This is a genomic window from Caballeronia cordobensis, from assembly GCF_001544575.2.
GTDB classification, from domain to species: domain Bacteria; phylum Pseudomonadota; class Gammaproteobacteria; order Burkholderiales; family Burkholderiaceae; genus Caballeronia; species Caballeronia cordobensis.
Genome location: NZ_FCNY02000007.1, coordinates 1 through 57,671, shown reverse-complemented (window position 1 = coordinate 57,671; position 57,671 = coordinate 1). Strand labels below are relative to the sequence as shown.

Genomic DNA, 57,671 nt, shown 5'->3' with positions numbered 1-57,671 from the left:
CGCGCTCGAGCTCCGGACGATTCCAGGCGTTCACGAGGTTGATCGCGAAACGCCCGCCGCTGATGTGCTCGATCTGCTGCGCCATCTTGGCCAGCACGACCGGATGATAGAGATACGGCTTGATCGCAGCGATGATCTCGATACGCGAGGTCAGCGCCGCCAATGCCGCCGATGCCGTCCACGCTTCGAGCTGATCGAGCGAAGGATCGTGCGGATTGGCCGTATGCTGCGCGACGAGCACCGAGTCGAAGCCGAGACGCTCGGCTTCGAGCACGAGCGCCTTGTTGCGGGCCCATGACGCGTCGTAGGGTTCTGCGGGATCCTGCAGGGCGGCACGGCTGCCATGCACGAGCGCCCAGATGCCAAAGCGTGGAGGTTTCACTGACATACGTCGATACGGGGAAGATGGAGAAAGAAAGCCATCCTAACGCCGCGCGCGCGTGCGGCCTTCCAATATCTGACGCTTTGCTATTGCCGGAAAATGCAAAGAGGCAAGGCCCCCCCTCACAAGCTCTCGCGCATTTCCCGGATGAACGCGCCGATCACGTCCTCGTTGCGCGACAAGACGATGAACTGACCCACGGGCGTCGCCACGAGCAAACCGGCCTTGATCATCGCGGCGACATGCGCGGACACGGTCGACTGCGACAGACCGCTGCGTGCCTGAATCGCATTGATCGGCAAGCCAGGGCCGAAGGGGCTGTCCGTGCTTTTGAGCCATGCCAGAATGTCGCGCCGCAAGGGGTTGGCGAGCGCTTTGTGTATCAGGTCGGCATTCATGATGTCATTGCGCCCGTGTCAGAACATGTCGCTCGCGGAGCCGTCGCTCGCCGTCTGCGGATCGGAACGCGAGGCAATGAACGGACCGGTGATCATGTTCGCGTAGCTCTGTCCGGGACCGACCATCGGAAACACATCGGCATCCGGGTCGATCATCACTTCGAGGAACGCGGGACCGTCGAAGGCCACGAATGCCCTGAGCTTTTCGTCGAGTTCATCGTGCTGCTCGACGCGGCAGGCGAATTCGAAACCGTCCGCTTGCGCCGCCATCACGAAATCCTTGCGATGCAATGCCTTGTCGCTCACGACCATGCGTCCGTCGTAAAACAATCGTTGCCATTGACGGATCATGCCGTCGCCGCGATTGTTGAGCAGCAGGATCTTCACCGGCACGTCATAGGTGCTCGCCGTTTCCAGTTCGCCCATGTTCATGCGGATGCTGCCGTCGCCATCGATATCGATCACGAGCGCATCGGGCCGCGCAAACTGGGCGCCGATCGCCGCGGGCAGGCCGAAGCCCATCGTCCCCATGCTGCCCGAGGTGAGAAAACTGCGCGGCGCGACGAAATCGAAGAACTGAGCCGCCCACATCTGATGCTGGCCGACGCCCGTGCTGACGATCGCGCGCCCGCCGGTGATCTCGCCGAGCATTTCGACGACACGCTGCGGCTGGATCGCCGCATTGTCCCGGTCGTAGTTCATGCCGTGATCGCGCTTGAGCGCGCTGACGTGCGCCGCCCAGCCGGACGCGGGACGCTCGATGGGACCGTGCGCCATGAGCGCCAGCAGTGCGTCCTTCGCATCGCCCACGTGGCTCCATTCGACCCGCCTGACCTTGTTGATCTCCGCTTCGTCGATATCGATATGCGCGACCGCGCGCGCCTTCGACGCGAACGCTTCCGGACGGCCGCCCGCGACGCGATCGTCGAAGCGCGCGCCCACGGCGATCAGGAAGTCGCAGTCCTCGACCGCATAGTTCGCGCAGGCCGCGCCATGCATGCCGAGCATGCCGAGGTTCAATTCGTGCCGCGCGGGCAGGCTCCCCAGCCCCATCAGCGTGGTGACGACGGGAATCCGGTAACGCTCGGCGAACGCGCGCAATTCCGCGCTCGCGCCCGACGCGATGACGCCGCCGCCCGCATACAGCAGCGGCCGCTCGCTGCGCGCGAGGAAATCGAAGAAAGCGGCGCGCTTCGCCTCGTCGAGCCGCGCGCCCTTCGCCACCAGACGAAGACGATCCGAATAGCCTCGAAACTGCAAGACGCCCTGTCCGCGATACACGCCCTTCCAGTTCTGAATGTCCTTCGGCACATCGACGACGACCGGTCCGGGCCGCCCCGTGCGCGCAATCTCGAAGGCCGTGCGCAACGTCTCTTCGAGCTTCGCCGGATCGGTCACGAGAAAGACCTGCTTCGCGCACGCCGACATGATATTGAACACCGGCGCTTCCTGAAACGCGTCGGTGCCGATGGCGGCGCGCGGCACCTGTCCGCAGATCAGCACGACGGGCACGGAGTCGCCGTTGCAGTCGGCGATCGGCGTCACGGCGTTGGTCGCGCCCGGCCCCGACGTCACCATGAATACGCCGACCTTGCCGCTCGCCCGCGCATAGCCCGCGGCCATGAAACCGGCCGCCTGCTCGTTGGCGGGCACGACAAGCTTGATCTGCCGTTCGGGCCGGTCCGCGTGCATTTCGTTGAAGCGAAACACGGCGTCGTAGGTCGGGAGGATCGCGCCGCCGCTGTAGCCGAACAACGTATCGACGCCCTGCTCCGCAAGCACGCGCAGGATGATGTCGGCGCCTGAAACGGCTTCGTCGTCGCCATGAAGATTCGCGGTCACGCGCTGTGCAGTCATATCTGGATTACGGGTCATGTCGGGCTCACTTCGCGAATGCGCGGATCAGAACATCGGTTTGCCGGGTCACGTGCTCGGCGTGATGACCCGGCGCGGTCGAAGCGGATTCGGCCGGCCCTGCATACGACAGACTGGCCCCCGCGGGCAGAAGCTCGCGCAAATGCGGCTCGGCGAAGCGCCACGCCCCCTGATTGCGCGCTTCTTCCTGACACCAGATCACGCGCTTCGCATTCGGATAACGCGCGAGTTCCACAGCGATATGCGCCGCCGGAAACGGATACAACTGCTCGACGCGAATCACGCGTGCATCGTCGATGCCGTGCTTGCGGCGATAGTCGATCAGCTCGTAATAGAACTTGCCCGACGTGACGATGACCCGCTCGACCGTTTCGTCATGCGACGCATCGGCGTGAGCGTCGGGCAGCACCGCGCGAAATGCGCCTTGCGTCAGTTCGTCCAATGTATTGACGGCTTCCGCGTGCCTGAGCAGCGACTTGGGCGTCATCACGACCAGCGGGCGGCCGTCGAAAGCCAGCGCCTGCATGCGCAGCAGATGGAACAGTTGCGCGGGCGTCGTCGGCTGGACCACGCGCATGTTGTCTTGCGCGCCCAGTTGCAGATAGCGTTCGAGCCGCGCCGAGGCATGCTCCGGACCCGCGCCTTCCTGGCCATGCGGCAGGAACAGCGTCAGGCCGCTGCGTTGCCCCCACTTCGCCGCGCCCGCCGCGATGAACTGATCGATCACGACCTGCGCGCCATTCGCGAAATCGCCGAACTGGGCTTCCCAGATGACGAGCGCATGGCGATTCACCGTCGAGTAGCCGTATTCGAACGCGAGCACGGCCGCTTCCGAGAGGATGCTGTTCGTCACCGTGAAGCGGCCCTGCACGTCGCGCACGTGATCGAGCGGAATGAACACGCCGTCGGCGCGCTGCGTGCGCGTCTGGTTATGCAACACGGCGTGCCGATGATTGAACGTGCCGCGCGCGCTGTCCTGCCCGCTCAGGCGCACATCGATACCTGCGCCGAGCAGCGACGCGAACGCGAGATGTTCCGCCATGCCCCAGTCGATGCGCTTCTTGCCGCTCGCCATGTCGCGCCGCGCCGCCATCATCTTGCCGACGAGCGGATGAAGCTCGTAGCCTTCGGGCACGCTCGATATGCGCCGCGCCCACGCGCTCAACTGCTCGGGCGCGGGCGCTTCGTAGCGATCGATCTCGCTCGTGTGCGCTTCGGTCGCCAGAGGAAGAGAAAGAGCGTCGCCGCCGTGCGCGCCATCGAACGACGCGCGTTGGGCATCGGCAGACGCCGCGACCTGTTCGGGCGTCGCGACGCCTTGCCGGATCAGCGCCTGCGCATAGAGCGTCCTCACGCCCGGATGCGCCGCGATCGCGCGATACATCAACGGCTGGGTGATGGCGGGCGTGTCCTGTTCCTGATGACCGTGCTTGCGGAAGCACACGAGATCGATCACGACACTGCGCCTGAACTCGGTGCGATAGTCGAGCGCGAGATGCACGGCCATCGCCACCGCTTCGGGATCGTCGCCGTTCACGTGAAGCACCGGCGCCTCGATCATCTTGACCACATCCGTCGCATAGAACGACGAACGCGTGTCGCGCGGGTCCGACGTCGTGAAGCCGATCTGATTGTTCACGACGACATGCACCGTCCCGCCCGTGCCGTGTCCGCGCGTGTAGGAGAGGCTCAAGGTCTCCATCACCACACCCTGCCCCGACATCGCCGCATCGCCGTGGATTTCCACCGGCAGCACACTACCCGCATCGTTCGGATCCAGCGCGTCGGCCTTCGCGCGCGCCATGCCCTGCACGACCGGATTGACGATCTCCAGATGCGACGGATTGAACGCGAGCGCGACTTCGACCGGACCGTGCGCGGTCTGCGCAATCGTGCTGAAGCCCTTGTGATACTTGACGTCGCCTTCGGGAAGCGGGTCCGCGTGCTTGCCGTCGAATTCGTCGAACAACGCATGCAAGGGCTTGCCCGCGATGTTCACCAGCACGTTCAGGCGTCCGCGATGCGCCATGCCCATGACCACCGAGCGCACGTCTTTCGCCGCGCCGTAACGCACGAGTTCGTCGAGCAACACGATGAGCGATTCGCCGCCTTCGAGCGAGAAGCGCTTTTGCCCGACGAAGCGCGTGTGCAGATACTTTTCGAGCCCTTCCGCGGCGGTCAGGCGTTCGAGAAAGCGGCGCTTCTCATCGTTCGAAAACGAAGGCGCGGCGCGCGACGATTCGAGCCGCATCTGCCACCAGCGCCGCTCGTTCGCATCGGAGAGATGCATGAATTCCGCGCCCAGCGTGCCCGTATAGGTGTGTTCGAGCGCCGCGACGATCTCGGCGAGTGTCGCGTCTTCGTCGAAGAAATAGGTGTCGGCGGTGCTGAAGCGCGTGGCCATGTCGGCCGCCGTCAGGCCGTAGTAGGCGGGCGTGAGTTCCGGCAGCGCACGCTGCGGCGCCCATTGCAGCGGGTCCAGACGCGCGCGGCGCGTACCGACGGTCCGGAACGCGGCGACGAGCGACTGCACGGCCACCTGCTTTCTCGCGAGCGCGAGCGCGCCGTCGCGTTGAGCGGGCACGGGATGCGGCTGTCTGGCGAGTTCGACGAAGCCGGAGACAACGGGCGCATGCGGCTCGTCATCGCGGTCGCTGCCGTCGAGGGCGGGCGTTTCGCGCAACGCGTCGAAATAGCCGCGCCATTCGTCCGTCACCGATGCGGGCTCGGCAAGATAGCGTTCGTATTGTTCCTCCACATAAGGCGCGTTGGCGCCGAACAGGAATGAGTTCTGGCGTTTCTCGATCAACATGATGAATGTCCTTCGTGTCGCATGCGGCTTCTGATGCTTCCGCCGCTCCATGCCGTGGTTCATTGGAGACAGACTTGTCTACCTTCATGAAGCAAAGTCTAGTCAGCCGCATCGCGGATGGGGCGTGCATCTGGGGCGCTGGCGGGCCATTCGGCATCGAATTCGGGCCACGCACAAGCGAGCGTGTCGCGCGAGGCGAGGAGGCGCGTTTGTTACACGGACGCAAAAGTCATTTACCGGCCAGGGCGACACTCGCGCGCGAGGCCTGCGATAGACTGGCTCATCGGTCCTAGTCGATCTTTTCCCCTCACGAAGGTCACGGCATGAAAGTCGCCATAATTCTGTTCGACGGTGTGCAGGCGCTCGACGTTGCAGGCCCGCTCGACGTATTCGCGGAAGCCAACACGCATCTGCCCGCGGATCAGCGCTATGAAGTCTCGCTGGTCGGGCGCGAAGCGGGCCTCGTCACCTGTTCCAACGGAATGCAACTGGTCGTGCCGGTCGGCTATCTCGACTCCGATATCCAGTACGACCTGCTGCTCGTGGCCGGCGGGCCGCAGTTGCCCGACTGGGATCCGCCGGTCGAATTCCTCGCGTGGCTGCGCAGGCAGGCGCTTGGCGCGGCGCGCTTCGGCGCGGTGTGTAACGGCGCTTTCGTGCTCGGTCATGCCGGTCTGCTCGATGGCAAGCAGGTCACGACGCACTGGGCCGATGCGGGACGCCTCGCCAGGACGTTTCCGCGTGCGCGCGTGCAGCCGGACAAGATCTTCATGCGCGATGACAACCTCTTCACCTCGGCGGGCGTTTCGGCGGGCATCGATCTGTGTCTGTCGCTGGTCGCCGAAGACTGGGGCCATGAACACGCCATGCGCGTGGCCCGGCGCCTCATCGTCTACATTCAGCGCGAAGGCGGGCAGTCGCAGTACAGCCCCTATCTCGCCGAGGTCACGGAAGAAGCGCCGATCATCTCCAGGGTACATCGCTACGTGACCGAGCATATCGGCGATGCGCTTTCCATCGAGCAACTCGCGAACGCGGTATCGGTGAGCCGCCGGACCTTTTCCCGCGTGTTCGCGAAGTATGCGCAGGTCACGCCGTCGGCGTTCGTCGAACAGGTTCGCGTCGATACGGCCAGAAAGCGGCTCGAATCCAGCGACGCGCCGCTCAAGACCATCGCCTTCGAATGCGGCTTTCATAGCGCGACGCATATGCGCACGACCTTTTCGCGGCGTCTGAACGTCACGCCGAAGCAGTACCGCGCGCGCTTCCGTGGCGCGGCGCAGACTCGGCCCGTGCATCATGTCGAGACGATCGAAACTGTCGTGCCGATGGAGCTGGAAGCGCTGGCCGAGGCCGCATGACGGTACCTGTGCAAGCGCTTCCCGACGTTCTCGAACCCGGCTTGCGTGTCGTGTTTTGCGGCATCAATCCGGGCATGCTTGCCGCATCGACGGGACAACACTTCGCGGGCCGAGGCAATCGTTTCTGGCGCACGGTTCATCTCGCGGGCTTCACGCCGGAGTTGCTGCGTCCCGAAGACGGCAGCGCATTCCTTCGATATGGATGCGGACTCACCACGGCCGTCGCGCGTCCCACGGCGCGGGCGGATCATCTTTCGCGCATCGAGATCGAAGCGGCGGCCGCGTCGTTCGAACTGAAGATGCGCAGCTTCGCGCCACACTACATCGCGTTTCTCGGCAAGATGGCGCTCTGCGCGATGACCGGCAAACGCGATATCGCATGGGGACTGCAGGAAGACACATTCGGCGGCGCGCGCGCCTGGGTCTTGCCGAATCCGAGCGGCCTGAACCGCTCCTTCAGCCTCGATGCGCTCGTGCTCGCCTATCGCGAGTTGCATGTTGCCGCTTTCTCGACCGAAGCGGCTTCAGCGTCGCGAGACCTTGCCTGAAGGCGCGAGCATCGAGCTCGCCGCGCATTGCAGATGCACGTTGTTGCGCAAGGCCTCAGTCACGAATTCGAGGAATGCGCGAATCTTTCCGCTCGCGCCACGGCGCTCCACATGCAGCAGATTCACCGGCACCGCCTCGGGCTCGAACGCGGTGAGAACCGGCCGAAGCCTGCGGTCCAGCACTTCCGGCGTCGCCTGATAGGAAAACAGTTGCGTGATGCCCACGCCATCGCTGGCGGCGGCGATGGCGGCGGGCGCGAGATCGACGATCATGCGCGGCTGAATCCGCACCGGCAAACGCGCGCCGCGCTCCGCGAACACCCATTCCATCGGCTGCGTCAGGCCCGTGTACGACACGCAGGCGTGCCGCGTCAGCTCGCGCGGATGCATCGGTTCTCCATGCGCCGCCAGATAGGCCGGCGACGCGTAAGTCTTGCGCCGCACGAAACCCAGCGGCACCGCGAACGTCGTCGAATCGCCGAGATGGCCGATGCGAATCGCGACATCGACGCCTTCTTCCAGCAAGCGCGTGGTGCGGTCGATATACACCGCGTTGATGTTGACGTCCGGATAGCGCATGGCAAAGGCGTTGACGAGCGGCGCGACGAAGCGCTGACCGAATAGAACGGGCGCCGACAGCGTCAGCGTTCCCACCGGTTTGACGTGCCACGCGCCGAGATTCGCTTCGGCGTCCGCGACGGCATCGAGCACTTGCCTGCACGCATCGAGATAGGCGATGCCCGCATCGGTGGGACGCACGGAGCGTGTCGTGCGCGCGAGCAATTGCGCGCCGGTGCGCGCTTCGAGCGAATTGAGCGCCCGCGATACCGCCGCGGTCGACAATCCAAGCCGCTCCGATGCGCTCGTGAAGCCACCGCTATCCACGATGGCGACGAAGACTTCCATTTCACGCAATCTGTCCATTCCCAATCCCGAGCCGCGAACATCCGTATCGGCATTCTAGGCAGCCATGCGCAAGGCGCGGCGATGCACAAGTCGAATTGGCCTGATGCCGAAACGAATTGGCCCATGACGAATGCGCGCTGCGCGCGACCGCTTCATGCCGCCTGCCGTGGCCCAAGCAGAACACTCATTGTCCCGATTCCGGTGCGACTCGAACTTCAACAAGCACGCCGCGTCGCCGACAATTCATTCAACGCGACGACCGACATACAACGTCTTCATGTCGCATCGCATAACGAACCAGTCTGGAGGCTGCACATGTTCTCTGCAATGCTCGAAGTCAACCCCATGCCCGAACAGTTCGACGCGTATCTCGGCATGGCGAAGGTGCTGCGTCCCGAGCTGGACAAGATCGACGGCTTCGTCGATAACACGCGATACGGCAGCCTCACGCGCGAGGGCTGGCTGCTGTCGCTGTCGAGCTGGCGCGATGAGAAGTCGCTGGTGCGCTGGCGCACGACAAGCAAGCATCACACGATTCAGCAGGCGGCGCGCGACCGCGTGTTCGCCGATTATCGGCTGCGCATCGGACAGATCGTCGCGGATACGCACATCCCGGAAGGACAGGTCTTGCAGGAACAACGTCTGGACGTCACCGAGACCGGCGCGGGCAAGGCGGTCACGTTGCACGAAGCCACGCGCAAGCCGGCGTGGCTCGGCGACGCCGATCCGCAGGCCATCGCGAAGTCGCTGGGTCTCGATATCGCCGCGCCCGGTCTCGTCGCGTGGGACGTGTTCGATGCGCTGCTCTCGCCGGGCGACGTCATCGCGGTAGCGACATGGCGCGACCAGGCCGCCGCCGATTCCTATGTGCGCGAAGCGGCGCAACCCGGCGACGTGCGCTTGCGCCACATTCGCGTGATTCGCGAATACGGCATGTTCGACCGCCGCGAAGCGCCGCAATACTTCGAAGAGGCGCAGCGAACAAAATGAGCACCATCGACCGCCCAATCGACGTGGTGCACGCGCCGACGCCCGTCAAGCACAGCGCCGCGCCGCAAGCCGCGTTTTCGCCTCGTCTCGCCACGGGGCTGATCGGCATGCTGCTCGCTTCGCTGCTGGCGATCCTGAACGAGCAGGTCACGGCGATCGCAATGACCGACGTTCAGGGCGCGCTGTCGATCGGCCATGATGAAGGCACCTGGCTCACCACGCTTTTCGAAGCGGCCAACGTCGCCACGATGGTCTTCGCGCCGTGGTTCGGCATCACCTTCACGCTCAAGCGGTTCACGATCGGCGCGACGCTCGCCACCATGGGCTTCGGACTGCTGTGCCCGTTCGCGCCGAACCTCGCGTCGCTCTATGGATTGCGCGTGTTGCAAGGCATCGCGGGTGGTTGTCTTCCGCCGATGCTGATCATCGTCGCGCTGCGTTATCTGCCGCCGAAGATCAAGCTGTACGGCCTCGCAGGCTACGCACTGACTGCGACCTTCGGACCGGCGCTCGGCACGCCGCTCGCCGCGCTGTGGACCGAATACGTAAGCTGGAAGATGGCCTTCTGGCAGATCGTGCCGCTGGGCGCGCTCGCTTGCGTGGCGATTCAGCAAGGCCTGCCCGCCGATGCGCCGAAACTCGAACGGCTGCGCGCCTTCAACTGGACCGGCTTTCTCACGGGCGGCCCCGCCATCGCGATGCTCGTAACGGGTCTCCTGCAAGGCGAGCGCCTGGACTGGTTCGAATCGGATTTCATTCGCGCGATGTTCCTCGGCGGCGGCGCGCTCATCGCCGTGTTTCTGGCGAACGAATGGTTTCATCCGATGCCGTTCTTCAAGCTTCAGCTTCTGTCACGCCGCAACTTCGCGCACGGTCTCACGACGCTCGCCGGCGCGGTGATCCTGCTGGTCGGCGTCGCTGCGATACCCGGACAGCACCTCGCACGCATCCATGCGTACCGGCCGCTGCAAAGCGCGCCGCTGTCGCTGCTGGTCGCCGTGCCGCTGCTCGTCGCGCTGCCGCTGACAGCCGCACTCCTGAACACGAAGCGCGTCGATTCCCGCTGGGTGATGGCGACGGGACTCTCGCTGATGATCGCGACCTGCGTGATGGGCAGTTACATGACGTCCGAATGGATCCGCGACAACTTCTACTGGCTGCAGTCCTTGCAGATCGCCGCGCAGCCGATGGTGATTCTCGCGATCCTGATGGGCGTCACCACCGGCCTGCCGCCGACGGAAGGCCCGTTCGCATCGGCGATGTTCAACTCGCTCAAGACGTTCTCCGCTGCCGTCGCCACCGCGCTCATCGAAGGGCTCGGCACGGCGCGCGAGCGCTTTCATTCGAACGTGCTGGTGGATCAGCTCGGCAATCGCGCGCTCATCGCCGATCAGCGCGTCGATACGGCCGGGGCGCTGGCCGGGCTCGCGCATCGCGTGCACGAACAGGCGCTGGTGCTGATGTCCGCCGATCTTTATCGCGTGATGGGCTGTATCGCCATTGCGCTGCTGTTACTCGTTCCGGTGTTGCCCGTGCGTATCTATCCGCCGTGGAGCACGACACCGCCCTCTTCTCATTAAGGGACGCCTGTCATGTCATCCTCCACACCTTCCCGCTCCGGTTCCCGCATCGTTCGTATCGCCGTGCCGGTGGTCGCGCTCGCGATTGCGGCCGCGCTCGGCTTCAAATTCTCGTCCGATCCGAACACCGAATCCACCAACGACGCCTATGTACAGGCCGATTTCACGCTCGTCGCGCCACGCGTCGCCGGCCAGATTGCCGATGTCATGGCCGAGGACAATCAGTCGGTCAAGGCGGGGCAACTGCTCGTGCGCATCGACGACCGCGACTTTCGCGCCGCGTTGATGAGCGCGCAGGCGGACGTGGTCGCGGCGACCGCCGCCGTCGCCAACTTCGAGGCGGAGATCGCTCGGCATCCGTCGCTGGTCGATCAGGCGCGCGCCACGCTGCGCGCCGACGACGCCGCGATCGAGTTCGCGCGCGCGAATGCCTCGCGCTATCAGAATCTCTCGGAGGCGGGCGCGGGCACCGCGCAGGAGCAGCAGCGCGCGTCGAGCACGCTCGCGCAACAGCTCGCGCAGCAGGCCCGCGACCGCGCCGCGCTCACCACGACCGAGCAGAATCTCGACGTGCTGCGCTCGCAGCGCGACAAGGCGGCCGGCGCGCTCGCGCGTGCCGAGGCGGCGCTCGAGCAGGCGAAGCTGAATCTGTCGTACACGGAGATCCGTGCGCCCGTCGATGGCAAGGTCGGGCGGCGCTCGGCGCGCGTCGGCGCGTTCGTCACGCCCGGCGCGCCGGTGCTCGCCATCGTGCCGCTGCGCGACGCCTATGTCGTCGCCAATTTCCAGGAGAACCAGATCGCGCGGATGCGGCCCGGCGAAAGCGTGCGCATCAAGGTGGAGAGCTTTCCGGGCGTGGTCATCACGGGACATGTGGACAGTCTCGCCCCCGCGACCGGCGTGAGCTTCGCGCCCATCGCGCCCGACAACGCGACCGGCAACTTCACCAAGGTCGTGCAGCGCGTGCCGGTCAGGATCACGATCGATCGCCCGCAGGAGGCCGCCGCCGCGTTGAGCGTGGGATTGTCGGTGGAAGCGGAAGTGGCTGTCGGCGGCCAGCGCGACACGCTTGCCCAGGGAGGTGACGCAAAATGAACCCGAACGACATGCCGCTGCGCACCCTGGCGCTCACGCTCCTCGCGTGCTTCGTGATGGCCGGATGCACGGTCGGCCCCGACTTCGTCCCGCCGAAGAGCGCCACGCCCGACGTGCTCGAACGCACGCACAACGCGCAGGCGGAGAGCAAGCCCGTGCAGGCCGAATTCGATCCCGACTGGTGGACGCTTTTCGACGACCCCGTGCTGAACGCGCTGCAAAAGCGCCTCGCCGATGCCAACCTCGACGTGGCCGCGGCGTCCGCGCGCTTGCGGCAAAGCCGGGCCGAACAGCGCGTCGCGGGTGCGGCCGGGCTGCCGACGCTCGGTGCCGCGGCGTCCTACAACCGCGAGCGCGGCAGTGAGAACGGCGTGCTGTCGCTGCTCGGCGTCACGCCCGCGTCGAGCCAGCCGCAATCGGCCTCGGGCAGCGCGCCGCTCGGGGTATCGGGCATGCCGGGGTCCAAGGGGTCGCCCGCTTACGACCTGTATCAGGCGGGCTTCGACGCATCGTGGGAACTCGACATCTGGGGCCGCGTGCGGCGCGGCGTCGAGGCTGCGGGCGCGTTGTCGGACGCTTCGTACGAGGACCGCAATGCCATTCTGCTGTCGGCCCGCGCGGAACTGGCGCGCGACTACATCGACTTGCGCGATACGCAATCGCTGCTCGATATCGCGCGGCAAAATCTCGATATCGCCCGCGATGCGGTCAGGCTCACGAAGATTCGCGTGCACGAAGGCGTCACGACGGACCTCGACGTCGCCAATGCATCGGCGCAAATGGAGACCATCGAGAGCCTGATTCCGACGCTCGAATCGCGGCGCGATACCACCATGAACGCGATCGGCGTGTTGCTCGGCGAGCAGCCGGGCGCGCTGCGCGACATGCTGGCCGACGCGCGCGACGTACCGGCGCTGCCGAAACAGGTGCCGGTCGGCTTTCCGTCGGAACTTGCGCGGCGGCGTCCGGATATCAGAAAGGCCGAGGCGCAACTGCATGCGGCGACCGCGTCGATCGGCATGGCGAAAGCGGATTTCTATCCGCGCATTTCGCTGAACGGCAGCGCGGGGTTTCAGAGTCTGCAATTGTCCAGTCTCGCTGACTGGGCGTCGGGACAGTTCGTCGTCGGGCCGTCGATCACGTTTCCGATCTTCGAGGGCGGACGGCTCAAGGGCACCTTGCAACTGCGCGAGGCGCAACAGGAAGAAGCCGCGATCGTCTTCAAACGCACCGTGCTCGAAGCCTGGCGCGAAGTGGACGATGCACTGCTCGTCTACGATGCCGAGCAGCGGCGACGCGAACGGCTTGCGTCCGTGGTGAGCCTGAATCAGCGCGCGCTCGCCGTCGCGGAGCAGCGTTACAAGGCCGGGGCGCTCGACTATCTCGACGTGCTCAACGTGCAGAAGCAATTGCTCGAAGCACAGAGCAATCTGGAACGGAGCAAGGCGACGGCTGCGGAGAATCTGATCACGTTGTGCAAGTCGCTGGGGGGGGGATGGGAGACGACGTATGAGGGGCGGTATGCGGGGCGGTGAGGGTTTGCTGCGCGCGCCAACGCCCATACAGCGCTTCGATATCCGTCGCGCACAACAGTTTCATCGACTGGCCGATCTCCTCGATAGACCAGTCCCACCAGCGCATCTCGAGCAGCATGCCGACCTCCCTGTCCGGGAATCGCTTTCGAATGGGCCTCGCCGGGCTGCCGGCAACGACCGTGTACGGTTCGACATGCTTCGTCACGAGCGCGCGGCTCCCGATCACCGCGCCATCACCGATGCGCACGCCCGGCATGATCATCGCCTCGGTGCCGATCCAGACATCGCTGCCGACGATCGTGTCGCCCGCGCGTTCGAATCCATCGAGCGCGCCGGCAAAAGCCTGTTCTTCCTGCATGTAGAAGAACGGAAACGTGCTGATCCAGTCGCTGCGGTGCCCTTGATTGCCCGCCATGATGAACGTCGTCCCGCTTCCGATCGAACAGAAACTGCCGATGAACAGCCGGTCCCCGCCCGTGTCATCCGGACCCAGGTAGCGAGCACAGTGATCGAAGGGGTGCCCGTGATAGTAACCGGCGTAATAGCTGTAACGTCCCACGATGATATTTGGATTGGTCACCTGTTCCGAGAGCGGTTTGCTGTTGAAAGGACCGTCGAAGTAGTTTTGCATGGCGTGCCGAGTCGAAAGGGCGAGATCAGGGACCTCGTTCACTCACGACTCTATGCGGCCTGAATTAGACAAGCATGAGGGCCTTGCCGGCTATTTCCTCCCGTCAGTCTCAGCCTGCAGTCTCACGCAACGGCGCAGGAGGAACGACAGTCTTGACGAGGCCCGTTTTGACGTCGTAAACCAGTCCCGACACGATCAGGTTATCGGGCAGGTCCTTGTTCGCCCGGAGTGCTGCGACGTCGAGGGCCACCGCTTCGTACGGTTCGGTGATAGCGAGTTCATCGAGCGCGTCCGCCTCGACACCGAGATGCTTCGCGAGCAACGCGGGTGCATGCCTGTGGCAGCCGATGATCCCGCAATCCGTGTGCTGAAGCAGGACGAGATTGCGCGCACCATCGGGACGTCCCGCTGCTTTCGCCACGACGCTCAACACCGCCAGCGTTTCCAGCAACGGCTTGTTGATCCGGCCACCGACATTGCGAATGACGGCGGCCTCACCCTGCTTCAAGCCGAGCACGTTGGCGGGATCGACGCGAGGATCGACACATCCGACGACGACCGTTCCCGTCGACGGCATCATCTTCAGTTCAGGGGCGAACGCGTTGTTTGCGAAGTCGGCATTGCGATCCAGCATGACATGGTTGAAGTCCATTTTGCTTACTCCCTCAAGCGAGTTCTTCGAGATCGCTCGCCGGCTCTTCGCTCGGCGCACGCACTGACCGCTCGATGACGTGCAACCTCGGCGTGCGGTCGATGACGAGCCCGAGCACATCGGGGCGGCTGTAGTGACCACGCGAGTCCATCATGCGTTTGCGCTTGTCGATCTGCCAGAAGTCCAGATCGGCGATGATCTCGCCCTCCCCCTCACGCAGCGGCGCGCCACCCATGTACTCGCCCTCCGGCGACACGATCGCGGTGAAACAGCCACTGGAAATCGGGCCGATCTGGGTCGTGTTGGTATCCTGCAGAATCTGCTGTTGCTGCTCCGGAGTCAGCCAGGCGGTCGCGTTGACCACGAAGGCGCCCGCCTCCAGCGCGTGCTGGCGGATGTTCACGGAGATCTGCTCGGAGAAGCGATCCCCGGCGAACGAACCCGGGTACATGGCCGAATGGATTTCCTCGCCATCGGCCATCAGCGCGTAACGCGCGAGCGGGTTGTAGTGCTCCCAGCAGGCCAGTTGGCCGACCCGTCCCACGGCGGTATCGATCGCACGCAGGCCGGAGCCGTCGCCCATTCCCCAGACCATTCGCTCGTGATAAGTCGGCGAGAGCTTCCGGCGCCGTTGCACTAGCGTGCCATCGGCATCGAATAGCAGTTGCGTGTTGTACAGCGTTCCGCCGTCGCGTTCATTGACGCCGATCGACACCACCATCGAAGCCTGGCGCGCCGCTTCGCCGATTGCACGCGTCGTGTCCGACGGCACGACCACCGCCTGCTCGAGCAGCTTGTAATGCTCGGCGCCCATCGCAAATGGCGATTCGATAAACGAGAAGTACGGATAATAGGGAACGACAGTCTCGGGGAACGTCGCGAACTGGACGCCCTGCTTGCCGAGTTCCAGAATTTTTCTGACGACCTTATCTACAGTGCCTTCCCGGCTATAGAGAACCGGCGCGATCTGAACGGCTGCGGCCCGGATGATTTTCGACATGATGGTGTTCCTTTCGTTGCTACGAAGCGGTGAGAGAAGTGCTTGTACCTTAACGTCGCGAGCCATTACGATCCATGTCGTTGTTGCCACTTTTCATGACATCCATCGCTCGACCGCAGGATCAGATATGCACCGGATTGGCTTCATAGTGCCGAGAAGATTTCAGATGATGAGCCTCGCGGCCCTGACGGTGTTCGAGCTTGCAAAGATGCCTCGTGGAGGCCAGAGCTACGACGTCCATCTGTTGTCCGAACACGGTGGTCCTGTCGAGTCTTCGAGCGGCATGAAGCTGGAGACAGAGGCATTCGGCGATACCGCATTCGACACGGTCATCGTCGGCTCGATCACGGAAATGAAGATCCCGGCTCCCGACTCCGCCGTGCTGGCTTTCGTGAAAGAGGCAGCCATGACATCGAGACGCATGACGTCGATATGCAGCGGCGCATTCGTGCTGGCCGAGGCCGGGCTGCTGGAGGGCAGGCGTGCGACGATGCATTGGGCGCATGCGGCGGAATTCAGGGCGCGGTTCCCGAACGTCATCACGCAGGAAGACCGCATCTTCGTCAACGACGGTCCGATCTGGACGTCGGCTGGAATGACGGCCGGTATCGACCTTGCGCTGGCATTGCTCGACAACGACCTCGGCGCCGACGTCGCGAAGATGGTCGCGCGGCTGCTTGTCATGAATCAGCGTCGTCTCGGTGGGCAGATGCAACACTCCGCGCTGCTCGATATGACGCCCAAGTCCGACCGCATCGAACTGGTCCTCACGCACATTCGCCGCAACCTGCGCAATCCCCTCACCATCGAGGAGCTTGCCGATGTAGCGAGCCTCAGTCCTCGTCAGTTCAGCCGTGCCTTCGTTGCCGAGACAGGCCAGTCGCCGGCCAAAGCGGTGGAACAGCTTCGTCTGGAAGCAGCCCGGTTCATGATCGAGCAAGGCCGCCACACCATTAACGTGGTGGCGCAGGAAACGGGCTTTGCGGACCGGGAACGGATGCGCCGCGCGTTCGTCCGAACGTTTGGTGTGCCCGCCGATGTCCTGCGCAGGAGCGCCCGCCGGGAACCTGTCACTGACAACTGAAGCCGCGCTGTGCAGCGAACGTGGCCCACGCAAAGATGACCCAAAAAGCGCCGCCGAGCCACGAAACGCAATGCTATATTGCGCGACATACCCAGTCCAAAGCGCACGCCGGCTCATTCCTTCCATGAAGGACGATTCCTCAGGCAGTATCGGACACTTCGACGACGCCGATCGTCTGCGACGCGAGCGCGCGAATCAGATGCTCGCGAACGTCGCGAACGGCGACGAGCATGCATTCGCCGAACTGTATCGCGCGACGTCGCCGCGCGTTTTCGGCGTCATCGTACGCATGATCCACGATCGCGGCGAAGCCGAAGACCTGCTGCAGGAAGTCTTCGTCACCACATGGCGTCGCGCGGACACGTTCGATCCGGCCCGCGGCAGCGCCATCACGTGGCTCACCACACTCGCGCGCAATCGCACGATCGACCGCATGCGGCAGCAGCGCGACGAACTGCTCGGCGAGAAAGCCGCGCCCGACATAACCGACGAATCGCCCACGCCCGCCGTCGCCGCCGAATCGAATGAGGAAAGGCGGCGGCTCGAACAGTGTCTCGACCGGCTCGAGCCGCAACACAAGCGCGTGGTGCGCGAGGCGTTCTTCACCGGCGCGACTTACGGCGAACTGGCGCAACGGCTTGCCGTGCCGCTCGGCACGATGAAAAGCTGGATTCGCCGCAGCCTGATGCAACTCAAAACCTGCCTGGAAGAATGAACACGCCCGCCGCCGACGACGACGATCTGCGCTGCGCCGAATATGCGCTCGGCGTGCTGGATGCCGAGGCGCGCGCGACGCTCGAAGCGGACGTGTCGCGCGATCCCGGCTTGCAGCGCACGCTCGATGCGTGGCAAAACCGGCTTGCGCCGCTCGCGGACGACATTCGCGCGATGGAACCGCCCGAGCGCGTGTGGACGCGCATCCGCGCGGATCTCGGCTTCGCGACGCCGCCCGTGCGCCCGCCCGCGCGCACGCGCTGGCAGGACAGCCTGCGTCTCTGGCGCTGGCTCGCGGCCGGCGCGAGCGTCGCCGCACTCGTGCTGCTCGGCGTGAACCTCGTCCGGATGCAGTCCACACCGCCAGCGCCGACGACGGCGGCCGTTCCAGGCGACTACATCGTCGCATCGATTGCGCGCAAGGACGGTCTGGTGCACTGGACCGCAACCGTCGATGTGCGGCGCGGGCGCATGGTCGTCACGCCTACGGCGCGCGTGAACCTGCCGCCGAATCGTGCGACGGAGCTGTGGCTCATCCCGCCGAACGCCAAGCCCATCGCGCTCGGCGTGTTCCCGTCCGATCAGCCCGTGACCATCACGCTGCCGCCCGAACTCATCGCGCAGATGAATACGCAGGGCGTGCTCGCGGTATCGGATGAGCCGCCGGGCGGATCGCCGACCGGCGCGCCGACCGGGGCCGTTCTCGCAACGGGTCAGTTGCATTCCACCTGACGATTCCTCGAAGCCGCTTTTTTTATGAGGCCGCGCGCATCCGCGTGTGCGTCGCGCTCGTATATATCGAAAAAATGGTCACGTGCCGCGAGGAGACCTGGGCGCGAGGAGGCCATCCATCGAAAAACGAAGCGAAGAACAGCGTATCGCGATGATCGGCGCGGGGTCGCCGGTCTCGCGAGCGCGTGTTGCCAATGACTCGAGCTTCGTGCGTGTTGTCATAAGAAACGCATCCGTGACGTGCATCGGCGGGTCCGCAGCGGCAACGAATTCGATACGCTGCGCGCCCGCTCTTTTCTTTTCTCCCGGACTTCTATCGATGCGCAATTTTCTGTTCAAAGAGGCCGCGCTAATGAACACCCGGCGCAGCTATCGCAAGCAACGCGCGCCTGCGTTCAGGTTTTCCGATCGGCCTATCGTGGCCGGTCTCGGTGCCGCCGTGTCGATCTTCGTCGCCTGTCTGTGGATCGGACACAGCACGTACCTCGATGGCGAACGGATCTGGCCGTCGCGGCAACGCGGGGCGGTGTCGCTGGGAACGGTGCGCGAGCAGGCGACGCAAGCGGAACGCGCAGCGCCGGCCGAACCGATCGATACGCCATCCGACACGCCAATCGATATCCCTACTCCGCAATCGACGGCGCCTGTCGTCATGCGTCCGCGCAGCACAATCGCGCATCCTCCCGCGAAAAAGCCTCCGCGGCTCGTCGATGAGACCAAGACAGCCCCGAAGCACGCGGCAGCCACGCTTCCCGCTGCAACGCCCGAGATACCGCACAGCGAGCCGCATTCGATCGAGACGATGACGCCCGAGGTTCCGAGCGCGCGCACATCGGCTGTGAACATCGATGCGGACAGCGTTCCACCCGTCGTGGATATCACGCCGCGCCCCAAGACCCGCAAGGAAGTTCAGGACGAACTGCGCAAGGCGAGAGCCAACGGTTCCCTGCCGCGTTTCGGCAATCCCGATCCGTATGGCCCCGGCGGCTCGCCGAGCTTGTCGAACGACTGATGCAACCTAACATTTCGCAGGCGTCGTCTTCTCCGTCGCGTGCTTGTGCAACGTTGGCGGCGTAGCCGTTCCGCCGTGCGCATCGAGATAGTCGCAAGCCCCGACGATATCGCGCGCCAGGTTCATCGCGACGTTGTGATTGATGTGCGGGCGCACCACCACGCGCAGGCTGCGCACTTCCTCGGCGTCGGGCGGCATCGAATAGGCCGAGAGCACCCAGCCTTTCTCGCGCACCTTGTTCGACACGTCGAACTCGTTGAACTTCTTCACCTTCGGATCGAGTGTCACGGCCACCACCGGAATGCGCTGTGTCTCGTTCATGATGGTGAAGTAACCGCTCTTGACCAGTTCGTCGCGCAGCCTGACGGCGTTGGCGAGCGTGTGCGTCATGATCCGCTTGTAGCCGTCGAAGCCGAGACGCAGGAACTGGTAATACTGCACGGCGATAGGCGCAGCGTTGCGGCTGAAGTTGAGCGTCGCGGTGGGCATCTCGCCGCCCAGATAGTTCACGTAGAAGATCAGATCCTCGTTGAAGATCCTGCGCTCGCGAAACACCACCCAGCCGAGGCCCGGCGGCGTCAGACCGAACTTGTGCCCCGACGCGTTGATCGACTGCACGCGCGGCAGACGGAAATCCCACTTGTAGTCGGGATAGAGAAAGGGATTGACGAAGCCGCCCGACGCACCATCGATATGCATCGGAATCGAGATGCCCGTTTTCTTCTCGTACGCATCGAGCCAGTCGTGTATCTCCTGAATATCGTCGTCCTCGCCGGTGAAGGTCTGGCCTGCAATCGCCACCACGGCGATGGTGTTCTCGTCGACATACTGGTCCAGTTGCTCCGCCGTCAGCCGATAGTTGCCCGGCTTGAGCGGCACGATGCGCGGCTCGACATCGAAGTAGCGCAGGAATTTCTTCCAGACGATCTGCACGTTGCCGCCCGTGACCATGTTCGGCCGCGACGTGTCACGGCCGGCCTTCTCGCGCGCCTGCCGCCAGCTCCACTTGTGCGCAAGCCCCGCGAGCATGCACGCCTCCGATGAGCCGATGGTCGCGGCGCCATAAGGCTCGGCCTCCTTCGGCCCGTTCCACAGCTCGTGCAGCCAGCGGATCATGCGCATTTCCATCGCGAAGAGCTGCGGGTACATGTCGTGGTCGATGTAGTTCTTGTACATGTTGCGCCGCGCCGTCTCGACCGCCTCGGGCTCGGCGAAGGTCGTGACGAACGACGACATGTTCAGCATCGGATTGGTGTCGGTCCACTCGTCGCTCCAGACGAGTGCGCTCGCCGCGCGCCCCGAGATGCCGTGACGCGGGAACGCATCCTCCGGCACTTCAAGATTGAACTCGTCGTACATGGTGACTTTCTCGGGCGGCGTGCTGTCCGGACTGGCTGGTACGTTCATGTCGATACCTCTCGGGTGACGGATGCAAATGCCGGATTACTTCGCTTTCTTGCCGGTCGCCTCGTGGAAGCGCTTCACATAGCGGTCCATCAGCTTGCGGATCGCGCGGCCGATCTGCATGTAGTCACTCTCGTTGAGATTGGCGAGCGACACGCGTCCTGACGGATGCGGCGTGCCGAAGCCGCGCCCCGGCAAGAGCACGACGCGCGCTTCCTTCGCGAGCTCGAATAGCAGCTCCGACGGCTGCGTGTTGTTGATGATCCAGTCGACGAATTCGCGGCCATGCTCGCGCCCGCCCAGATACTCCATGTCGAGAATCGTGTAGTAGTCCACCTGATTCTCGTCTTCCTTCTCGGGCGCGATGCCCATCTCGCGATACAGCGCCGCCTTGCGATTGCGGATCAGGCGCTTGAGCGCATTCTTGTACGCATCGGGCGTATCCATCAGCGAGAACAGCGAGAAGAGCACCATCTGCACCTGCTGCGGCGTGGAAAGCCCCGCCGTGTGATTGAGCGCGACGGTGCGGCTGTCCGCCACCAGACGGTCGATGAACTTCAGCTTGTCGGGCTCCGTCGTGATCGACTCGTAGCGCTTGTGCAGGATCGCGCGCTTGTCCTTCGACAGCGCGGCGATCTGCGCATCGAACACGTTGTCGCGGTGCGTCGCGATGGTGCCGAGACGCCAGCCCGTCGCGCCGAAATACTTCGAATACGAATAGACGAGGATCGTGTTCTTCGGACACAGCGCGAACAGCGACACGAAGTCGTCGGCAAAGGTGCCGTAGACATCGTCGGTCAAAAGGATGAGATCCGGGCGCTCCTTCACGATCTCCGCGATGTACTGCAGGCTCTCGTCGTCCATCTTCACGGAAGGCGGATTGCTCGGATTGACGAGGAAGAACGCCTTCACCTTCTTGTCGCGCAGCTTGTCGAGTTCCTTCTTCGAGTACTGCCAGCGGTTCGCGACATCCGCGTCGAGATTGACCACTTCGAGCTGGTAGTCGTTGAGTTGGGGAATCTCGATGTACGGCGTGAAGATCGGCCTGCCGAGGGCAATCGTGTCGCCGGGGCTGATCAGGAAGTTCTCCCGCATCGTGTTGAAGATGTAGGTCATCGCGGCCGTTCCGCCTTCGACCGCGAAGATGTCGAACTCGCCGACGAACGGATGCTTGCCGATCATCTCGCGCCGCAGGTATTGTCCGACGATGATCTCGGAGAGTTTCAGCATCCGGTCCGGCACCGGATAGTTGCACGCGAGAATCCCCTCGCACATTTCGTAGAGGAAATCGCCGGCGTTCAGACCGAGCTGGTCGCGAACGTACGACACCGCGCCCGCCAGAAAGCCGGTCCCGGGCGTGTCCTTGAACTCGCGCGCGAAGATCTCGAAGCGCTCCTCGATGCCCTCGCGCTTCGGAAAGCCGCCCACGCCCTCGGGCATGTAGGCGAACGCGCGCTCGGACTCGCGCATCGCGAACAGTCCCAGTTGCCAGAAGCCGTGACGCGGAATCGTCGCGAGGAAGTTCGGGTTGCCGCGTCCCGCGTTGAGCATTGCGAGATTGGCCGGGCGCTCCACCGCGCCGCCGCCCGCCGCCTTGATGAGTTCATCCTTCAGTTCGAACGGACTGAGCGACGCCATGGCGGCGCGAGCGTCGGGAACGGACTTCGATGACTTGGCCATTCAACACCCCCAGAAATTGACAATGAGCTTCGGGAACGATTCGAGGCGCGCTACGAAAGCATCATGACGATCACCATCCCCCAGATCGTCAGCAGCGTGTTGCCGACTGCATAGGTGACCGTGTAGCCGAGACCGGGCACCTGACTCTTCGCCGCGTCGCAGATCATGCCGAGCGCGGCGGTCGTCGTGCGTGCGCCCGCGCAGATGCCGAGCAGGATCGCCGGATGAAACTTGAAGACGTACTTCGCGATGTACATGCCGATGATGAGCGGCACCGAGGATGCGAAGATGCCCCACAGGAACAGGCTCACGCCAAGCTTCTGCAGACCGGCGACGAAGCCGGGGCCGGCCGTGATCCCGACTACCGCGATGAATACGTTCAGGCCGACGGAATTCATGAACCACAGCGTGGGCGACGGGATGCGCCCGAAGGTCGGGTGGATCGCGCGCAGCCAGCCGAACACGATGCCCGCGATCAGCGCGCCGCCGGCGGTCGAGAGCGTGATGGGAATGCCGCCCGCGCGGATCACGATCGCGCCGACCAGCGCCCCGAGCGTGATGGCGAGGCCCGTGAAAGCCATGTCGGCAACGTCGCTTGGCCGGTCGATCACGCCGACTTTCTTCGCCACCGCCGTGGTGTCCTGCGTGCGGCCGACGACCGTGACGGTATCGCCCCGATGCAGCGTGGTGTTCGGCAGGATCGGAATCGGCGTTTCGGTGACGCCGCGCTTGATCCGGCGAATGAACACGCCGCGCGCCCCGGGCATGTGCGCGAGCTCGGCGAGCGTCTTGCCCTCCACGTCCTTGTTCGTGATGTAGATGTCCACACCCTCGACCGGCACCGAGAGCAGTTCCGCGTCGTCGACCTCGATCGCCGCACCGCCGCCGAGAATCTCGACGAGCTGCTCACGCTTGCCCGCGACCGCGACCACGTCGCCGGGTTGCAGCACGTCGTCGATCTTCGCATCGTGGATCTGGCCGCCGCGCCGGATGCGCTCGATGAAGAGCCGCGCGCCGGCAGGCTCCAGCGCCTCGGCCTGCGCCACGGTCAGGCCGGCCGCCCGGCCGCCCTCGCGCACGCGATACGCGCGCAGCGAGAACTGATGCCAGCCCGAGCCATCCCCGCCGCCTTCCGCCGAGCCGCCGAGCTTTGCCTCGTAGTCCTTGCACGCCGCAACCAGGTCGATATTCAGCAGTCTGGGGCCGAGCATCGCGAGAATCAGCGCCGAACCGATCGTGCCGTAGATGTAGGTGACCGCGTAGGCGGTGGGCATCGCGTCGAGCAGCGCCTTGGCCTGGTCGGGCGGCAGGCCGATGCGGTTGATCGCGTCGGTGGCAAGCCCCATCGACGCCGAAATGGTCTGCGAGCCGGCCAATAGCCCTGCCGCCGAGCCGATGTCATAGCCGGCAATCTTCGCGGCCAGCCATGGCGCGACCAGGCAAAGCAGACACTGAATGACTGAAAAGAGCGCCTGCGGCAGCCCGTCCTTGGCGATGCCCCGCACGAACTGCGGACCCACGCCGTATCCGACGGCGAACAGGAACATCAGGAAGAAGACCGACTTGACGTTGGCCGAAATGGTGATGCCGAGCTGCCCGACCGCGATGGCCGCGAGCAGGGTCGCCGTCACCGCGCCAAGGCTGAAGCCCTTGAAGCTTTTGCCGCCGACCCAATAGCCGATGCCAAGCGACAGAAAGACGGCAATCTCCGGATAACTGCGTAGCGTTGCTGCAAGCCATGCCATACGCCCTCCTGACCTGGTTGGATTCAGATTGCCTTGCACCTCTGCGGCGGCCCTTCGACGATTCCGTCCGCCATGCCCGCGAGGCCGCTACACGAGCCCGACGATGAGCGGCCCCAGCAACGTCAGCAGCACGTTCGCGAGCGCATAGGTGACGGCGAAGGCCGCCGTCGGCACCGCGCTCTCGGCCTTGTCCAGCACGCCGCCAAACGCGGGATTCGCGCTGCGCGATCCCGACAGCGCGCCCGCGAAAATCGCCGCGTTGCGGTAGCCCAGCACGTAGCGGCCGAAGATCATCGTGAGAAGCAGCGGAAACAGCGTGACGAACACGCCGAGCAGAAAGATCGTGACGCCGCTCTGCTTGACCGTCACGACCGCCTGCAAACCCGAATTCAGCCCGACGACCGCGACGAACGCCGCGAGTCCGAAGTCCTTGAGCAGTTGCGACGCGGCGGGCGGCATGACGCCGTACATCGGATGCTTGCCCCGCATCCAGCCGAACACGAGCCCCGCGAGCAGGCAGCCGCCGCCCGAGCCGAGCGTGATCGGAATGCCGCCGATGCGCACGACGATCAGCCCGATCAGCAGGCCGATCACGATGCCCGTGCCCATGTAGATGAAGTCCGTCTTGTTGGAGTACGGCAGTTCGTAGCCGGCGGCATCGACCGCGCGCTTCGTGTCCTGTGGCGAGCCATAGAACGTGATGACGTCGCCGTGCTCCAGCTGCGTGTCGGGCAGCACGGGCAGCGGCATGCCGACGCGCGTGATCGCCTTCAGATAGACGCCGTGCCGCATTGCCCGGTCAACCGTCGCCCGCACCGTGGCGATCGTCGCGTGATTCATGCCTCGCCGCGTGAACACGCCCTCGCGCGTCTGCATGACGAGGGCCGAGTCGCCGGTGTCCGCGACCTCGTCGCCGAGCATCGCCGCCGCGCCAAGCATCACCTCGCGCCGTCCGACGACCAGCACGATGTCCCCCGCCTCCAGCCTCAGGTCGGGTTGGGGATCGAGCGTTCTGTCGCCGCGCCGGATGCGCTCGATCGTGACCATGTCCGCTTCGGCGATCTCGATCTCCGATACCGTGCGCCCGAGCGCGCCCGCTCCGACACGGTAGGCCCGTCCGACCAGCTCCGGCAGCGCGGAAATCTGTCCCGGCTGCGGTCCCGCCGCGCCGCTCGCGAGCGCCTGCTCCGCCTCGATCGATGCCTCGCGCAAGCCCTGCCCCATGAACTTCGGCAGGATGTTCACGCACACGATGATCGCGCCGAGCGAGCCGAACACATAGGTGACCGCGTAGGCGATCGCCACATCCGCCTGCAGCGCTTTGGTTTCTTCCGGGGCGAGTCCGAGCCGCGCGATCGCATCGCCTGCCGTGCCGATGATCGCCGACTGCGTCAGCGCACCGCCCGCGAGACCGGCGGCGAGCCCTTTGTTCAGGCCAAAGAGCTTCGCGCAGACGATCACGGTGACGAGCGCCGTCACCGCGAGAAAGAGCGCCATCGCGATCTCGCGCAAGGTCTTTCGGTTGAGCGAGTTGAAGAACTGCGGCCCGGAGTCGTAGCCGACCGCATAGATGAAAACGGCGAACATCACCGACTTCACGCCATTGTCGATCTGCACGCCGACCTGGCTCACGACGACCGCCGCGAGCAGCGAGCCGCCCACGCCGCCCAGCTGGAACTTGCCGAAGTTGATCTGACCGATCAGGTAACCGGCCGCGAGCGACAGAAAGAGCGCCGCCTCGGGTATTTTCTGGAAGATCGCGTGGAGCCAGTCCATTGCGTCAGCCCATCTTGCTGGCGAGCCCGACCACCAGCGGCCCGAGCAACGGCAGCAACACGTTGGACAACGCATACGTGATCGTGTAGCCGATCACCGGCGTCGCATTGCCCGTCACCCCGACAAGCGCGCTGATGGCGGGCGTGCTGCATTGCTGACCGGCGATCGCGCCGAGCAACATCGGCACGTCGAGCTTCAGGAGCCAGCGCCCGATGACCAGCGAGGCGAGCGCCGGTCCGAGCGTGATGACGATGCCCGCGAGCGGCAGCGCAATGCCGAACTCGCGAATCAGCCGCAGCGCGTCCGCGCCCGCCGACAGACCGACCGCCGCGATGAAGGTGCACAGTCCGAAGTCCTTCAGGATCTGCGCCGCCGCCGACGGCAGCGAGCCGATGAGCGGATAGCGCGAGCGGATCCAGCCGAACAGCAGGCCGGCAAGCAGGCAGCCGCCCCCCGTGCCCAGCGTGAGATCGATGCCGCCCGCGCGCACGGACAGGCGTCCCACCGCAATGCCCAGCAACACGCCGAGGCCGAGAAAGACGAAATCGGTCTTCTGCGTCGCGCGAATGATGTAGCCGAGCTTCGACGCCCCGCGCGCGACGTCCTCCTTGTTGCCGACGAGCGTCAGCACATCGCCGCGATGCACCTGCGTGCCGGGCAGCGCGGGGATCGTGCTGTCGAGCCGCGTCACCGCCGCGACGAACACGCCGCGTCCCTCTTGCGGCGCGACGCGGGCGCGCGCCTGCGCGAGCGTCAGTCCATGCAGCTCGGGACGCGTGAGCATGACGTCGACGCGTTCGACATAGACATCCGGCAGGCCGCCGCCCCCAACCTCTGCCCCGATGACCGGAATCGCCGCCACCAGCGCCTCGCGCCTCCCACCGACCAGGACGCGGTCCCCCGCTTTCAGCACCAGCGACGGCTGCGCCTTGATCACCGACCGGTCGCGCAGCACGCGTTGCACGCTGATGTTCTGCCCGAACTGTTTCTCCAGCTCCCCGAGACTGCGCCCCGCGGCCGCCGTCACCTTCAGCTCGCGGCTGACGAGCGGTGGCATGGCGAGCGTCTGTCCTTCGGCGAGCGCGCCGTCGCCGCCGAGCTTGCGCCAGACGCGCTCGGACTCCTCGCGCAGATTCACGCGCAGGATGAGCGGCGCGAACTGGCTGGCAAACAGCACGATCGTGACCAGCCCGAACAGATAGCTCACGCTGTACGCCGTGACGATGTTCGCCTGCAGGCGCGCGGTCTCGGCGGCGTCGAGACCGAGCCGGCCGATGGCCTCGGAGGCCGTGCCGATCACGGCGGATTCGGTCGCGCCGCCGGCGAGCAGCCCCGCCGCTGTCCCCGCATCGAGTCTGAGCAGCTTCACGGCGCACAGCACGAGCGTGACGACCACGATGACCTCGACAACGGACAAGGCGCCATAGCGCCAGCCCTTGCCGATATTGGCGAAGAATTGCGGCCCGCCGGTGAAGCCCAGCGCGAAAATAAAAAGCGCAAATGCGATGTTCTTCAGATCGGGCGAAATGCGCGCGCCGCTTTGTCCGAGAATCAACGCGACGATGAGCGTGCCGCACACGCCGCCGAGTTGAATCGGCCCGAGTTTGAAGGAACCGATAAGAAAACCGATCGCCAGACTCGCGAACAGGGCGATTTCGGGTTGCGCCGCAAGCAGATGCCACAGCATGGTCCGGGACCATCCTTTTGAGGTGAATCACATATTGGGCAATATCGGTAAAAAGCTCGCAAACGCCGGCGGCCAACAACCTATTTACTCGCCGTAATCGATTTCCATTTCATTGCGTCGAGCGGTTCCAACTCTGATATTGCAGGGAATCGAGCCTGTCAACACCTTTGACGCCAGCATGATTCTTCTTACGCCGTTCGAACCCATTGCAGCGCGAATTGAAAGGCTCGATCCCGCCGCGTGTGTGCGTGCGATATGCTCGTTTCACGAACCGTGAGGAGCGAATGATGAATCTCGACCAGGAAGAGAACGACGCAGAAGGGCGCATTCAGCGCCAAAAAAGATCTCATCGATGAACTAAAGAAGGACGGGGCAGCCGTTTGAGCAGCGGACACGATCGATCGCGCGATACGGACCCGATCCGTTCGAGCTGGAGCCAACATCGGGTTAAGTCAACTCAAACCAAAGTTTAATCCGCGCATTCACGACGCGATTCGTGCAAGCCCTCGTGCGATTTCGCAAAGAAGCATCGCGCTTGCATGCAACACTGCGCCCGATCTTCTCGATTGCGTGCACGGTTTCATCCACACGCTCCCCACTCTTATACAGACAAGCGCCATGTGGATCGTCAACCTGGCCCTCCGACGGCCCTATACGTTCGTCGTGCTCGCCGTTCTCCTCTTCATTCTCGGGCCGATCGCGATTCTGCGCACACCCACCGATATTTTTCCGAACATCGACATTCCGGTCGTCAGCATCGTCTGGACATACAACGGTTTTTCCGCGGAAGACATGGCGCATCGCATCACGTCGAACTACGAGCGCGCGCTTACGACCGATGTGGACGACATCGCGCACATCGAGTCGCAGTCGCTCAACGGCGTCTCGGTCGTGAAGATTTTTTTTCATCCGGGCGCGGATATCAACCGGGCGATCGCGCAGGCAGCGTCCAACTCCGCCTCGATTCTTCGCGTGCTGCCGCCGGGCACGCTTCCGCCGAACATCATCACCTACAACGCTTCGACCGTACCGGTGCTGCAACTCGGGCTCTCCAGCAAGACGCTGCCCGAACAGACGCTCTACGATCTCGGCAACAGCTTCATCCGGACCCAGCTTGCAACGGTCCAGGGCGCAGCCGTGCCTTTGCCTTATGGCGGCAAGATCCGTCAGATCATGGTCGAGCTGGATCCGGCACGGCTGCAGGCGAAAGGGCTCGCGCCCGTCGACGTGGTCAATGCCGTCAACGCACAGAATCTCATCCTGCCGGGCGGGACAGCCAAGATCGGCACGCGCGAATACAACGTCGAGATGAACGGAAGCACGCAGACCGTCGCCGCCTTGAACGACCTGCCTATCAAGACCGCGAACGGCGACGTCATCTACGTGCGCGACGTCGCGCACGTGATCGACGGCTTCGCGCCGCAGACCAACATCGTGCGGTCCGACGGCAAGCGCGCCGCGCTGCTTCAGGTCGAGAAGACCGGCAGCGCATCGACGCTGACGATCATCGGCCAGGTCAAGGCCATGCTCCCCAAAATCGAGGCCGGCTTGCCGAAGGCGCTCAAGATCACGCCGCTCTCCGACCAGTCGGTTTTCGTGAAGTCCGCCATCTCGGGCGTCGTGCGCGAAGCGCTGATCGCGGCCTGCCTCACCGCCGTGATGATCCTGCTGTTTCTCGGAAGCTGGCGCGCGACGCTCATCATCGCGGTGTCGATTCCGCTCGCGGTGCTCACATCGCTGATCGCGCTGAGTGCGCTCGGCCAGACGCTGAACATCATGACGCTCGGCGGTCTTGCGCTCGCGGTCGGCATTCTCGTCGACGATGCGACCGTGGCCATCGAGAACATCACGCATCATCTGGAGAACGGCGAACCGCTGCACGATGCGATCCTCAACGGCTCCGGCGAAATCGCCGTGCCGACCTTCGTCTCGACGCTTTCGATCTGCATCGTGTTCGTGCCGATGTTTCTGCTCTCGGGCGTCGCACGCTACCTCTTCGTGCCACTCGCCGAGGCCGTGATCTTCGCGATGTGCGCGTCGTACTTCTTCTCGCGCACGCTCATTCCGACGCTGGCGATGTATCTGATGCGTGCGCCATCGAAAACGAACAAGGCCACGCGGGGCATCGCCGGCGCACTGACGCGCTTTCAGTCGGCATTCGAGCAACGCTTCGAAGCGTTGCGCGCGTGCTATCGAAACGTGCTGCACCGAGCCATAGACAACCGGCGCCGCTTCGTGCCGATGTGGCTCGCGCTGTGCCTCGCATCGCTCGTGCTGGTCCCGTTCGAGGGCCGCGACTTTTTCCCGTCAGTCGATACCGGCGAGATTCGCCTCCATCTGCGCGCGCCAACCGGAACGCGTATCGAAGAGACGGCGCGCATCACCGACGAGGTCGAAGCGAAGATCCGCAGCGTGATTCCCGCCAACGAACAGGCTGCGGTGCTCGACAACATCGGCGTGCCGGTAAGCGGCATCAACCTGACGTACGATTCATCGGACCCGATCGGTCCCGAAGATGCGGACATCCTCATCACGCTCGCACCGAAGCACCGGCCGACCGCGCAGTACGTCGCCAAACTGCGCAACGTGCTGAACGCCGCGTTTCCCGGCGTGAGCTTCGCGTTCCTGCCCGCGGACATCGTCAGCCAGATTCTCAACTTCGGCCTGCCCGCGCCGATCGACGTGCAGATCGTCGGCAACAAGCTCGAACAGAATCGCGCGGTCGCGAATCGTTTGCTCGATGCAATGCGCGGCGTGCGCGGTCTCGTCGACGCACGCATCCAGCAGCCCGGCGACGAACCGACCATCGACGTGAACGTCGATCGGACGAAGGCCATGCAGGCGGGACTCACACAGCGCGACGTCGCGCAGAACCTGCTGATCGCGTTGAGCGGCAGCTCGCAGACCACGCCGAATTTCTGGCTCGATCCGAAGAACGGCGTGAGCTATCCCTTGATGGCGGAAGTGCCGCAATGGGACATTCATTCGTTGCAGACGCTCGCGAACATACCGGTTACGACGAAGAACGTGCCGCTCGATCCGCAGAACCAGCTCGGCACGCTCGGCACCACCTCGCGCAGCGAGCAACAGGCCGTGGTCTCGCATTACAACGTGCAGCCCGTGCTGGATATCTTCGCGTCGACGCAGTATCGCGATCTCGGCGGCGTCGCCTCGGACGTGACGAAGCTCGTCGATGCCGAACGCGCGCACCTGCCGCCCGGCTCGTCGATCGTGATTCGCGGTCAGGTGCAGTCGATGAGCGAGTCGTTCACCGGCCTGGGCCTCGGGCTCGTGTTCGCGATCGCCCTCGTCTATCTGCTGATGGTCGTGAATTTCCAGTCGTGGATCGATCCGCTCATCATCATCAGCGGCCTGCCGGGCTCGATGGCGGGCATCGCGTGGATGCTCTTCGTCACACAGACGACGCTCTCCGTGCCCGCGCTCACGGGCGCGATCCTGTGTATCGGCATCGCGACGGCGAACAGCATTCTCGTCATCAATACCGCGCGCGATGCGTTGCTGGGCGGCGCACCCCCGCTCGCCGCCGCGCTCGATGCCGGTTTCAACCGCTTCCGCCCCGTGCTGATGACCGCGCTCGCCATGCTGATCGGCATGATGCCAATGGCCCTCGGCCTCGGCGACGGCGGCGAGCAGAACGCGCCGCTCGGCCGCGCGGTGATCGGCGGCCTCGCCATCGGCACGCTGTCCACGCTCGTGTTCGTGCCGGTCGTGTTCGGCATGGTGCATGGCTGGCTGGCGAAGCGCCGCGCGAACCGGCTCGAATCTGTCGAACCCGCCGCAAGCATTTAATTAGGATTTCAAATGAAATCGACAACTCCCATGCGCATGCGCCTGATCCCTGTTGCGGTCTCCGGACTCGTCGCGGTCATGCTCGTCGCCGGTATCGTGCCGCGGCTGCATGCGCGCGCCGCGCAGACACATCAGGTGGACGAACAGCGCGAGCCGCTCGTCTCGACGATCTCGCCGAAGCAGGCGCCCGCCACGCAGGAACTGCTTCTGCCCGCCTCCGTGATGCCGTGGGCCGATGCTTCGATCTATGCGCGCACGAGCGGCTATGTGCAGCAGTGGTATGCGGACATCGGCACGCACGTGAAAGCCGGACAGCTCCTTGCGAGCATCGAGACGCCCGAGCTCGACGCGCAGCTTCGGCAAGCCCGCGCCGATGCCGCGATGGCGCAAGCCGATTATCGCTTCGCGAACAGCACGGCCTCGCGCTGGCAGACGATGCTGCAGACGCAGTCCGTCTCGCAGCAGGACGCCGACGCAAAGACCAGCGACAGCGATGCGAAGCGCGCCGCGCTGCAATCGAAGCAGGCGGATGTCACGCGGCTTCAGGAGATGGCGTCGTATCAGAAGGTGACTGCGCCATTCGATGGCGTGATCACCGTGCGCAACGTGGACATCGGCTCGCTCGTCACGGCGGGCGGCGCGCCGGGGCTGGCAGGCATGCCCGGAGAGTTGATGCATATCGAGCAGACGGACCGCCTGCGCGTCTTCGCCGACGTGCCTCAGGACGATGCGGCGAGCGTGAAACCGGGTTCTGCGGTCTATCTCACGTCGCAGCAGTATCCGGGACGCCGTTTCCCCGCGACGCTCGCACGCAGCGCCGGCGCGATCGATCCGGTGAGCCGCACGCTGCACGTCGAGGCCGATATCGACAACCGGGATGGCGCATTGATGCCGGGCGCGTATGCCGAGCTTCATCTGGCGCTTGTCAGTCCCGCGCCCGAACTCCAGTTGCCCGCGAGCGCATTGCTGTTTCGACCCGACGGCGTGACCGTCGCCGTGCTGGGCCGCGATGGCAAGGCGAAGCTGAAGAAGGTCACCATCGGCCGCGACTTCGGCATCTATGTCGAGATCGCGACGGGACTGGACGCGACCGATCGGGTGATCGACAACCCGAGCGATTCGATCCACGACGGCGAAGCCCTTCGCACCAGCACGCATGCGTAAATGGACTCACATCATGTTCGAACCTTCTGCGGTCCACGCCCGCGCGCTGCTTGCCGCGTGCCTCGCCGGCGCCCTCTCCGCCTGCTCGACGCTGCCGCATTACAGCAGGCCCGGCGTCGACGTTCCCGCGCACTATGCGGCCGCGCAGCCTTCGGGCTGGACCGTCGCCACGCCCGCCGATGACGCTCCCCGCGGCGCATGGTGGACCGTGTTCGGCGATAGCGGGCTCGACCAGCTCGAAGCGCGTGTGAACGTCTCGAACCAGACCGTGAAGAAGGCGGTCGCGCAGTTGCAGGCGGCGCGCGCGCTCGTGGACTATCAGCGCGCGGGCTATGCGCCCGTGGTGCGCGCGGGCGCCGCGCAGGAACGCTTTCGCACGTCGCAGAATCTCCAGCATCGTTCGCTGGCGGGCAAGACCGTGCCGGACTATTCGGCGGGCCTCGCGGCAAGCTGGGAGCCGGATCTGTTCGGGCGCGTGAAGGACGCCACCGTGCAGGCAAGCGACAGCGCGCAAGCGAGCCAGGCCGATCTCGAAGCCGTGCGTCTTTCCGTGACGAGCGAACTCGCTGCCGATTACTTCGATCTGCGTTCGCTCGATCGTCAGAAGAAGCTTCTCGGCGATACGGTGAGCGCGTATTCGTCCGCGCTGCGCATCCTCCAGCAGCAACTCGCCGATGGCGCGATCGATGCATCGGCCGTCGCGCAGGCTCGGACGCAGCTCGAAAGCGCGCGCACGCAGGACAGCGACATCGACGTCAGGCGCACGCAATTGCAGGACGCGATTGCAACGCTGTGCGGCGTGCCGGCATCTTCGTTCACGCTGCCGCGCAAGAGCGATCCGGTCACGTTGCCCGACATTCCGGCAGGCGTTCCCTCCGAACTGCTCGAACGCCGCCCCGACATCGCGGCGGCGGAGCGGCGCGTCGCCGCCGCCAATGCGCAGATCGGCGTCGCGCATGCGGCCTTCTATCCGGATCTCACGCTCTCGGCATCGGCGGGACTGGAGAGCACGTTCTTCGCGCCCTGGCTCACGGCATCGAGTCTCTTCTGGTCGCTCGGCACGCAGTTGACGGGCACGCTCTTCGACGGCGGACGCCGCGACGCCGCGCTCGCCAGCGCCAAGGCGCAGTATCGGGGCGCGGTCGCCGATTACCGGCAGACGGTGCTCACGGCCTTTCAGGAAGTGGAGGACAACCTCGGCGCCTTGAACACGCTCGCACAGGAAGCACAGAGCCAGCAGCGCGCGACGGCCGCCGCCGAACTCTCGCTCAGGCTCGCAACGAATCGATATCAGGCGGGCGCGGTCGACTATCTCGACGTCGCCAGTGCGCAAACCATCGCGCTCGACAACGAACGCAATGGCGAGACCCTCGACGCCCGCCGCCTCGACGCCAGCGTTCAGTTGCTCAAGGCACTTGGCGGAGGCTGGGATCGCGCGGCATTGGGCGGGGTACTGCGGTAAGCGCCGGCCATTGATGCGCAGCGAATGGACCGTCCAAAGTGGCCGCTGGTAGCCGGTAAAACCCCTATGAATCAGAGCGTGCTCGATGCGCCTGTCGTGGAGCGCGGCACGCTCGCCAGGGCGGCGGATCTGCCCTGAGTCAGACCTTCCCGATCGATTCTCACCGCGCCCCTGCCGCGTGTCGCCTCCCCAGCGACACACGCCGCGATATGTTGGTCCTGATCCATCACCTGGCACCCTGACGGTCCACGTCACGATTTCCCCTCATCGGCCCGCATGCCGCGCGCCGCTTGCTCTCCGGCTTCCCGCGCCCCGGTACCCGCGACTGGCATGTCATGTGCAATCTTCGGCGCAACGCCCGGCGCTGGCCACAGTTGGCAGCCCGGGCAACCTTGAAGTCCGAAGCGTGGGGATCGTATGTCCGGGCGATTGCATCATCGATTACTGTGCAGCATCGTTGCGATCGCGCTGATCGACAGCGTCGGCGTCTCGCGCGGCGAGCCGTCTCCGCTGACGGTCCAGAGCGGCGCGATCGCTCGTCCGGTTGCAGTGGCCGTCGCGCCTGCGCCATCCGCGCCATCCGCGGCGGCCGCGATTCCGATTGCCGCGCAACCCAAGCCCGAACCGGATAACGCCGAAGAAGCCGCGCAGGACGCATTCGACCTCGGCATCGAACGGCTGCGCGGCGCGACGTGGTGGGAAGCGAACCGCAAACTGCGGCCACAACTCGCGCAGGTCGGCAATCTGATGTTCGCCGCCAGACTGCTCGACGACGACATGAGCCCGTCCGCAGAAGGCGCGTCGCGCGTGCAGCGTCTGCGCGAGGCGATGCGCGCGCATCGGCAATCGAGGCCCGCGGGCTGGAACCGGCTCGTGTCACAGGTACGCGACGCGCGCGCGAAGGCCGGCGATGACGCCGCACTGACATTGGCCAACGCGTTGATCAATGATGTCCGTTATCGCGACGGCACCGACGGCAGCTACTATCCGCCCGCGCGCCTCTTCGCCGAGAGCGGCGTCTGCAAGGACTTCGCGGTGGCCAAGTACCTGCTGCTGCGCGAAGCGGGCTTCGACGCGTCGCAACTGCGCTTCGTCTTGCTCGCGCCGCGCTACAACAACACGCCCGACGACTGGCACGTGATGCTCGTCGTGCAGGCCGACGGCATGGCCGAACCGGCCGCACTCGACTCGCCGCCGCCGCGCGTGCGCAAGCGCCTCGGCGATGCGCCTGGCGAACCCGATGCACAAGCCGATACACAAGCCGACCCCGTCGGCCCGTCCGCGCGGCTATCGGCGATCCTCAGCGGCCGCAAGCCCGCCGACGTGGTGCTGCGCGCGCCCTCGGGGCCGGCGGTCGTCACGCTCGGCGCATCCGGGCAGGCGGAGCGGCCGCTTGCCGTCGTGTTCAATGAGCAAGGCAGCCTCTCGTTCGAGCGCGATGCGCCCGTCGGCACGCGCAAGCCGCCCGCCTTCAAACGGCGCGGCGCCCGCGCGATCGTCGCGGACGGCGCAGGCCAGTCGTGGAGCGTGGATTCATCGGGCGTATTCCGGAAGTGGCAACTGACCCATGCGGACGGCGCCGCGCCGCTGCAGGACGCGCTCAAGCCGGACCTGCGCCAGATCGACGTGCGCGGCAGTACCGCCGGTTGAGCGGCGGCATCCGATCTACGTTCGGAATGGGTCCAGTTGTTGCTGCGCAGTTCGTGCACCGGAGAACGATCATGTTCCAACTTTTTCGCCTCATCGCGCTGGCGCTCGCAGTCTCGGGATGCGTTGCCGCGCCACCCTATGGATATAGCGACCCGGCGTACGGCCCGGGCTATTACCCGCCCGGGCCCAGCATCGGTGTGGGTGTTGGCGGGGGCGGCGGCTTCGGCGGCGGAGTGGGTGTGGGGGTCGGTGTCGGGTTCTGAACGCGGCGAGAATGCGATCGTCGTCGATGGCGATCCGGCGATAAACGCGAGGCAGCAAGGACCGGCGCGCATTCAACGCCCCAGAAAGTCCAGCGCATTGCCGCCGCGCCAGTCCTCGCGGACCGCATCGGGCATCGGCAGCGCATCGAATTCCGCGAGCGCCTTGTCGACGGGCATCATCGGAAAGGCGGAACCGAAGATCATGCGTTTCTTGAGCACGGTGCGGCCGTATTGCAGCAAGGGCTCGTAGCCGGAGTGCGCGGTGGCGAGCAGCTTTGGCCGCACGGCGAGCGTGCCGATCCACACGTTCGGATGCCGCCACGCCACCGCAAGCAGTTCCTGCACCCACGGCCAGCCCGGCGGCGACGCGCATACGCGCAAATCGGGCAGCGCCATCATCACGCGGTCGAGCGCGGCGGGATGGCCGTAGCTCATCGCGGTGTGCGTCGAAAAGTTGGTGCCGCAATGGATGTTCACCGGCACATCCAGTTCCACGCATTTCGCATACAGCGCAAAGAGCAAGGGATCGTCGATGCACAGCTTGTGCTCGAAGCCCTGCACGTTCAGCCCGCGCAAGCCCAGTTCGCGCACGGCCGTTTCGAATTCGGCGGCGGCCGCATCGCCCTTATGCGGATCGACGCCCGCGAAGCCGATATACCGTTCGCCATGCGCGCGGCAGAACGCGGCGACATCCTCGTTGGCGATCTTCACGCCGAACGTGCTCGTCAGATCGCGCGCCTTCAGCACGACATGACGCGCGTCCAGGCGCGCGTAGGTCGCGAGATAATCCGCGAGCGGATCGACGTCCTTCGATACGGCGGCCTCGCGTTCGGTACCTTCGTACACGCGGCGATAGTTCGCCAGATGCGTCGCGGGCCCATCGAACTGAAGCGAGGGCGGACGGCTCGAAAAATCCACGAACATGTTCGACTCCGTAAAGCGTCAGCGCCAGCGCGATTCCTGACGATCGTAGGTATGCGCGAACGGATCGGCGGTCTCGGCGATCAACCGTTTTTTCGCGATCTTGCGCGACGGCGTGCGCGGGAAATCGCCGTCCACGTATTGCAGAAAGCGCGGCACCTTGAACGCAGCGAGATGCTTCGCGCAATGCTCGAACACGGCGGCGGGCGGCACATCGGCATGAGAAAGGCCGTCGCGCAGCTTGAGATACGCCTTCACCTCTTCGCGCCGCAACGGATCGGGCACGGGCACGACGGCGGCTTCGTCGATCGCGTCCATGCTGCGCAGCACGGTCTCGACTTCCGTCGCCGAGACATTCTCGCCCGAGCGCTTGATCATCTCCTTGATGCGGCCGACGATCGAATAGAAGCCGTCCGCATCGCGCCGGAACAGATCGCCCGTGCGGAACCACTCGCCGTCGAAGCTCTCGGCGTTCGCTTCGGGCCGCTTGTAGTAACCCCACAGAATGCCGCGTCCGCGTATCCACAGCTCGCCGGTTTCATCGGCATCGGCGACGCTGCCGTCCTCGCGGCGAATCTGCAGCTCGCGAAACGGCGCGGGCAGGCCGCAGGTGCGTTCGAGCGCCTTGTCGTGCGCCCACGCGGGCACGAGCGCGCCGGTGCCCACTTCCGTCATGCCGAAACCTTCGCGCGCTATCACGTCGAAGCGCGCCTGCACTTCCTCGCGCGCGGGGCGCGTCCAGCCGTAGATGCTGATGTATTTGAGGCACACGTCGGCATCGCGCGCGCTAGCCGGATGCTGGCTCAGCGCGGGCTCGGGAAAGATGCAGTAGTGAATGCGATAGTCGATGAGCCACGACATGAAGCGCGTCAGACTCATGCGTTCCGCGATATACGCGGTGCCGCCGAGCTTCAGCGTCATGAGGAACTGCCACATCGGGTCCATGTAGAAGAACGGCGCCCAGATCAGCACGTTCTCGATGCCCGCGTCCGGCCCGCGCCGATGCCGCGCCGCGCCGTGACAATGGATCATCCAGTAGTCGTGGCTCAGCATGCAGCCTTTCGGAAAGCCCGTCGTGCCCGACGTGTATTGCAGGTTCAGCAGATCGTTGCGCGAAACCGCGGAGGGCGCGGCGAACGCGGCATCGCCCGTATCGACGAGCGTCTGCCATTGCAGCGGATGCCCGCCGCCGCCCGCGACGATCACGCGCTCCCACGCGAGCAGTCCGGGCAGCGCGGACGCATCCGCGAGACGCGGCAGAAACTCCGCGTCGATCACGAGATATTGCGCGTCGGCATCGGTTAGCACGAAGTTCATTTCATCGTGCGTATAGGCTGTGTTGACCGGCACCATCACCGCGCCGATGCGACCGAGCGCGATCCACGTCAGCGGAAATTCGGGCGTGTTCTTCAGCATCAGCGCGACGTGACAGCCCTTGCGCACGCCGAGGCGCACGAGCGAATCCGCGAGCTTCGAGGCCGCGCGGTCGATCTCCGCATAGGTCATGCCGATGCCGCGCTCGAACCACACGGCGGCGGTCTTGTCGCCGTGAAGCGCGGCCTGTTCGCGCACGAACTCGCCGAGCGATTCGGGCAGCGCGAGCCGCTCCTGACGCTTTCGACGGACGAGTTCGTCCTCCACGGTCGACGACAGTGTCTTCATGCTGTTCTCCGGAAACTTTGAGCGCGCATCGTCGCGACGCGCGCGCGATGCGTTCAGTCCTGCAGGATCATCTGGCAATCCTCCGGCGCCCAGTCGATGACGACGGGCGCGCCGCGCGCATGCGTCGCGGGCCGCCGGCTGCCCTGCTGCTGCACGACGATCTGCATGTCGCCGGGCAGGCGCACGTGATGACGCACGACGCTGCCGAGCGTGATCGAATCGACGAGCGTGCCCGCATGCCGCCGCCCGTCCGCGATGGCCGTATCGAACGTGAGATCGGAGTTGGCGGGCGTGGCCATCATGCGCACGCTTTCAGGCCGCACCAGCAGCTTGACCGCCGCGCCGCGCGCGACCTGCGAAGGCATCGCGGCGCGCAGCATGCCGAGCGGCGTCGAGACGAGCGCGTGCTCGCCGGTGTTGTCGTGCACCGTGCCCGCAATCAGATTCGCCGTGCCGATGAAGCTCGCCGCGAAGGCCGTGCGCGGCGCGCGATACAGCTCGTCGGGCGTCGCGATCTGTTCGACGCGGCCATCGTTCATCAGCACGATGCGGTCGGACATCGACAGCGCTTCGTCCTGATCGTGCGTGACGTTGAGCATGGTGATGCCGAGTTCCGCGTGCAGCCGGCGAATCTCGAACTGCATCTGTTCGCGCAGCTTTTTATCGAGCGCGCCGAGCGGTTCGTCGAGCAGAATCAGCGCCGGGTTATAGACGATGCAGCGCGCGAGCGACACGCGCTGCTGCTGTCCGCCCGACAGTTCCTTCGGCTTGCGTTGCGCGATGTCGGGCAGGCGCACGAGATCGAGCACGTCCTTCACCTTGCGGCGAATCTCGTCTTTCGGCAGCTTGCGCACGCGCAACGGAAACGCGATGTTGTCGAACACGGTCATGTGCGGCATCAGCGCGTAGTTCTGGAACACCATGCCGAGGCCGCGCGAATTCGGCGGCGCATCGGTAATATCCGTGCCGCGCACGAAGATGCGTCCCGACGAAGGTCGCACCATGCCCGCGATCAAATTAAGCAGCGTGGTCTTGCCCGATCCGCTCGGCCCGAGCAGCGTGACGAATTCGCCCTGCTTCACGCTGAAATCGAGCGGCGCAAGCGCCTGGACCGCGCCGTAACGCCGCGAGACCTGTTTCAGTTCGATCATGTTCATCGTCAGGCTCCGCTCAATGTTTCTCCGCGCGCATCACCACCTGCGCCGCGTTGTGTCCCGGCACGCCCGTCACGCCGCCGCCCGGATGCACCGACGCGCCGCACTGATACAGGCCCTTCACCGGCGTCCGGTAATCCGCCGCGCCCTGCACCGGACGCCGGAAGAAAATCTGGTCCGCGCTCAGTTCGCCGTGATGCACGTGCCCGCCCGGCAGCGCGAAAATGCGTTCGAGATCGAATGGCGAGAGCACCTGCGCATCGTCGATGCATTCGCGGATATCCGGCGCATACGCGGCGAGCGTATCGATCACGATGTCGTAGAGACGCGCGCGCTGCGTCTCCCATGTTCCCTCGCGCAGCGCATACGGCGCGTGCTGTCCGAAGATGCTGACGAGATGCTTGCCCGCCGGCGCGACGCTCGGATCGACCGCGCTCGGCGTCATCACGACGAGCGCCGGATGTGGCGAGATTTCGCCGTATTTCGCGGCATCCCACGCGCGTTCGAGATACTCGACCGACGGCCCGATGCGCACTTGCGCCGGATACACAAAGCCCGCCGCCGCTGCGTCGAAATCGGTGAAGGTCGGCAGGCGGTTGAGCGCGAGATGCACCTTGAACGCCGTCGAACGATCGCGAATCTGACCGACGCGCGTGAGGAACTGTGGCGCGACATGCCGCGCGTTGACGAGCCGCTGGAACAGCACCTTCGTCGCAACGTTCGAGATCACGCAGCCCGCCGCGATGTGTTCGCCCGATTCGAGCCGCACACCCACTGCGCGCGCGCCTTCGATCAGCACTTCGGCCACCGGCGCATCGCAGCGCACCTCCATGCCGTGCGCCTTGCCCGATGCCGCGATCGCATCGGAGATCGTGCCCATGCCGCCGCGCACGAAACCCGCCGGGCCCGCGCTCGTCGTATGGTCGCGAATGAAGCCGCGCAGCAGCACATACGCCGATCCGGGCGAGCAGATGCTGGTCGCCGCGCCGCCGCACGACGCGTAGAAACCGAGCGCCGCGATCATCTCGCCGGAGCGGAACCAGCGCGCGAGGAAATCGCGCGCGGACAGCGTGAGCACGTCGTAAAGCTCGTAGAACTGCTCGCCCATGTCGCGAAAGCGCCATGCGAAACCGAGCAGCTTGCCGCGCGCGGACAACGCGTGATCGGCGGGATCGGGCGGAATCTCCCACAGCATGTCGGAAACCACTTTGCCGAGCTTCGTCATGTGCGCGCGATAGGCGCCGTAGGCATCGGCGTCTTCGCGGCTGAAGCGCGCGATGTCCGCACGCAACTGCTCGCCATCCGCGCGGAACACGAGACTGCGCCCGTTGCCGTAGAGATGCAGCATCGGCGGCGGCGCGACGATCTCGTAGCCGTACTTCGCGAGTTCCAGTTCCTCGATGATGCGCGGCTGCAGAAGCGCCTGCGTGTACGAGGCCGTCGAGACGCGATAGCCCGGCCACACGGCCTCGCTCACCGCCGCGCCGCCCGCGATTTCGCGCCGCTCCAGCAGGCACACGGCAAAGCCCTTGCGCGCGAGATACGCGCCGCACACGAGCCCGTTGTGTCCCGCACCGATGATCACCGCGTCGTATCGTCTGGCCATGTTGGTCGGGTCCGGATTATTGTTCGGCGGACGCGTCGCGCCGCTGCAAGGCCATGATGCCGAGGCACACGAAGAGCGAGATCAGCGTGAGCAGCGTGGATACCGCGGCGAGCACCGGCGACACTTCCCAGCGGATCGCGCTGTACATCTTGACGGGCAGCGTGGTCGTTTGCGGGCCGGAGATGAAGTACGCGACCACGACTTCATCGAACGAGAGCAGGAACGCGAACAGCATGCTCACGGCCACCGACGCGCGAATCTGCGGCAGCACGACCTGAAAGAAGATGCGCACGCGGCTCGCGCCCATCACCAGCGCGACGGCTTCGAGCGATGCATCCGCGTGACGCAGGCCCGAGCCCACCGCGATCACGACGAACGGCACCACCAGCACCGCATGCGCAAGCGCGAGGCCCCACACGGTATTGACGAGCGCGAACATCGAAAACTGCTTGTAGATGCCGAGGCCGAGCACGACGACCGGCACGAGCATCGGCGTGATGGCGAAGGTTTCGAGCACGCGCTTGCCGGGGAAGCGGCCGCGCGCCAGTGCATACGCGCCGGGCACGCCCACGCCGATCGATATCGCCGAGGCGATGAGCGCGACCGACACGCTCGTCACGCACGCGCCCCACCACGCAGGATCGGCGAAAAACTGCCTGAAGAGCGCGAGCGAGAACGTCTTCGGCGGGAACGTGAGTTCGGTGCCGCCGCCGAACGAGATCGGCACGATGACGAGGCTCGGCAGCAACAGGAACAGATAGCCGCACCAGCCGCCGAGCGCGCCGAGCACGCGCAACGTCCTGCGCCAGTCGCGGCGCGCGGGTTCGGGGCGAGCAACCATGTCTCGACCGTTGGAGCCGTCGGTCACGCGGGTTGCGGTATCCATCATGCGAGCGCCTCCCTGCCCTGCTGCACGCGGCCGAGCATGCCGATCAAAATGCCGGAGAGCACGAGCAGCATCATCGCGATGGATGCGGCGAGCGTCCAGTCGAGCGTCGTGCGCGTATAGAAGTCGATCAGGTTTGCGAGCATCATGTCGCGCGGCCCGCCGAGCAATGCGGGCGTGATGTACATGCCCATCGACAGCGTGAGGCACATCAGCACGCCCGCGATTACGCCGGGCATCGACAGCGGCAGCGTGATGCGCGCGAAGATCATCCATGCACCCGCGCCCATCATCTCGGCGGCGAACTTGAGATTGCGGTTCTGCGTGGTGAGGCTCGTGAGAATCGGCAGCACCATGAAGGGCAGAAGATAGTTAGTCATGCCGATGACAACGCCGGCGCGATTGAACATCAGTTCCGGATGCCACGCGTCGCCGGACAGCCAGCCCGCCAGTCTCGCGATGATGCCCGCGCTGCCGAGCACCACGGTGAACGCGTAGCTCTTCACGAGAATGCTGGTCCAGAACGGCAGCATCACCATGACGAGATACGGCGCGCGTTTCGATGCGGGCAGCCGCGCGAGATGCAGCGCGACGATATAGCCGAGCACGAGGCTCGCGAGCGTGGCGAGCGCGCTGATCGTGAGCGTATTGACGAGCACGCGATGAATCAGCGGATTGGTCAGCACCTGCTCGTAGCCGCGCAGCGTGAAACGCTGGTCCCAGATGCTCGACCATCCGACCACGCCGAGCGGCCACAGAAAGAACACCGCGAGCAGCGCATAGAGCGGCAGCAGCATCACGACGACGGTCTTCACGTTCAGCGTGTAGTTCATCGCGCGTCTCTATCGGATTACGTGAGCATCCAGGTCGTGAAACGGTTCTGCAGCGCGTCGTAGTGATCGCCCCACCAGGCATCGTTGACGATGACGCTGTTCCTGTCGTGCATGTCCGGCATGCGCGCCTTCGCGGCGGCGGACATCAGCGGCATCGCGGCGGCGACGTTCGGCGCGAACTCGACCATCTCGCAGAACGCGGCCTGACGGTCCGGGCGCAGACAGAACGCGACGTACTGCATGGCGGCCTGCGTGTTCTTGCCGTACTTCGGCACCGCGAGATATTCGAGGCTGTTGAGCGTCTGCTTCATCGACATCTGGATGGACGTGCCCGCGCGCTGCGCCGGCAAGACGCGGCTCAGGTACGTGTACGTGTAGTCGAGCTCGTTGCTCGCGATGAGCGTGACCGTTTCCGGCGTCGTTTCGATCCACTTGCGCACGGCGGGCTTGATGCGGTCCATCGCCTTGAAGGCGCGTTCGACATCGAGCGGATAGAGCTTGTCGGGCGCGACGCCGTCCGCGAGCAAGGCCATCTCCAGATTCTCGCTGACGCGCGGACGCAAGCCGCGCCGCCCCGGAAACGCCTTCACGTCCCAGAACTCGGCGTAGGTCGTCGGCGGCTTCGCGGTGCGCTTCGGATCGAAGCCGATGCCGCCCGCGAACGAATACGTGCCGACGAAATCCGCGGCGGTCTTCGTGACCAGCCCGTCCGTCTTGACGATGGCCGGATCGAGCTTCTCCCACATGCCCGCGCGCGAACCCGCGACGATCTGCGGCCCGACGCTGTCGAACACGTCCCACGACACGTTCTTCGATTCGACCTGCACCTTCATGCGCGCGAGGTCCGCGCTGTTGACGAGCGTGACCGCGATGCCCGTCTCCTTCGTGAACGGCTCGGCGAACGCGCCGCGAATCGCCGCTTCGTACGCGCCGCCCCAGCATGTCACGCTGATGTTCTTCGACTGCGCGCGCACGATGGCCGGTGCGCCGAGCAGCGCCGCGCCGGCGAGCGCGCCCGCCTGTTGCAGGAACGCGCGTCTCGTTCGGGACGCGCGCGGTGAAGCATCGGAAATCGTATCGGGCTTGACGGCGGGCGTTTTCATGATGGTCTCCACGCTTGCGCGAAAGGGAAAAGATGACGCGTCGTTGCAGGCTTATCCGGCGATCCAGATGGCTTTCCAGTCCATGTATTTATCGAAGGCGTGCATCGACTTGTCGCGGCCGAAGCCCGACTGCTTGAAGCCGCCGAACGGCGACGACATCGTGCCGCGATCGAAACAGTTGACCCACACGACGCCCGCCTTCAGTTGCCGCGACACCTGCTGCGCGCGCGCGACGTTCGAGGTCCAGACGGCGGCGGCGAGGCCGTAGATCGTGTCGTTGGCGATGCGCACCGCTTCTTCCGGCGACTCCACCGTGATCGCCGACAGCACCGGCCCGAAGATTTCCTCGCGCGCGATACGCATGTCGTTGCTCACGCGATCGAACACGGTCGGCTCGATGAAGTAGCCGCCCGTGTCCGCCCGTGCCGCACGCCCGCCCGCGATGACGCGCGCACCGTCCGCGCGGCCCGCGTCGATGTACGACATGACCGTTTCGTGCTGCGACTGACTGACAATCGCGCCCATCTTCGTCGCGGGATCGAGCGGATCGCCGGGCACGAGCTCGCGGGCGATCTGCGCGACCTTGTCGAGCAGTTCGTCGCGCACGGCGGCCTGCACGATGAGACGCGAGCCCGCATTGCAGACCTGCCCGCTGTTGGCGAAGATGCCGGCCGCGACGGCGCGCGCGGCGGCGTCGAGATCGGGACAATCGTCGAGCACGATATGCGGGCTCTTGCCGCCGCATTCGAGACCCACGCGCTTGATGTTCGACTGGCCCGAGTACTGCATGAAAAGCTTGCCGACGGCGGTCGAACCGGTGAAGCCGACCGCATCCACGTCCATGTGCAGGCCGAGCGCGCGGCCCGCCGTTTCGCCGTAGCCGGGCAACACGTTGAGCACGCCCGGCGGCAGGCCCGCTTCCATCGCCAGCGCGGCGATGCGGATCGCGGTGAGCGGCGACTGTTCCGCGGGCTTGAGCACGACCGAGTTGCCCGCCGCGAGCGCGGGGCCGAGCTTCCAGCTCGCCATCGACAGCGGATAGTTCCACGGCACGACCGCCGCGACCACACCGAGCGGTTCGCGCACGATCATCGTCGTCATGTCGGGGGCGGCGGGCGCGGTTTCGCCGTACAGCTTGTCGATAGCCTCGCCGTACCACTGGATGCAGGTCGCCGAGCTGACGATGTCGCCGTTATAGGCATTGGCGATCGGCTTGCCGACATCGAGCGATTCGAGCAGCGCCAGTTCCTCGCGGTGTTCCATCATGAGCTGCGCGAACTTCAACATGACGGCCTTGCGTTCGGCGGGCGCGCGGCGCGACCACACGCCGGATTCGAACGCGCGGCGCGCGCTCGCCACCGCGACATCGACATCTTCTGTACCGCATTCCGCGATTTCGGCGATGACGCGGCCCGTCGCCGGATTCAGCGTCTCGAAGGTCTTGCCCGAGAGCGCGGCAACGTATTGTCCGTCGATGAACGCGCGGCCCTCGGGCCGGATTTCCTGGGCGCGAGCGCGCCACGCCGATGCGTCGGGAATGCTCACAGCAAAGCTCCTTTTTGGACGAGTGTTTTTGCGTGTTCCACCTGCGATGACAATCAGTGTACGGTGTCAAAACCATGAAAACCAATACATTCTGCTAAGCTTGTTCCTGCCAGAAAGTTATACCCTCACGACAGGCCTCGTCATGCTCAAAGTGCGTCATCTGGAGATTTTTCGCGCCGTCGTGAAGGCGGGCAGCGTGTCGGCGGCGGCGCGTCTCTTGTATGTGTCGCAGCCCGCCGTCACCAAGACGCTGCGCATGCTCGAAGAGGAAATCGGCCTGACGCTGTTCTTGCGCGTGAAAGGGCGGCTCGTCTGCACGCCCGAAGCCGAGGCCATCCTGCCGGATATCGAACGTCTCTTCGGCAGCGTGCAATCGATCGCCGAAACCGCGCGCGAAATTCAGCAAGGGCAGCGCGGGTCGATCCGCGTATCGACCGTATCGATGCTCGCGACGACCATCGTCGCGCGCGCGGTCGGCGAGTTCCGCAAGACGCATCCCTATGTCGAGTTCGATATCCGCGCGCTGCCCACGCGGCATGTGGTCGAGTACGTGAACAACAATCAGGCGGACTTCGGCATTCTGGATGTGGCCGCGCCTTCGGGCACGCTGGAAGTCGAGGAGTTTTGCAGCGCCGAATTGCACTGCGTGATGCGTGCCGAACATCCGCTCGCCGCGCGCAAAAGCATCACGCCGAAGATGCTCGATAAGGAGACCATCGCGACGTTCGGCGAGGACACGCTCACTGGCTGGCGTCTGCGCGAGGCGTTCCGTTCGCAAGGAAGAGTGTTCACGAGCGCGTTCGTGTCCAACAGCACGCCGGTGCTGTGCGCGCTGGTGCGCGAAGCGAATGCGGTGGCGCTCGTCGATCCGTTCGCGCTGATGGGCCGCTCGTTCCCCGATCTCGCCGCGCGGCGCTTCTCGCCCGCCGTGCCGGTCGAACCGCGCTTTCTGTTCGCGCCGGGGCGGCCGCGTTCGGTGATCGTCGATCAGTTCGTCGCGCAGCTCAAGCGGACGGCGGAACAACTGACGGTTTGATCGACGCGCGGCGGCGTGCTGCGTCAGTAAGTCGGCGGGGAAATGACCCAGACGACGACCGCGTCCGTCTCGCCGCGATTGGCCCATCGGAACGGCTCGCGCACGATGCGGAAACTGTCGCCGGGCGAGAGCTGGAACAGGTGATCGCCGATCCACATATCGAGTTCGCCCGACACCAGATAGCCTTCTTCCTCCGTGTCGCGCAGCGTCGCTTCGGCGAGCGCCGCGCCGGGCGCGAACGTGCTGAGAAAGGTCTCGAAGGCCCCGCCGATATCCGGCGACAGCAATTCCTCGACAAGCCCGTCCGTCGCGGAACCGAGCCGCCGCCGCGCGCCCGCGCGCACCACGCGCCCGACTTCCGCCGCCGGCTTTTTCTCCGACATGAAGAACCAGCCGAGCGGCACGCCGAGCGTATGCGCGACGCGTCGCAGATCGGAAATCGAAATCTCCGCGCGGCCGCGTTCGAGCTGGCTGATGAAGCTGACCGAACGCCCCGTCGCGAGCGCGATTTCCGCGAGCGTCTTCGATCGCGCCTTGCGCAGCTTGCGAATTTCCTGCCCGAGCGCGACCTGATCCATGCCCGGATCGTCGATGAAATCCGCCTCGTTCCTGTGTACCGCACCGCGCGCCATTGACGCCTCCACGCCTGCCGATGATTGCATCGCCGAAAAATTTCCGGCCTGAATTTCTTCCGTAAGAAAATGCATTGTACCGTCGCTCGTTCACGGCGCGCTCCGCGGTGTCGTCAGCTTTTGATCCGCGCGTTCTCCGGATCGTAGAAAGGCGCGAGGCTCGCCTGCGCCGGCACGCGTTCCCATGCGACTTCGATCTCGAACGCGTTCTCCGCAAGCCACTGCGCGGTAACGCCCGCGTCGTGTGTCACGTAGCCCATGCCCAGCGATGCGCCCAGCCGATGCCCGAACATGCCCGACGTGATCGACCCGACGATCTCGCCGCCGCACCAGATCGGCTCTTCGTGATACAGCAGCTTCGACGGATCGGCGAGACGGAACTGGACCATGCGCCGGGTCGGCGGCGTGCGCGTGCGCGCCTCGCGCAGCGCATCGAGGCCGATGAAGCCGCCCGCCTTTTCCCACGCGACGCAGAAGCCGAGCCCCGCATCGAGCGGGTTGTCCGCGATGCCGATATCGTGCCCCCAATGGCGATAGCCCTTCTCGGTGCGGCAACTGTTCATCGCGTGATAACCGGCGAGGCGCAGGCCGAACGGCGCGCCTTCGTCCATCAGCCGGTCGTAGACATGGACGGCGAATTCCATCGGCACATAGAGTTCCCAGCCCAGTTCGCCGACGAAGGTGATGCGGCTCGCCCGCACGCGCGCGTAGCCGATCTCGATCTCGCGCGATGTCGCGAAGGGAAAGCGCGCATCGGACAGATCTTCGCCGGACAGCTTTTCCAGCAACGCGCGCGATTGCGGACCCATGACGCCGAGCACGGCATAGCTCGATGTCACATCGGTGGCAATGCAGCGCGCATCGGCGGGCAGATTGCGTTCGAGCCACGAGAAATCGCGCGTCTGCGTGGCGCCCGCCGTGACCACCATGTACGCCTGCGGACCGGTGCGCGTGATCGTGAGATCGGCCTCGATGCCGCCGCGCGCGTTCAGCCATTGCGTGTAGACCATCTTGCCGACGGGCACATCCACGTTCGATGTCGACAGCCAGTTCAGCGCGCGCGTCGCGTCCGGGCCCTGCACCATGAACTTCGCGAACGAGGTCTGATCGAACAGCGCGACCTCGTCGCGCACGGCGCGGCATTCGTCGGCGCAGCGGTCGAACCAGTTCTGCCGGCCCCAGCTATAGGCGTATTTCGCGTCGCTGCGCGGCGGCGCGTACCAGTTCGCGCGCTCCCATCCGGCGACTTCGCCCATCACCGCGCCCGCCGCGACAAGCCGGTCGTGCAGCGGCGAACGGCGCGCGCCACGCGCGGTCTCGACCTGACGGAACGGCCAGTGCATCGCATAGAGCAGGCCGAGCGTTTCCGTGGTCCGGTCGCGCAGATACGCCTTCGTGCCCTGAAACGGATGCATGCGCCGCACATCCACATCCGAGAGATCGGCGGGCGGATGACGATCGCGAATCCATTGCGCGAGCGCCTTGCCCGCGCCGCCTGAACTCTGGATGCCGATGGAATTGAAGCCGCACGCGACGAACAGATCGCGCACTTCCGCCGTCTCGCCGAGCAGATAGCGATCGTCCGGCGTGAAGCTTTCCGGCCCGTTGAAGAACGTCTTGATGCCGGTGCGTTCGAGCACGGGCACGCGCCGCGCGGCATCGAGCAGAATCGGCTCGAAGTGATCGAAGTCGTCGGGCAAGGCGTCGAAACAGAAGTCTTCCGGGATGCCGCTCATGCCCCACGGTTTCGCCACCGGCTCGAACGCGCCGACGAGCAGCTTGCCCGCGTCCTCCTTGTAATATGCGCATTCGTCCGGCACGCGCAGCACGGGCAGATTGTTCGGCAGGCCGTCGACGGCTTCGGTGACGATATAAAAATGCTCGGCCGCGTGCAGCGGAATCGACACGCCGGCCGCCGCGGCCAGTTCGCGCGACCACATGCCCGCGGCCAGCACGACGGTGCGGGCCTTGAGCACGCCTTCTTCCGTCCGCACGCCGACCGCGCGCCCGTTCTCGACCAGCAGCTTCTCCACCTTCAGGTTTTCGACGATCTTCGCGCCGCGCATGCGCGCGCCCTTCGCGAAGGCCTGCGTGATATCGGTCGGATTCGCCTGACCGTCCTTCGGCAGAAACACGCCGCCGACGACGCCGTCGAGATCGAGCAGCGGCCAGAGACGCGTGATGTCGTCGCGGCCGATCACCTGCACGTCGAGCCCGAAATTCTTCGCCATCGACGCGCCGCGCTTCAGTTCCTCGAAGCGCTCCTGATTGAGCGCGACGCTGACCGAACCGTTCTGCTTGAACCCGGTCGCCTGACCAGTTTCGCGCTCCAGTTCGTAGAGCAACTCGGACGTGTATTTCGCGAGTTCGGTCAGTTGCCGGCTGCTGCGCAACTGGCCGATCAGGCCCGCCGCGTGCCAGGTCGTGCCGCAAGTCAGCTGCCGCCGCTCCAGCAACACGACGTCGGTGATGCCGAGCTTCGTCAGATGATAGGCGATCGAACATCCGACGATACCGCCGCCGACGATCACCACCTCCGCCTGCGCGGGAAGTCTGTCTGCCATGTTCGAACGTTCCTTTGCCGTAAGTTGTCCGCGTTCCTTTGAAGAAAAAATAATCGCTAAAAATTTTTTCAGCAAACATTTTTTGATTTCGCGTTATTCTTGGATCACGTTCCGCACCTTGGCGAGAGGAAGATGAACGCAAGCCCCCGCGACGCCCACGCATCGATGCGCGCCCTGCTGCTGCCTCGATCCATCGCCGTGATCGGCGTGTCCGAGCGCGACGGCGCATTCGGCAACAAGGTGCTGCGTTCGATCACGGGCAGCGGATTCGCCGGCCGCGTTCATGCGGTGAACCCGAAAACGCCGCTGATCGACGGCGTGCAGGCGTATGCGGATATCGCGTCCATTCCCGAACCGGTCGATTGCGTGGCGCTCGCCATCAACGAAGCGCGCGTCGAAGCGGCGCTCACCGACGCGATCCGCGCGGGCGTGCGCGCGGCGGTGATCTTCGGCAAGCTGTCCGGCGACGCCGCCGCGCCCGATTCGCCGTTCGCGCGCGTGCAGGCGCTCGCGGCGTCGGCGGGCATGGCCATCTGCGGCAGCAACTGCATGGGCTTTGTCAGCGACGCGGTCCGCCTGCAAATGACGTCGATGCCGTTCCGCAACCTCGTCGCGGGCGGCGAAGTCGCGCTGGTCTCGCACAGCGGCTCGACATGGAGCGGGCTGCTCGGTAACCGGCGCGACATCGACTTCAACTTCGCGGTCTCGGCGGGACAGGAGATCGCGACGACGGCCGCCGATTACATCGACTTCTTTGCGGCGCAGCCTTCGACCCGCGTGATTGCGTGCGTGCTCGAAACCGTGCGCGATCCGGACGCCTTTCTCGCCGCCGTGGACGCTTGCGCGGCGCGCGGCATCGCCGTGATTGCGCTGAAGCTCGGGCGCAGCGTCGCGGGACGCGCGTTTGCGCAGTCGCATTCCGGCGCGCTGGCCGGCAGCGCCGACGTGTACGACGCGGTATTCGAGCGGCATCGCGTGATCGCCGTGCGTTCGCTCGACGAAATGCTGAACACGGTCGAGCTCTTTCGGCATGCGCGCCGGCCGCGTTCGGCGGGCGTCGGCATCGTGACGGATTCGGGCGGCGAGCGGCAGTTGATCGCCGACTGGGCCGAATCGCTCGATATCGCGTTTCCGGCGCTTTCGGCGCGGACATCGCAACGCATCCAGCCCTTTCTCGATGCCGATACCGCCGTCGCCAATCCGCTCGATTATTGGGGCGATCAGGGCGCGCCGGCACTGGAGCCGTGTCTGCAAGCGATGGCCGATGCCGACGAAATCGGCACGGCGGTGCTCGCGAGCAACATGCCCGACGGCCGCGATTTCCTGCTCGACTGCTCGAAGGCCGCGCTCGCCGTGCATCGGATGACGGACAAGCCGCTCGTCGTGATGAGCCATGTCAGCGCGACGCTTTCGCCGGTCGAAGCGCTGCGGTTGAGGAAGGCGGGCATTCCGGTGTTGGCCGGCACCGAGAACGCATTGCGCGCGCTGAAACACTTCTCGCGGAGCGCGCAGCATGCCGCGCCGCGCACGGTGCGAAGCGAACCGTCCGCCGATGCGATCGCGCTGCTGAACGCCGAGCCGCACGCACTCAGCGCACACGCGGGCTTCACGCTGCTGTCGCGCAGCGGCATCGGGGTCGCGCCGTGGCGTGTCGTGCAGGATGCGGATAGCGCGATACAGTTCGCGCGCGAGGCCGGCTATCCGCTCGTCGCGAAGATCGACGATCCGGCCGTGCTGCATAAATCCGATCTGGGCGGCGTGCTGCTCAATCTCCACGACGACGCCGCGCTGCGCGATGCGTTCGCGCGTCTCACCGAAGGCCGCGCCGGCAAGCAAGTGCTCGTGCAGAAACAGTTGCGTGGCGTCGAACTGATCGTCGGCATGAGCACGGACGAGCAATTCGGCCCGGTGTTCACCATCGGCGGCGGCGGCATCTTCGTCGAAATTTTCAAGGACAGCTTCATCAGCCTGCCGGGCGAATCCGCAGCCGTGCTGCGCGGCAAGCTCGAAACGCTGCGCGTGTTTCGCCTGCTGCAAGGCGCGCGCGGACAGACACACGCCGATATCGATCGGGTCGTCGACACGATCCTGCGTTTCATCGATACCTTCAGCGCGCTCTCGGACACGATCCGCGAAGTCGAGGTGAATCCGTTCATCGTGACCGGCGACGCGATGCAGGCCGCCGACATACTCATCATTCGCCAGGGGACGTAAGCCATGCCCAACAGCTTTTCGACGATACAACTCGATTTCGACGATCGCGTCGCGAGCATCACGCTGAACCGCCCCGAGCGGCTGAACGCGATCGACTCGACGATGATCGCCGAGATGCGCGACGTGTTGCGCGCGCTCGAAGACGATGACGGCGTGCGCGCGATCGTGCTCGCGGGCGCGGGGCGCGCGTTCTCGGCGGGCTTCGATCTGAAGGAGTCCGCCGAAAAGAACTACACGACGGCGGCCGAATGGAAAGCGGTGCTGCGCAAGGACTTCGATTTCATCATGTCGTTCTGGCACTGCCGCAAGCCGATCGTCGCGGCGGTGCACGGACACTGCCTCGCCGGCGCGCTCGAAATGGCGGCTGCGTGCGATATCACCATTGCCGACGACACCGCGATCTTCGCCGAGCCGGAAGTGAAATTCGGCTCCGCGATCGTGTCGCTGATCCTGCCGTGGATCATCGGGCCGAAACTGGCGAAAGGCCTGTTGCTGACCGGCGACGACATCACCGCGCAGCGCGCCTACGACTACGGCCTCGTCAACGAAGTCGTGGCGACGGGCGAGCATCTCGCGCGCGCGATGAAAGTGGCGCGCGCGATTGCATCGGCCGCGCCCGCTTCGGTTCAGCTTACGAAATCGTACGTGAACCGGAGCGTGGACTACAGCGGCTTCAGCGCCGCGCTCGAAGCGGCGCTGGACGGCGCGATCATCGCCGAATCGGCGCAGGGGCCGGAACGAGCGGAGTTCAACCGGATCAGGAAGGAGGAAGGGCTGAAGGCGGCTATCGAGTGGAGGAATGGGCGGCGGTAGGGGCTATCTTTCCACCGCGCACCCTCAAATCTTGAAACTCTCCAGCGTAGCCGGATGAAACAGTTCCTCCGGCTGCAGCAAGCGGCTCGACAAACCCTCCTCATGATGCCGCTTCAAAAAGCGCGACAACACATGCCGGTTCGGCTCGAAGCCATACGACCAGAAGTCGTCGCCCATGAGACGCCGCGCGTTACGCAATTGCTCTTCGACGAAAGGCAGCGTCACCTTGGTCGCCGACGTATCGCTCAGCTTCGCGAGCGCGACCGCCTTGCTCTTCTCGAACGCCTTCGCGACCGCGCCCGGCAGCCACGGATGCTGCTCCGCAAGCGAGCGACGCACGCCCAGCAGATGCATGATCGGGAACAGCTTCGTGCGCGCGTACCAGTCCGCGGCGGCCTTCTGCGGATCGTCGTAGAGATACTTCACGTTCGGATGGCCGTTGGTGAAACATGACGGCGCGCGTGGGCCGATGAGCGCATCGATCTCGCCCGAAGCGAGCATGCCGGAAATCGTCTGGTTCTCGGGCGCGTTTTCGAGCCGAACGTCTTCGGGCAGCTTGAGGCTGATCTTCTCCAGACGCCCGGCTTCTTCGTAACCGCCGCGTATCCACGTCACATCCGATGCCTTCACCCCGTGATCTTCTTCGAGGAATAACCGCGCCCACACGTTGGCCGTCAACTGATACTCCGGCACGCCGATGCGCTTGCCCTTGAGATCGGCGGGCGTGTCGATGCCGCGATCGTCGCGCACGTAGATCGACGTATGACGAAACGCACGCGACGGAAAAATCGGCACGGCGATATACGGGCTCGTGCCCGCCGCCGTCTTCACGCTATAGCTCGACAACGACAGTTCGCAGATGTCGTAATCCGCGTGACGGAATGCACGAAAGAAAATCTCTTCCGGGTCCTGCAACATGAAGACCGGATCGACGCCATCGATCTGCACTTCGCCGTCGACGAGCGGCCGCATGCGATCATAGTTCCCCACCGCAATGGACAAATTCAGCTTACTCATATTCAACATTCCTTATTAATTCAAAAATTTACTCGCCGATAAGCACGTCGCGCTGTTCCGCACTCGAACGCAGCATTGCGAGACATATTTCCAGTGTGCCGCGCGCCCATGCGCCGTCGTGCAGCGGCGCAATGCCGCCATGCACGGCCGCCACGAGTTCGTCGATGACTTCGGCGCGCGGCACCACGGGCGCATCGAGCTCGATTCGTTCCCGCCGCTCGTCGCCATGGATGACGATGCCGTCCGGCATCGGTCGCAAATCGCCGCGCTCGCATGACACGATCAGCGGCCCGAAGTGCTGATGTCTGCGCGCATCGGGCACTTTCGATGCAGGCGTGTAAGCGTTGCCGCCGTATGTGCCCGCCGCCTTGAGCCGCGCCTCTTCTTCGCCCGACGCAACCCGCGATAGCTTTCGACGCGCGGCACCATACTCGTCCGCATTGCGCGCCTGACCCATTTCACCGATCCAGCCGGTCCATTCATCCGAGTCGAAATGCGCGTAGCCGTTGTACGAGAGCGTCGCGAACGCACCGTTCTCGAACCATAGCGTCGCGGTGTACGCGCCTTCGGTCGCACGCTTCGCATCCCAGTTGCCGACTGCCGCGCGAATGCGCGTCGCGCGGCTGCCCGCGAGCATGCGCACGATATCCACCTGGTGCGCCGCCTGACTGAATACTGCGCCGCCGCCCTCTTCGGTCTTCAGTTCCTCGGGGCGGCGCGGCCGGTACAGATAATCCGTGTAGTTGAGCGCGTGGATCATCTTCACGCTGCCGAACGCACCCGATGCGATCAGCTCGCGCGTGCGCAGATAAGGCGTATCGAAGCTATGACAATGACCGACGATCAGATGCACGTTCGCTTCACGGCACGCGTCGATCATGTCGTTGCATTCGGCGAGGGACAGCGCCATCGGCTTTTCGACGAGCACATGCTTGCCGTGCGATGCCGCCATCCGCGTATGCGCCGCATGAAACTGATGCGGGCTCGCGATGTAGATCGCATCGATGTCCGGGCGCGTCGCGAGCGCGTCGATACTGTCGAAGGCGGGCGCGTCGAAGTCGGCTTCGAACTGCGCGCGCGCCGTCTCCCGCGGATCGCAAGCCGCGACGAGTTGCACGCGCGTATCGGCGAGAAACGTCGGCAGCATCAGCGAGAAGGCGCGGCCCAGTCCCGCGATACCGAGTCGAATCTTCTCCATCAGACCTGAACCTGATAGTTCGATTCGAGTTCCGGCGCGGTCTCTCCGGCAGGTTCGACCCACACCGGATGCGCGGCGTACTGCTTCCAGTCGGTGTCTTTCGGGACCATCGCCTGGAAAGAGCACACGCTGCGCGGAATCGCCTTGCCGCCGGTGCCGATGGCCGCTTCGCCCGACTGGAACTCCTTCAGCGCGTCGAGCATGCGGCGGCGAAATTCGACGACGGCCACATCGCTCGCGCCGAGCCGCTCTTCAGTGCGATCCGCGACCGCGCCCATCGTCACCCACATCGCGATGTCCTGATTCGGAAAGCCCTTGATGCCCGTGAAGTTGCCCGCCTTCATCGCTTCGCGATCCTGCCAGAAGCGGTTGTCGTGATTGCGCAGCGGCCGGTAGTACGCGTCGAGATCGATGCCGACCTGCTGTCCGAGAAACTTGCGCCACGTTTCGGTTTCCGGCGTCTTGTCGGCATGTCCCCACGCCATGAAATAGAACGCGGTGCTGGTGTCGTCGCACGGCACGTTGATGTTGGCGACGTTGTACAGGTTGTTCGGCGGAATCAGCGCGGTGGCCGGCGCGACGAACACGGTCGAGCGCACGTAGTCGTGCGTGGCGGCGTTCTGAATCGGGCGGCGCAGCGCGGCATAGCGGAAGCCGTAGCTCGTGCGATGCACCTGCATGCGCGGCGCCTTGTCCGTCGACGGACGCAGCCAGTTCTTCGAGGTCGCCTCCGCGCCGCCGACGCGCGCCGGCACGAAGTCCGACGAATGCAGGCTCGAACTGTGCGCCGAATCGATCGCGCCTTCGAGAATCTGCGCCCAGTTGCACGGCAGAATCGCTTTCGCGATGCTCACGCGCGTCTCTTCGGTCGGCGCCCACGCGGGCGGGACGAACTCGGGAATCGCGTCCTGCGGCCCCATGTACGCCCAGACGAAACCGCCCCATTCCTTCGTTTCATAGGCCTTGTGCTTCGTCTTCTTCGTCATGTCGCTGCACGAAGGCTCAGAGACCATTTCGACGACATTGCCCTTCACGTCCATCTTCCAGCCGTGATAGAGGCAGCGCAGGCCGCCATCCTCGTTGCGCCCATACACGAGCGACACGCGCCGATGCGGGCAGTATTCGCCCATCACGCCGACGTTGCCGTCGGTATCGCGGAACACGACGAGATCTTCCCCGAACACGCGCGCCTTGACGGGCGCGCCGTCCGGCTCGCTGACTTCCTCGATGAGGCAAACGGGCGTCCAGTGACGGCGCATCAGCTGACCCATCGGTGCATCGCCTTCGACACGGCACAGCAATTCGTTTTCTTCATGCGTGAGCATTGACGCTTCTCCAGATATTTCAAAGATCGAGTACAAGTTCTTCGCTCTTCGCACGCGACACGCAGATCATGATCTGATCGCGCTTTTCGTCGTCGCCGAGCACCATGTCGCGATGGTCCGCTTCGCCCGCACACAGCGTCGTGCGGCACGATCCGCACGTGCCGCTCTCGCAAGAGCTCGGCGCGCGAATGCCGTTGTCGCGCAGGATTTCTAGGATCGAGCGGTCTTTCGGAATCTCGAAGGAGCGGCCCGAGCGTTCGAGCTTCACGCTGAACGGCGTGTTGTCCGCCGCGCGCGACTGATCCACGCCGAAGCTCTCGAAATGCACGCTGCCTGTCGGCCAGTGGCCGGTCATGTCGCGCACGCCGTCCATCAGCGCGCGCGGACCGCAGCAGTAAACATGCGCGCCGCTGCCGGGCTTTTCGAAGACCGGCCAGAAATCGAACGCGTTGGCGAGATCGCCGTGATCGTGATGAATCACCACATGCGGCTTCCATTCCGCGCTCGTCAGTTCATCGAGGAAAGCGGTCGTCTCCAGGCTGCGCGAGACGTAATACAGCTTGAAGCGCGGGCCGGCGGTGGCCTTGAGGTGACGCATCATCGACAGCACCGGCGTGATGCCGATGCCGCCCGCGACGAACACGAAGCTGCGCGCGCGTTCGCTCAGTTCGAATTCGTTGCGCGGCTCGGAGACATCGATACGGTCGCCTTGTGCGACGTCGTCCGTCATGCTCATCGAGCCGCCGCGGCCCGCCGCGTCGCGCTTCACGGCGATCACGTAGCGGTCGGTCTCGTCCGGATCGTTGCATAGCGAGTAGTTGCGGTTCGCGCCGCTCGGCACACGCACCGTCAGATGCGCGCCGGCCGTGAACGGCGGCAGCTCGCGCCCGGCTTCATCGCGCAATTCGAAACGGAAGATGCCTTCCGCCACCGCGTCCTTCTTCGTCACCACGAGGGTCCTGAATGACAGTTCGTCGTTCATTGCACCTGCTCCCTGCTTGTCGCCTCATTCGATCGGGCCAGCCTCGGCGTCGATCACCATGTCGTTTATATTAGATATCTAATTATTTTGAAGCAAGCGGGTTTTCCCTGAAATCGTCTTCAAATGAAAAACGGCGCCTTCATGACGAAGGCGCCCAGACTGCTGACCAACCCCACGTTTTCTCAACGTGGGGTTTTCTTTTTCACCCGAAGGCGATTTGAGCGCTCACCGG

General features: G+C 64.9%; 44 protein-coding genes (1 of these 44 running past the window's edge). 17 read left to right on the top strand and 27 right to left on the bottom strand.

The annotated features are described in order from the left end of the window. The 4 genes from AWB70_RS14815 to AWB70_RS14800 form a co-directional block, all read right to left on the bottom strand. Positions 1-388 carry the beginning of an LLM class flavin-dependent oxidoreductase gene (locus AWB70_RS14815; RefSeq protein WP_053569013.1) on the bottom strand. The gene continues 674 nt to the left of window position 1, outside the view, so only the first 388 of its 1,062 coding nucleotides appear in the window; its start codon is at positions 386-388; its stop codon lies off the left edge, out of view. 116 nt (positions 389-504) lie between these two features. After that, positions 505-780, bottom strand: a complete 276-nt coding sequence (locus AWB70_RS14810; protein WP_053569012.1) for an ArsR/SmtB family transcription factor — start codon at positions 778-780, stop codon at positions 505-507. Between the two features lie 18 nt (positions 781-798). Continuing rightward, positions 799-2,655: a biosynthetic-type acetolactate synthase large subunit gene (gene ilvB, locus AWB70_RS14805; RefSeq protein WP_053569011.1), complete on the bottom strand. Its 1,857-nt coding sequence runs from the start codon at positions 2,653-2,655 to the stop codon at positions 799-801. Between the two features lie 7 nt (positions 2,656-2,662). Further along, positions 2,663-5,467 (bottom strand): 2-oxoglutarate dehydrogenase E1 component, encoded by a 2,805-nt coding sequence (locus AWB70_RS14800; protein ID WP_053569256.1) that lies wholly within the window; start codon positions 5,465-5,467, stop codon positions 2,663-2,665. A gap of 323 nt (positions 5,468-5,790) precedes the next feature. On the opposite strand from AWB70_RS14800, the gene AWB70_RS14795 reads away from it, so the two are divergent. Then, complete coding sequence (locus AWB70_RS14795; protein ID WP_053569010.1) at positions 5,791-6,828, top strand: GlxA family transcriptional regulator; 1,038 nt, start codon at positions 5,791-5,793, stop codon at positions 6,826-6,828. After that, a complete protein-coding gene (gene mug / locus AWB70_RS14790; protein WP_053569009.1) occupies positions 6,825-7,376 on the top strand; it encodes a G/U mismatch-specific DNA glycosylase in 552 nt (183 codons plus the stop codon). Before AWB70_RS14795 ends, mug begins: the two co-directional genes overlap by 4 nt. Here the strand turns inward: mug and AWB70_RS14785 are convergent. Further along, a complete protein-coding gene (locus AWB70_RS14785) occupies positions 7,353-8,300 on the bottom strand; it encodes a LysR family transcriptional regulator (RefSeq protein ID WP_053569008.1) in 948 nt (315 codons plus the stop codon). The two genes, mug and AWB70_RS14785, sit on opposite strands and share 24 nt — an antisense overlap. Before the next feature lie 297 nt (positions 8,301-8,597). On the opposite strand from AWB70_RS14785, the gene AWB70_RS14780 reads away from it, so the two are divergent. Genes AWB70_RS14780 through AWB70_RS14765 form a run of 4 tightly spaced genes read left to right on the top strand, consistent with a single transcriptional unit; the run spans position 8,598 to position 13,482 of the window. Then, on the top strand, positions 8,598-9,272 hold the full coding sequence (locus AWB70_RS14780) for an antibiotic biosynthesis monooxygenase family protein (protein WP_053569255.1): 675 nt from the start codon (positions 8,598-8,600) through the stop codon (positions 9,270-9,272). After that, complete coding sequence (locus AWB70_RS14775; RefSeq protein ID WP_053569007.1) at positions 9,269-10,852, top strand: MFS transporter; 1,584 nt, start codon at positions 9,269-9,271, stop codon at positions 10,850-10,852. Before AWB70_RS14780 ends, AWB70_RS14775 begins: the two co-directional genes overlap by 4 nt. Before the next feature lie 12 nt (positions 10,853-10,864). Further along, positions 10,865-11,947: an HlyD family secretion protein gene (locus AWB70_RS14770; RefSeq protein WP_053569006.1), complete on the top strand. Its 1,083-nt coding sequence runs from the start codon at positions 10,865-10,867 to the stop codon at positions 11,945-11,947. Continuing rightward, on the top strand, positions 11,944-13,482 hold the full coding sequence (locus AWB70_RS14765; protein WP_053569005.1) for an efflux transporter outer membrane subunit: 1,539 nt from the start codon (positions 11,944-11,946) through the stop codon (positions 13,480-13,482). The genes AWB70_RS14770 and AWB70_RS14765 overlap by 4 nt, the downstream gene beginning before the upstream one ends. Here AWB70_RS14765 and catB read toward each other — a convergent pair. From catB to AWB70_RS14750, 3 genes are all read right to left on the bottom strand, one after another. Continuing rightward, a complete protein-coding gene (catB, locus tag AWB70_RS14760; protein WP_063786692.1) occupies positions 13,415-14,113 on the bottom strand; it encodes a type B chloramphenicol O-acetyltransferase in 699 nt (232 codons plus the stop codon). The two genes, AWB70_RS14765 and catB, sit on opposite strands and share 68 nt — an antisense overlap. A 109-nt stretch (positions 14,114-14,222) precedes the next feature. Continuing rightward, positions 14,223-14,765, bottom strand: a complete 543-nt coding sequence (locus AWB70_RS14755; RefSeq protein ID WP_053569004.1) for a carbonic anhydrase — start codon at positions 14,763-14,765, stop codon at positions 14,223-14,225. Positions 14,766-14,778: 13 nt separating this feature from the next. Then, positions 14,779-15,765, bottom strand: a complete 987-nt coding sequence (locus tag AWB70_RS14750) for a nitrilase-related carbon-nitrogen hydrolase (RefSeq protein WP_053569003.1) — start codon at positions 15,763-15,765, stop codon at positions 14,779-14,781. Positions 15,766-15,892: 127 nt separating this feature from the next. Between AWB70_RS14750 and AWB70_RS14745 the strand changes: the two genes are divergently transcribed. The 4 genes from AWB70_RS14745 to AWB70_RS14730 all read left to right on the top strand — a co-directional run bounded on the left by AWB70_RS14745 (position 15,893) and on the right by AWB70_RS14730 (position 19,307). Then, a complete protein-coding gene (locus AWB70_RS14745) occupies positions 15,893-16,849 on the top strand; it encodes a GlxA family transcriptional regulator (protein ID WP_053569002.1) in 957 nt (318 codons plus the stop codon). A gap of 124 nt (positions 16,850-16,973) precedes the next feature. Next, positions 16,974-17,564, top strand: coding sequence for a sigma-70 family RNA polymerase sigma factor (locus AWB70_RS14740; protein ID WP_045453289.1), 591 nt, complete (start codon positions 16,974-16,976; stop codon positions 17,562-17,564). After that, on the top strand, positions 17,561-18,295 hold the full coding sequence (locus tag AWB70_RS14735; RefSeq protein ID WP_053569001.1) for an anti-sigma factor: 735 nt from the start codon (positions 17,561-17,563) through the stop codon (positions 18,293-18,295). Before AWB70_RS14740 ends, AWB70_RS14735 begins: the two co-directional genes overlap by 4 nt. Positions 18,296-18,647: 352 nt before the next feature. Continuing rightward, a complete protein-coding gene (locus tag AWB70_RS14730; RefSeq protein ID WP_159680243.1) occupies positions 18,648-19,307 on the top strand; it encodes a DUF4148 domain-containing protein in 660 nt (219 codons plus the stop codon). Positions 19,308-19,313: 6 nt separating this feature from the next. Here AWB70_RS14730 and gad read toward each other — a convergent pair whose 3' ends face one another. The 5 genes from gad to aspT (AWB70_RS14705) all read right to left on the bottom strand — a co-directional run bounded on the left by gad (position 19,314) and on the right by aspT (AWB70_RS14705) (position 27,599). Next, a complete protein-coding gene (gene gad, locus AWB70_RS14725) occupies positions 19,314-20,714 on the bottom strand; it encodes a glutamate decarboxylase (protein ID WP_053568999.1) in 1,401 nt (466 codons plus the stop codon). 36 nt (positions 20,715-20,750) lie between these two features. Then, a complete protein-coding gene (locus AWB70_RS14720; RefSeq protein WP_053568998.1) occupies positions 20,751-22,391 on the bottom strand; it encodes a bifunctional aspartate transaminase/aspartate 4-decarboxylase in 1,641 nt (546 codons plus the stop codon). A 50-nt stretch (positions 22,392-22,441) separates the two neighbouring features. Further along, positions 22,442-24,136 carry an aspartate-alanine antiporter gene (gene aspT / locus AWB70_RS14715; RefSeq protein ID WP_053568997.1) on the bottom strand — a complete coding sequence of 565 codons (1,695 nt, stop codon included), beginning with the start codon at positions 24,134-24,136 and terminating at the stop codon, positions 22,442-22,444. 87 nt (positions 24,137-24,223) lie between these two features. Continuing rightward, positions 24,224-25,912, bottom strand: a complete 1,689-nt coding sequence (gene aspT, locus AWB70_RS14710) for an aspartate-alanine antiporter (RefSeq protein ID WP_053568996.1) — start codon at positions 25,910-25,912, stop codon at positions 24,224-24,226. A gap of 4 nt (positions 25,913-25,916) precedes the next feature. After that, positions 25,917-27,599, bottom strand: coding sequence for an aspartate-alanine antiporter (gene aspT / locus AWB70_RS14705; protein WP_053568995.1), 1,683 nt, complete (start codon positions 27,597-27,599; stop codon positions 25,917-25,919). Positions 27,600-28,217: 618 nt separating this feature from the next. Between aspT (AWB70_RS14705) and AWB70_RS14700 the strand changes: the two genes are divergently transcribed. From AWB70_RS14700 to AWB70_RS14685, 4 genes are all read left to right on the top strand, one after another. Next, a complete protein-coding gene (locus AWB70_RS14700; protein WP_053568994.1) occupies positions 28,218-31,409 on the top strand; it encodes an efflux RND transporter permease subunit in 3,192 nt (1,063 codons plus the stop codon). A gap of 12 nt (positions 31,410-31,421) precedes the next feature. Then, the gene (locus tag AWB70_RS14695; RefSeq protein WP_053568993.1) at positions 31,422-32,573 is read left to right on the top strand and encodes an efflux RND transporter periplasmic adaptor subunit; all 1,152 of its coding nucleotides are present in this window, start codon (positions 31,422-31,424) and stop codon (positions 32,571-32,573) included. Positions 32,574-32,586: 13 nt separating this feature from the next. Continuing rightward, positions 32,587-34,035 (top strand): efflux transporter outer membrane subunit, encoded by a 1,449-nt coding sequence (locus AWB70_RS14690; RefSeq protein WP_053568992.1) that lies wholly within the window; start codon positions 32,587-32,589, stop codon positions 34,033-34,035. Between the two features lie 417 nt (positions 34,036-34,452). Beyond that, positions 34,453-35,685 (top strand): transglutaminase domain-containing protein, encoded by a 1,233-nt coding sequence (locus AWB70_RS14685; RefSeq protein ID WP_321167013.1) that lies wholly within the window; start codon positions 34,453-34,455, stop codon positions 35,683-35,685. Positions 35,686-36,020: 335 nt separating this feature from the next. Here the strand turns inward: AWB70_RS14685 and AWB70_RS14675 are convergent, their stop codons facing one another. From AWB70_RS14675 to AWB70_RS14640, 8 genes are read right to left on the bottom strand one after another with little or no spacing between them, the layout of a single operon-like run. Next, positions 36,021-36,872, bottom strand: coding sequence for an amidohydrolase family protein (locus tag AWB70_RS14675; protein WP_053568990.1), 852 nt, complete (start codon positions 36,870-36,872; stop codon positions 36,021-36,023). A gap of 18 nt (positions 36,873-36,890) precedes the next feature. Continuing rightward, entirely contained in the window at positions 36,891-38,531 is a 1,641-nt protein-coding gene (locus AWB70_RS14670; protein ID WP_053568989.1) for a class I adenylate-forming enzyme family protein, read from the bottom strand. A gap of 53 nt (positions 38,532-38,584) precedes the next feature. After that, positions 38,585-39,688: an ABC transporter ATP-binding protein gene (locus tag AWB70_RS14665; protein ID WP_053568988.1), complete on the bottom strand. Its 1,104-nt coding sequence runs from the start codon at positions 39,686-39,688 to the stop codon at positions 38,585-38,587. A gap of 13 nt (positions 39,689-39,701) precedes the next feature. Then, on the bottom strand, positions 39,702-41,291 hold the full coding sequence (locus tag AWB70_RS14660) for a phytoene desaturase family protein (RefSeq protein WP_053568987.1): 1,590 nt from the start codon (positions 41,289-41,291) through the stop codon (positions 39,702-39,704). 16 nt (positions 41,292-41,307) lie between these two features. Next, positions 41,308-42,180 carry an ABC transporter permease gene (locus tag AWB70_RS14655; protein ID WP_052485661.1) on the bottom strand — a complete coding sequence of 291 codons (873 nt, stop codon included), beginning with the start codon at positions 42,178-42,180 and terminating at the stop codon, positions 41,308-41,310. Then, positions 42,177-43,010: an ABC transporter permease gene (locus AWB70_RS14650; RefSeq protein ID WP_053568986.1), complete on the bottom strand. Its 834-nt coding sequence runs from the start codon at positions 43,008-43,010 to the stop codon at positions 42,177-42,179. Before AWB70_RS14650 ends, AWB70_RS14655 begins: the two co-directional genes overlap by 4 nt. A 17-nt stretch (positions 43,011-43,027) precedes the next feature. Next, positions 43,028-44,113, bottom strand: coding sequence for an ABC transporter substrate-binding protein (locus tag AWB70_RS14645; RefSeq protein WP_053568985.1), 1,086 nt, complete (start codon positions 44,111-44,113; stop codon positions 43,028-43,030). Positions 44,114-44,164: 51 nt separating this feature from the next. Then, on the bottom strand, positions 44,165-45,658 hold the full coding sequence (locus AWB70_RS14640; protein ID WP_200826419.1) for an aldehyde dehydrogenase: 1,494 nt from the start codon (positions 45,656-45,658) through the stop codon (positions 44,165-44,167). A 142-nt stretch (positions 45,659-45,800) separates the two neighbouring features. Between AWB70_RS14640 and AWB70_RS14635 the strand changes: the two genes are divergently transcribed. After that, positions 45,801-46,694 (top strand): LysR family transcriptional regulator, encoded by an 894-nt coding sequence (locus AWB70_RS14635; protein WP_053568984.1) that lies wholly within the window; start codon positions 45,801-45,803, stop codon positions 46,692-46,694. Positions 46,695-46,717: 23 nt separating this feature from the next. Here the strand turns inward: AWB70_RS14635 and AWB70_RS14630 are convergent, their stop codons facing one another. Together AWB70_RS14630 and AWB70_RS14625 are read right to left on the bottom strand one after the other, a co-directional pair. Further along, complete coding sequence (locus tag AWB70_RS14630; protein ID WP_200826418.1) at positions 46,718-47,356, bottom strand: helix-turn-helix domain-containing protein; 639 nt, start codon at positions 47,354-47,356, stop codon at positions 46,718-46,720. A gap of 83 nt (positions 47,357-47,439) precedes the next feature. Continuing rightward, the gene (locus AWB70_RS14625; RefSeq protein ID WP_053568983.1) at positions 47,440-49,890 is read right to left on the bottom strand and encodes a GcvT family protein; all 2,451 of its coding nucleotides are present in this window, start codon (positions 49,888-49,890) and stop codon (positions 47,440-47,442) included. Between the two features lie 132 nt (positions 49,891-50,022). Here AWB70_RS14625 and AWB70_RS14620 point away from each other — a divergent pair, with 132 nt between their 5' ends. Then, on the top strand, positions 50,023-52,104 hold the full coding sequence (locus AWB70_RS14620) for an acetate--CoA ligase family protein (RefSeq protein ID WP_060854101.1): 2,082 nt from the start codon (positions 50,023-50,025) through the stop codon (positions 52,102-52,104). 3 nt (positions 52,105-52,107) lie between these two features. After that, positions 52,108-52,917: an enoyl-CoA hydratase/isomerase family protein gene (locus AWB70_RS14615; protein WP_053568981.1), complete on the top strand. Its 810-nt coding sequence runs from the start codon at positions 52,108-52,110 to the stop codon at positions 52,915-52,917. 24 nt (positions 52,918-52,941) lie between these two features. Here the strand turns inward: AWB70_RS14615 and AWB70_RS14610 are convergent, their stop codons facing one another. Genes AWB70_RS14610 through AWB70_RS14595 form a run of 4 tightly spaced genes read right to left on the bottom strand, consistent with a single transcriptional unit; the run spans position 52,942 to position 57,439 of the window. Beyond that, entirely contained in the window at positions 52,942-53,934 is a 993-nt protein-coding gene (locus AWB70_RS14610) for an ABC transporter substrate-binding protein (protein ID WP_053568980.1), read from the bottom strand. 28 nt (positions 53,935-53,962) lie between these two features. Then, positions 53,963-55,132 carry a Gfo/Idh/MocA family protein gene (locus AWB70_RS14605; protein WP_053568979.1) on the bottom strand — a complete coding sequence of 390 codons (1,170 nt, stop codon included), beginning with the start codon at positions 55,130-55,132 and terminating at the stop codon, positions 53,963-53,965. Continuing rightward, positions 55,132-56,457 (bottom strand): Rieske 2Fe-2S domain-containing protein, encoded by a 1,326-nt coding sequence (locus AWB70_RS14600; protein WP_053568978.1) that lies wholly within the window; start codon positions 56,455-56,457, stop codon positions 55,132-55,134. Before AWB70_RS14600 ends, AWB70_RS14605 begins: the two co-directional genes overlap by 1 nt. A gap of 19 nt (positions 56,458-56,476) precedes the next feature. Beyond that, positions 56,477-57,439 carry a PDR/VanB family oxidoreductase gene (locus AWB70_RS14595; RefSeq protein WP_053568977.1) on the bottom strand — a complete coding sequence of 321 codons (963 nt, stop codon included), beginning with the start codon at positions 57,437-57,439 and terminating at the stop codon, positions 56,477-56,479. Between the last annotated feature and the right edge of the window lie 232 nt (positions 57,440-57,671).

Bases quoted from the DNA above. Each gene is read 5' to 3' on its own strand.
- AWB70_RS14810 (WP_053569012.1), bottom strand. From the start codon at position 780: ATGAATGCCGACCTGATACACAAAGCGCTCGCCAACCCCTTGCGGCGC.
- ilvB (WP_053569011.1), bottom strand. From the start codon at position 2,655: ATGACCCGTAATCCAGATATGACTGCACAGCGCGTGACCGCGAATCTT.
- AWB70_RS14800 (WP_053569256.1), bottom strand. From the start codon at position 5,467: ATGTTGATCGAGAAACGCCAGAACTCATTCCTGTTCGGCGCCAACGCG.
- AWB70_RS14795 (WP_053569010.1), top strand. From the start codon at position 5,791: ATGAAAGTCGCCATAATTCTGTTCGACGGTGTGCAGGCGCTCGACGTT.
- mug (WP_053569009.1), top strand. From the start codon at position 6,825: ATGACGGTACCTGTGCAAGCGCTTCCCGACGTTCTCGAACCCGGCTTG.
- AWB70_RS14785 (WP_053569008.1), bottom strand. From the start codon at position 8,300: ATGGACAGATTGCGTGAAATGGAAGTCTTCGTCGCCATCGTGGATAGC.
- AWB70_RS14780 (WP_053569255.1), top strand. From the start codon at position 8,598: ATGTTCTCTGCAATGCTCGAAGTCAACCCCATGCCCGAACAGTTCGAC.
- AWB70_RS14775 (WP_053569007.1), top strand. From the start codon at position 9,269: ATGAGCACCATCGACCGCCCAATCGACGTGGTGCACGCGCCGACGCCC.
- AWB70_RS14770 (WP_053569006.1), top strand. From the start codon at position 10,865: ATGTCATCCTCCACACCTTCCCGCTCCGGTTCCCGCATCGTTCGTATC.
- AWB70_RS14765 (WP_053569005.1), top strand. From the start codon at position 11,944: ATGAACCCGAACGACATGCCGCTGCGCACCCTGGCGCTCACGCTCCTC.
- catB (WP_063786692.1), bottom strand. From the start codon at position 14,113: ATGCAAAACTACTTCGACGGTCCTTTCAACAGCAAACCGCTCTCGGAA.
- AWB70_RS14755 (WP_053569004.1), bottom strand. From the start codon at position 14,765: ATGGACTTCAACCATGTCATGCTGGATCGCAATGCCGACTTCGCAAAC.
- AWB70_RS14750 (WP_053569003.1), bottom strand. From the start codon at position 15,765: ATGTCGAAAATCATCCGGGCCGCAGCCGTTCAGATCGCGCCGGTTCTC.
- AWB70_RS14745 (WP_053569002.1), top strand. From the start codon at position 15,893: ATGCACCGGATTGGCTTCATAGTGCCGAGAAGATTTCAGATGATGAGC.
- AWB70_RS14740 (WP_045453289.1), top strand. From the start codon at position 16,974: ATGAAGGACGATTCCTCAGGCAGTATCGGACACTTCGACGACGCCGAT.
- AWB70_RS14735 (WP_053569001.1), top strand. From the start codon at position 17,561: ATGAACACGCCCGCCGCCGACGACGACGATCTGCGCTGCGCCGAATAT.
- AWB70_RS14730 (WP_159680243.1), top strand. From the start codon at position 18,648: ATGAACACCCGGCGCAGCTATCGCAAGCAACGCGCGCCTGCGTTCAGG.
- gad (WP_053568999.1), bottom strand. From the start codon at position 20,714: ATGAACGTACCAGCCAGTCCGGACAGCACGCCGCCCGAGAAAGTCACC.
- AWB70_RS14720 (WP_053568998.1), bottom strand. From the start codon at position 22,391: ATGGCCAAGTCATCGAAGTCCGTTCCCGACGCTCGCGCCGCCATGGCG.
- aspT (WP_053568997.1), bottom strand. From the start codon at position 24,136: ATGGCATGGCTTGCAGCAACGCTACGCAGTTATCCGGAGATTGCCGTC.
- aspT (WP_053568996.1), bottom strand. From the start codon at position 25,912: ATGGACTGGCTCCACGCGATCTTCCAGAAAATACCCGAGGCGGCGCTC.
- aspT (WP_053568995.1), bottom strand. From the start codon at position 27,599: ATGCTGTGGCATCTGCTTGCGGCGCAACCCGAAATCGCCCTGTTCGCG.
- AWB70_RS14700 (WP_053568994.1), top strand. From the start codon at position 28,218: ATGTGGATCGTCAACCTGGCCCTCCGACGGCCCTATACGTTCGTCGTG.
- AWB70_RS14695 (WP_053568993.1), top strand. From the start codon at position 31,422: ATGAAATCGACAACTCCCATGCGCATGCGCCTGATCCCTGTTGCGGTC.
- AWB70_RS14690 (WP_053568992.1), top strand. From the start codon at position 32,587: ATGTTCGAACCTTCTGCGGTCCACGCCCGCGCGCTGCTTGCCGCGTGC.
- AWB70_RS14685 (WP_321167013.1), top strand. From the start codon at position 34,453: ATGTCCGGGCGATTGCATCATCGATTACTGTGCAGCATCGTTGCGATC.
- AWB70_RS14675 (WP_053568990.1), bottom strand. From the start codon at position 36,872: ATGTTCGTGGATTTTTCGAGCCGTCCGCCCTCGCTTCAGTTCGATGGG.
- AWB70_RS14670 (WP_053568989.1), bottom strand. From the start codon at position 38,531: ATGAAGACACTGTCGTCGACCGTGGAGGACGAACTCGTCCGTCGAAAG.
- AWB70_RS14665 (WP_053568988.1), bottom strand. From the start codon at position 39,688: ATGAACATGATCGAACTGAAACAGGTCTCGCGGCGTTACGGCGCGGTC.
- AWB70_RS14660 (WP_053568987.1), bottom strand. From the start codon at position 41,291: ATGGCCAGACGATACGACGCGGTGATCATCGGTGCGGGACACAACGGG.
- AWB70_RS14655 (WP_052485661.1), bottom strand. From the start codon at position 42,180: ATGATGGATACCGCAACCCGCGTGACCGACGGCTCCAACGGTCGAGAC.
- AWB70_RS14650 (WP_053568986.1), bottom strand. From the start codon at position 43,010: ATGAACTACACGCTGAACGTGAAGACCGTCGTCGTGATGCTGCTGCCG.
- AWB70_RS14645 (WP_053568985.1), bottom strand. From the start codon at position 44,113: ATGAAAACGCCCGCCGTCAAGCCCGATACGATTTCCGATGCTTCACCG.
- AWB70_RS14635 (WP_053568984.1), top strand. From the start codon at position 45,801: ATGCTCAAAGTGCGTCATCTGGAGATTTTTCGCGCCGTCGTGAAGGCG.
- AWB70_RS14630 (WP_200826418.1), bottom strand. From the start codon at position 47,356: ATGCAATCATCGGCAGGCGTGGAGGCGTCAATGGCGCGCGGTGCGGTA.
- AWB70_RS14625 (WP_053568983.1), bottom strand. From the start codon at position 49,890: ATGGCAGACAGACTTCCCGCGCAGGCGGAGGTGGTGATCGTCGGCGGC.
- AWB70_RS14620 (WP_060854101.1), top strand. From the start codon at position 50,023: ATGAACGCAAGCCCCCGCGACGCCCACGCATCGATGCGCGCCCTGCTG.
- AWB70_RS14615 (WP_053568981.1), top strand. From the start codon at position 52,108: ATGCCCAACAGCTTTTCGACGATACAACTCGATTTCGACGATCGCGTC.
- AWB70_RS14610 (WP_053568980.1), bottom strand. From the start codon at position 53,934: ATGAGTAAGCTGAATTTGTCCATTGCGGTGGGGAACTATGATCGCATG.
- AWB70_RS14605 (WP_053568979.1), bottom strand. From the start codon at position 55,132: ATGGAGAAGATTCGACTCGGTATCGCGGGACTGGGCCGCGCCTTCTCG.
- AWB70_RS14600 (WP_053568978.1), bottom strand. From the start codon at position 56,457: ATGCTCACGCATGAAGAAAACGAATTGCTGTGCCGTGTCGAAGGCGAT.
- AWB70_RS14595 (WP_053568977.1), bottom strand. From the start codon at position 57,439: ATGAACGACGAACTGTCATTCAGGACCCTCGTGGTGACGAAGAAGGAC.